Below are 57,671 nucleotides of genomic sequence, written 5' to 3' on the forward strand. Positions count from 1 at the left end.
CTCCTTGTAGATTTGTTGATTAACTTATTTCACATGATGTACCCTGAATCCTTTTATTTCACCAAAATTTCTTTAAGGTACCTAAGTAGTAACTGCAAAACATCGTTAAAGTAGTAGTCCTCTCGGTTGTGCGCGCTCTTCATCCCCAGCGTCTGCGCCTGCTAGAAAATCTCCTCTAACCAAGAGAAAAAACCTTGCTGGCAGTCCGTTTGAGCTTGGTGTTCGTGTGATTCGTGCGATTGTAGCTAAAGAGAGGGAATGGCTGTGGGAGGAAGAGCGTTAGCGTCCGCCTTTAAAGATTTGTTCCTGCCTCCTCATCCATTCCATTCAAGGGAACAAATCTTTAACAGCGGCTGGAGCCCACAGCCATTCCCTCCCCCCATGCACCAACGTCACGAACACGCACATCAAAGGACGCCGCAAGGCGTCTTTTTATCTCCTTTTCAGCATCATTTAAGCTTCCTTTCAGCTTCTCTAACCGATTTCTAAGGATCCGCTGTCATACTGGGCAATGAATCTATTAACCATTGAAGGGTGATGAAAGTGTTGAAAAAATGGAGAAAGAAGCCAGTGGTACTTATTTGGACGCTCATCGTAGCAATGGTTTTGACAGCCTGCACACAGACGGATGGCAAGAAGGACAGCTCGGGGGTAGGCAGCTTAGACAGAGAGGATAAGGGATCGCTGAAGGTTGCTTATTTTAACGAACAAGCCTTTTATATGCAGTATGGTAACGCATTTCAGGCGATGTTTCCCAATGTTGCGCTGGAAGTCGTCTCGACCGAATCCGTGTTTAACGCGGAGGATCCGGGTGCGGAGATGGAACGGCTCGTGAAGGAGCAGCGGCCAGATGTCATGTATTTAACGGAAGATCAATATGCCGTATTGGCGAAGGAAGGTTTGCTGTATGACCTGGATGCGGTCGTGAAGCAGGACGAGTTTGACTTGAGCAGCTTCCTGCCCTCTGTCATCGATCTGCTTAAGGCACACGGGGGCGGCAAGCTGTATGGATTAAGCCCGGATTTTTCCAGCCAGGCTCTCTATTACAATAAGGATATGTTCGACGAGCACGGGATTCCGTATCCGACAGATGGGATGAGCTGGGAGGAAGTGATGCAATTAGCGGCTCGTTTCCCTGTGAAGAAAAATGGTGATGACGCCTTGTATGGGTTGTTCCAATCTTCCCAGACGACGGATCCTTTCGAGCTAATCCGTACGATCGGCGAAGCCAAAGGGCTGCAATATGCCGATGCGGATGCGAAGACAGTATCGATTGAGACGCCGGAGTGGAAGTCGATTTTCCAATCTGTGATCGAGGGGTACAAATCGGGCAGCATCTCCATGCCTTCCGAGAGCGGCGGAATGGGCGGTGGGATGATGCGCGGAATGGGCGGGAAGACGATAAGCTTCGGCCCGGATTCGATGAGGTTCATGTCTGGCCAGGCGGCAATGACGATCGACGGTCCAATGATGATGAACTTCATGGGAATAGATATGAAGATGGGAGCTACAAGAGCAGTGCCAGCTATAGGATCCAGTAATGCTGAATCTGTGAAAAATCCCATAAAAGAAATCAACTGGGATGTTGTGACCGTACCGGTTGATCCGTCCCAGCCAGACGTAGTCGGAAGTATGAGTCTGGATAGTGTGTTCTCCATCAACGAGTCGTCCGAGAACTTGCCCGCTGCGTGGGAGTTTCTGAAATATGCCAACGGGGAGCAATTGGCCAAGACGAGTGTGATGTCATCTCCTTCTTTATCGGCTCGGACCGCTTTCAAGAAAGAAATGGAGGGTAAACATTTAGATGCTTTCTACAAGCTTGGAGCTAATCAGCAAAGCTTGCTGCAAACATTGCCTGAAGGCTTCGCCGCTTCTTTCGCGCAGCTGGCATCCGGGCAAATCAAGAAGGTTGTGGAAGAAGCTTTGTCCGTGGATGAGGCGTTAAAAACAATTCAAACACAAGGACAGGCTTTGCTGACGAAATCTATCCTGGATGGGGAGCAAGGGTAATGGCGATTTTGAATGCTGCCAAGCTGAAGCGGCAGAAGGGAGTGACCGAGCCAGCAGCAGTCTATGGTGAAAACGGCGAGCCGCTCCTGAGCGTACGGAATGTTCGCAAAAGCTTTGTTTCCGGCAACCAGAACGTTGAGGTGTTGAAGGGGATCGAGATGTCGATTGATTCTGGCCGGCTTACCATGCTCCGGGGACGTTCAGGTTCGGGAAAGACAACACTGCTCAATCTGCTGGGTGGGCTCGACCGGCCAACGGAGGGCGGCGTGTACTTCCGCAGCCGCCCTCTTCACGAGTGGAGCGACAAGCAGTTGACCATCGTAAGACGGCGGGAGATTGGGTTTATTTTCCAATCTTTCGCGCTGCTGCCGCTGCTTACCGCATGGGAGAACGTCGAGCTCGCCTTGCGTATGGCGGGCACCCCAAGGTCGGAGTGGAGAGCGCGGGTTGGCAGCTGTCTCGAGCTCGTCGGACTGACGAAACGGGCATTTCATCGTCCGTTCGAGCTGTCCGGCGGAGAGCAGCAGAGGGTGGCTATCGCCAAAGCAATCGCGCACAAGCCCCCTCTTCTGCTGGCGGATGAGCCGACAGCTGAGCTGGATTCGCAGATGGCAGCGAGTATTATCGCGGTTTTCCGGGATATCGTCGAAGTGGAGCGAATGGCGATATGTATGACTACACACGATTCCACTTTATGGGAGGCGGCAGACGTTGTATACCAAATGGTCGATGGCCGAATCGTACCGGAATAAATTAAGGAGCTCCGGAGCCCGGTTGTTGCTTGCAGTCATGTGCCTGTCTCTCTTGGCCGGCTGCTCCCTGCTGCCTCAGGAAGAAGAGCAGGAGAAACTACCAGATATCCGGATTCCGAAAATTTCGCAGAAACCGGAGTATCCGGTTAAAAAAGGCACCTTAGAGCTTAAAGTGAGCGGATCCGGGAAGCTGATGTCGGAGCGGGAGGAGAATCTGCTTTTTTCAGAAGACAATCTCCGCGTTGTAGAAGTATACGTGAAAGCTGGAGACCAGGTGAAGAAAGGACAGGTGCTGGCTGCGCTCGATACGGGCGATACGGACAGCCAAATCCGCAGAAAAGAGATTGATCTGGAGAAGACCGAACTCGATCTGAAGGACATGATGCGCGATTCGTCGGAAGACAATGCGGTATTGCTCAAGAAAAAGAAGCTCGACTACGAATTGTTGAATCAAGAACTCGCCGATTTGCGCAGTAAGCTGGAGGGCTCGAAGCTGGTTGCTCCATACGCTGGCACGATTGTTAGTTTCACGGCAAAGAAAGGCGATATGGCGAAGGCCTACGAAAAAGTGGGGCAGATTGCCGACATGGGCGCGCTTGTCGTCGCTGTGCAGTTCGCTTCGGGTGATTTGGCAAGCATTGCTCCGGGTATGGAAACCTTGGTCGGCATTAACACCGCAGGCGATCATCCAGGCTCGGTAAGAAGGCTTCCGGTTGGCACAGGGCAGAACAATAACGATGCGGATTCACTCGATAAGTATACGCTGATCGATCTGCCGAAGCTGCCGGAAGGCGTTGCGCATGGCACGCCGCTCTCCGCTTCCGTTATTATGGAGCGCCGTAATGAGGTGTTGATCATCCCGCTCTCGGCGCTGCGGACGCAGAATAACCGGAAATATGTACTTGTATCGAATGAGGATGGCAGCAAGGGTGAGGTGGACGTGGAAACCGGTATTCAAACCTCAACGCATGTGGAAATCATCAAAGGGCTCGAGGAAGGCCAGAAGGTCGTGGGGAAATAATGCGAATTGTCATCTATCTCCTCCTGAAAATGTGGCAAAACCGTTGGTTCACGCTGGGCACGCTGCTCGGGTTGACGGTGGCGGCGGCGTTTGCGATGAGCATTCCGATGTATGCGGACGGCACGTTGAAGCGGCTGGTAGTCAAGTCGCTCCAGGAAGAGACGAAAGGATTGCCGGCGGCGTCGCTTTATATGAAATACCAGTCGGCCGGCAATGACCAGAACGATCTGGAAGGTCTCGGCGAGGTTAACCAATGGATCAGTGAAGAGCTGCCCGAAAAAATCGGCTTTCCCGTGCAAGCATTCTCCAGCCTGCTCAGCCTGCCAACGTCGACGGTGCGGTCTATCCATGCCGGCACAGGCGGCTCAAACCGGCTAACCCGCATGGCGCTGGCATCTCAGAGCGGAATTCCCGGGATGACGGATCTCGTTGAAGGGAAGATGCCCCGGGATGGCATGCAGGACGGCGCCATTGAAGTCATTGTACTGAATGAGACGCTGAGCCGTCACGATTGGAAGATCGGCGACTCCTTCTACTATGATTCGAAAAATAATGAAGGTAAATCAAAGCGGCTGACGGTACGCATTGTTGGTTCTTACAAGTTGAAAGACGAAAAGGATTTGAACTGGGCGATCGACGGCAAAGAAAAGCTGGCTGACACGCTTATCGTCAGCCACAAAACCATGATGGATACACTGCTCATGGATAACAAGCTTGCACTTGATTCGGCCGGTTGGTTCTTCGCGTTTGACCTCCGGGATATCCGCATCAGTGATCTGTCGCCGCTGATCGGGGAACTGCAGCGCCTTGAGATCAATCTTCACCAGCTGCTTGAAAACACAAAGGTCAACTTGACGTTCATTGATATGTTGAATAATTTCCAGCGGCAGAGCGTGCAGCTGCAGGCGATGCTGTTCGCGCTTGCTGCTCCGGTACTGGCGATGGTGCTGTATTTCATTATGCTGAATGCTCAACAATCGCTTGCCCGGCAGAGGGGAGACATCGCCGTGCTGCACAGCCGCGGCTCCAGTCCACGGCAAATTACTATGCTGTATGCGATCGAAGCGGCGCTGCTAGGGTGCGCGGCTTTACTGATTGGTCTTGTTCTGGCGTGGTTCATGGCCAAGACAATCGGCTCCTCCAGCGGCTTCCTTTCTTTTGTTGGCCGCAAGTCGATTCCTGTCGGGTTTAACAAGGCATCTTGGCTATTTGGTATCACCGCCACTGTGCTGGCAGTCCTTGCAACCATAGCACCAATCCGCGCGTACGCCGGTGCATCCATTGTACAGCATACGCAGCAGCGGGCCAGAGCTGACGGATCGCCATTCTGGCAGCGGCTTTATCTGGACGTAGCGCTATTTGGGATAGCTGCAGCCGGCTGGTATCTGCTGGATTCCGGTCAAATTGCTTCCGTCAACATCAGCGGCGGTGCAGCGGAAATTGAGCCAGCGATCTTTATCATCCCGGCATTGCTTATATTCGCGGCGGGGCTCTTGTGTCTGCGATTGTTTCCGCTGCTGCTCCGTTCCTGGAACGCGATCATGAAGAACCGCATGCCAGTTCCGGTCTATCTGACGCTGACCCAGTTGTCGCGTTCGGCTTCCACGTTCTACCCCGTTATGATTCTGCTTATTCTTACAATCGGGCTGGGCGTTTACAGTGCTTCGGCTGCCCGGACGATAGATGTGAATGCTTCGGATCGCACGCACTATCAGTATGGAAGCGATGTTGTGCTGAAGTCGGCGTGGGAAGGCGTCCAGGACGAAAATGACGAGAACAAGATCTACTATACCGAACCGTCCTTCCAGGCTTATAGCGGGCTGGACGGAGTGGAGGCAGCCGCACGGGTTATGAAAGCGACGGGGAAAGTCGAGATTAGCGGCAAGTCAGCAGGAAGCGGGCAGCTCGTTGCTATCGACAATGCGGATTTTGCCAAGGCGGCATGGTTCCGTGAGGATTTATTCCCCAATCATCCGTATCTGTACCTTGACGCGCTTGGAACAGCGGAGCAAGCTGTGCTTGTATCTGAAGCTTTCGCAGGGCGCTATGGATTGAAAGAAGGAGATCCGCTGCGCATCACGCTCGGTTACGACAATGTACCCGTGGATTTCGTCGTCGTTGGCATCGTTAATTACTGGCCGAGCCTGTATCCGGAAGAGTCACCGTTCTTCGTGGCCAATCTGGATTATGTGTATCAACAGATCGAGAAGATTCCTTATGACGTATGGTTGAACCTGAAAGAAGGCGCTAAACTTGCACCTGTGCTGGAGACACTTGCAGAACGCGGCGTTTCGGTTGCCCGGGTGGATGATGCCCGTGGTGAGCTTGCCGAACGCCGGAATCACCCGGCTCAAGGTGGAGTGTTCGGTATTCTCAGCCTTGGATTTCTTATCTCGCTGCTTGTTTCGCTGCTTGGGTATTTGATTTTCTGGTTTTTTACCTTGGCGCGCAGAGTCGTCCAGCTTGGGATCCTGAGAGCCATGGGCCTATCCCGCGGACAGGTGACAGGCATGCTGCTGCTTGAGCAGCTGTTCACGACCGGCTTGTCGGTGGCCGCCGGATTCGGGCTCGGAACGTTCGCCAGCCGCCTGTTCCTGCCATTCCTGCAGGGCGGAAGCACCCTTGGAACGCGGCAGGTGCCGCCGTTCCGGATTGTATTTGAAGCGGAGGATACACTCAAGCTGTATATCGCCACCGGCGTCATGCTTGCGGCCGGAGCGAGCCTGCTCATTCTGCAGCTGCGGCGTCTGCGCATTACCCAAGCGGTCAAGCTGGGTGAAGAGAGATAAAGAAAGACAAATAACAATCAGGATGAGGAGGCCCTGTGATGATCCATTGCGAAAGTCTGGTGAAAATTTTTAAAACCGACGACATTGAGGTCGTTGCCCTGCAGGGTCTGAACATGACAGTCGAACAGGGAGAAATGATGGCAATTATCGGGAACAGCGGCAGCGGCAAATCGACGCTGCTCAACATTCTGGGCGGCCTCGACCGGCCTTCAGCAGGGCAGGCGATCGTGGGCCCGTGGAATCTGCTGAAGATGACGAAAGAGCAGTTAATAACATATAAGCGCAAAACCGTCGGTTTTATCTGGCAGAATAATGCGAGAAATCTGGTTCCATACCTTACCGCCCTCCAAAATGTCGAGCTCCCAATGCTGATCCAGGGCAAGGTGGACCGGGCGTACGCCAAACAATTACTCACAGCCGTCGGTCTTGAGCACCGGATGGGCAATCGTCTCACCCAACTAAGCGGCGGCGAGCAACAGAGAGTCGCGATCGCGATCTCGCTTTCCAATCGCCCTATGATCGTACTCGCCGATGAGCCGACGGGCTCGGTGGACAGCGCGACAGGGGATCAGATTCTCGAGATCTTCCGCCGCCTTAACCAGGACATGGGGGTGACGATCGTTATCGTCACCCATGATCTCTCGGTTGCAGACAAAGTTGACCGTGTCGTCGCCATTCGAGACGGTTTGACCAGTACGGAGTGGGTCAAGCGGGACAAGGACGTGGCGGACAAGGAGGCAGCTCTCCCGGCGGGCACTGATGAAGCATCTACTACAGCATCTACTGCAACATCGACCGCAGCATTAACCGCTGCTACCCCTGGGTCCCGGTTCGGCGAGCGGCATGAGGAATATGTGGTCATCGATCGCGTCGGCAGGCTGCAAATTCCGAAGGCTTATCTGGAGGCCATGAACGTCGATGGTAAAGCAGTGCTTGAATTTGACGGCAAACGGGTTACGATCGGTCCGCCCGATGCTTCCCCGTCCTCTATCCGCCCAGGTCGGAGGTGAGCGGGGGCATGGAGCAGGCCGTGGTCAAGCTGACCAAGTTAACCAAGTTAGATGAGCTGGACGAGCTGTATGCGGAACATTCCGTTTATTTGAATAAATTCATGCTCAAGTTGACCCGCAATCGGGAGGAAGCGGCTGATTTGGTGCAGGAGATTTTTCTGAGGCTGTGCGAGCAGGAAAGCTTGCCTGAACATCCGAAATCGTGGCTTTCCCAAACCGGATATCGACTATTTATCGATCAATGGCGCCGCAAACAACGGATATCCTGGCTGCCGCTTGATCATTACGCCGTGTCCAGCCAGACTACCCCGGAACAAGTGGTCCTCGACATGGAATTCAAGAGGTTTGTGCGCCGGCTGCTTTTGCAGCTTAAACCCCGGATGCATGCTGCTTTATACTTGCGTATTTACAAGCAGTCCAGCTACAGAGAAATTGCCAGGCAGCTTGATTGTTCCGAGAATACCGTTAAATCCTTCGTCCGGCGTGGCAAAGCACAATTATCCAAGCTGCTGTAATGGAGCGGACCATCAAAATAGCGGGCCAAGCTGTTTCTAGATGCCTGGAGTGAATAATTTCATTTATACAGTGGAACGTTGCAGTTATGAAGTAGATGATATTCTATGCCGGCAGTCCGTTTGAGCGTGCATGTTCAGCACTTTGCCAGCCAGCCTCCCCCGAAAGGAGTGTGTGCTTGACTTAACGATGTTTTTGATCGTTAAAGGAGTGTTTCCAAGTCAATCCGTCACGTTAATGATGATTTTCATCGTTAAAAGAGGTCGGATAGCCTCTCTGGGTGGTGAAAAGGGATTTTAACGATGTTTTTCATTGTTAAAGTAAGTATCTGGAGAGGGCTCGTGCTTTTAACGATGAAAAACATCGCTAAAGTAACAAGTCCTCTCAGTTCTCTCAGTTCTCTTCATCCCAGGAGCCTTAGCCGCTAGGCATACTCCTCCAACCACGAGAAAAACCCTTGCTGGCTGTCCGTTTGAGCTTGGTGTTCATGCGATTGTAGCTGAATGAGGGAATGGCTGTGGGTGGAAGAGCGTTAGCGCCCGCCTTTAAAGATTTGTTCCAACCTGCTCATCCATTCCGTTCAAGGGAACAAATCTTTAACAGCGGCTGGAGCCCACAGCCATTCCCTCCGCAAAGCACCCAAGTCACGAACGCGCAACCTCCAATGACGCCGCAAGGCGTCTTTTTCATTATTTTACAAGCCTCGGCTCAATTTGTCTGCGGAATAGCTTATTTTACTCCCAGCTTACAATTTTTCAATTGTTATTTTTCTGATACAGAGCAATAATTATTGTAAAGGAGAGCAGCGAGTTATGAAGATCAGTAAGAGTGTATCAATTTGTAAGGAGGACCTTATGGACAAGATAAAAACCATTTTGAAAGATCATTATGATATAGATATTATAGAAGTTTCACCACAGCAGGGAGGCTGGGCCGCGCTAGCATTTAAAGTGTCTAACAATGAAAATACCTATTTCTTGAAGATGTATGAAAAAAGTAGAGCGTCCACTCCCAAATGGACAGCCCTTATAGATAAATATGTACCTATAATAGTTTGGCTTATGCATAATAGCGGCTTGAAGGATAAAATTCCTGTGCCTTTTTTAACAAAAAATGGTGGTTATAAGTGTGAAGATGACGATGGAATTTATCTGCTTTATGCATATATTGAGGGAGAAACCATTGGGGACAAGGATTTAAGCGCGGAGCAGGTTAGTCAATTGTCGGACATAATAACAGAGCTTCATTTATATGGAGAAGAAATACCTGTTGACACGGGTGCTGTTAAGGAGGATTTTTGCGTTCCATTTTTGCAGCAGCTAAGGGACACTTTGGATAAGGAGTATACAAATATTCCAAATGATATAAGAGTAGTGATAGACCCTCACATTGCACAGATGAATGGTATGATGGATACCGTTGAAAAGCTGTCGGGATACTTGAAAAATACTCATTTAAGAATGGCTCTGTGCCATACAGATATTCACAATTGGAATCTGATGCAATCGGGACAGCAACTGATTTTGATTGATTGGGAAGGGCTGAGATTGGCGCCTGTTGAAGCTGATATGATGTTTTTAGTGGATAAGCCCTACTATGACGAATTTTTAAGCATCTATCAACAGCAGCATAACAATTTTGTGATCAACCCCGATGCCCTGCAGTTTTATCAGATCAGACGTAGATTGGAAGACATATGGGAATTTATCGAACAGCTTTTATTTGACAAGCAAGATGCGCAAGAAAGAAATGGTAGTCTAGGCAGCTTAGCGAAGGAACTTAAGGAAATAACTTAAGGGAATAACTTAAGGGAGACGGAACATAGCAAAAGGCTTGCCTTCGCGAAACGTGCTTGTGAGTGCATCCAGCTCCACGACAATTTCTGGAGTCAGCTTGACGGATAGGCTGTCCAAGTTATGTTGCAGTTGTTCTGCCCGGGTGGCGCCCACAATGACTGTCGCAACAACGGGCTGATGGAGCAGCCAGGCTAAAGACAATGTGCTTGTGCTGCAGCCAAGCTGGTTTGCGATATGACCTAATTGCTCGGCTAATGTGATGAGCTTGTCATCCAGGTACCTTCCGAAGGCTGGGTCGGTTTGCGCTCTGGAGCCTGCAGGGGATTTGTCCCTAGAGCTGTATTTACCAGATAAAATCCCACCAGCTAATGGAAAATACGGGATGATGCTGACGCCTTGATCGAGGCACATTGGGACAAGCTCATTTTCAGGTGTGCGATCTGCAAGGGAATAGCTCGTTTGTGTGGAAATGAATCTGTTCAAGCCGAGCTTTTCGCTGATCCCGAGCGACTTCATAAGCTCCCAGGCATAATAATTGGAGGCCCCGATATAGCGAACTTTTCCTGAACGTATCATATCTTCAAGCGTGCGGAGCGTTTCTTCAAGAGGCGTGTCCCGATCGAACGTATGAATTTGATACAGGTCGATATGATCGGTTTGTAAACGCCGGAGGCTTTCTTCCAGCTCATGCAGCAAATGATAGCGTGAGGAGCCGCGCTCATTCATTCCTGGTCCCTTTACGAGGCCTGCCTTAGTAGCCAAAACGACATTATGGCGCTTCCCTTGGAGCGCATGCCCGATAATAGTCTCCGACTCAGTGCCCGCGTAAATATTAGCAGTATCAATAAAATTAACCCCACTGTCTATCGCGCTGTGTATAATCTGTTCAGATGCTTCATAACCGGCGCGTTTGCCAAATGCGTTCGTTCCTAATCCAAGTGCGGATACTTTTAAACCGCTGCTGCCAAGACGGCGAAATTGCATGGTGATCGACTCCTTTTCTTGAAAAAAAAATGTGGTTGTCTGCCTATATTAAACCATTATCATTGAATGCAAGCAACATGTAGAGCGTTTAGCGTCAGGTGCTTAGGGCCAACCTCAAAATAAACATTCAACCTGGAGGTTTGGAGAAATTGTTACGGACATCACGAACGTTATTGTCGCAGAATCTATTTTTTCGGTTGATAATGAGAACTATTATCACTTATAATGAAGCATGCATGAACAGAAATTTACCACTAGGGGCAATTATAGGGAAGTTTGAATAACTAGGTCGATTGGGGACTCTTTCTTAAGGAACGACAAGGGCTGGATTGGAGATGATTGTGCAATGAATCTGGATGAGCATATTACGCTATGGAACCATGCTGCTGTTAAAATATTTGACATCAGGCATAATGTGATGAATCCGGGCGAGCTGCTGGAAGCCTATTTGCTGCCGGCAAGCGGGTTCCTGTATGGCATCCGCGGCTCAGCCAGCCTAAAGCTGGATGGTATGGTGCATGAAGTGAGGCAATTTCATGTGCTGCATGGGGGGAAGGGGATGCGTCTGGATATAGCCGTGAAGGAGGAGTTTGAATATTACTTGTTGTTCTACAGGGCTGTTCATGCTCTTCCGGGCAGGAAGAAGCTTGCACAGCTTATGGAGCAGAACAGGCCGTTCTCGCTTCAATATGGCTTCAAACCGCAGGAACCGTTGTCACTGCTCCGCTACCTTGAAGGGATGGAGAAGGCGTGGATGCATGCGGGGGACCTGGCGCGGTTTCAGGTCAAGGGACTCTTTTACCAGTTCGTCCACGAACTTCTGTGGCAGCTGGATTCGCAGGGGGTGAAGACACACAAGCCGGATCTCGTCTCCCAGGCGATTCGTTATATAGAGCAGCATTATCAGGAAAGCATGTCACTGGATTCCATCGCAGAACAGCTGAACTACAGTCCACGGCATCTATCGATGCGTTTCAAGGCGCAGACTGGGGCAAGTCCGATTGACTATTTGATTCAGATCCGGTTGAGCCGTGCCGAAGAACTACTGCTCAGAACGGACGCAGCCCTACGGGATATTGCGGCCGAAGTAGGTTATTCGGATGTGTATTATTTCAGTCGATTATTCAAAAAGCACACCAGTCTATCACCCGTTCGTTTCCGGACGATGGGACGGCAGCGCGGCTTAGCAGAAGATCGTCCATTTATTTTATCGGGATTATCTATTGGCACAGGCAGGCGGCCACGTTATATTGTTAGTGGTGATGATGATAATCATTATCAATTAAAACGTGGAGGGTCTATACAAATGAAAAGAAATTCCAAATCAAGTATGGCTTTAGCCTTGCTGCTCACCTTGACGCTGCTGCTGAGTGCGTGCTCGGCAGGTGCGGGGAATACAGCGGTTGGAGGAGCTGGTTCACCATCAGGGAATACAGGGTCGACCAGTTCAAGTACAGCAGCAGGCACAAGTACACCAAATAACGGTGCCGCGAATGGTAGTGGCTCTACATCCACAAATGCGGGTGACAACAGTGCTACGGAGGCCAAGACGAGAACGGTATCTACGATCAATGGAGAGATTAAAATTCCGGCGGAGTCCAGACGTATTATAGTTGATTTGTATTTGGGAAGCATGATCGCTCTTGGAATAACACCGGTCGGGACGCCGGAACTGAATTTGAAAAATCCCTATTACAAAGAGTTTCTTGAAGGTGTAGAGAATATTGGGGAATATGAAACTATCTCGCTTGAGAAGGTACTGGAATTGGAGCCGGATCTGATTATTACGGGCAATGATCAATTGTACGAATCATTTAGCAAGATTGCGCCTACAGTCGTTGTTCCATTCGGAGAGTTAAAGAATGCGCATGAAGAAATCACTTATTTTGGAAAGGCGCTTGGTAAAGAGGCTGAGGCGAAAAAGTGGCTTGATGAGTACGATCGGCGAATTTCAAGTGCCAAAGAACGTGTGGCCAAGGCGATTCCTGCCAACAGTGAATTTTCGATTATGCAATACAATAAAAAAGGCTCATTGGCTTTTGGAGACAATTTTGGCCGCGGAGGACAAGCTGTTTATACTGCGCTTGGACTGAAGCCTCCGGCAGGTAAGGCAGATTTGCTCATGAAGGATCAGCTGGTGGAAATATCAGAGGAGTCACTGCCTGATTTTGCAGGGGATTATATAGTGATTACAACGAATGAGCGTACTATAGAGGATTTCAAGGCTGATCCTGTTTGGGGCTCGCTTGAAGCGGTTAAAAAAGATCGGATATATGTCTGGAGTCAGGATCGCTCCTGGTACTTTGATCCCATCGCAACGCTCTCTCAGACGGAGGAGCTGGCTGCCTGGCTGACGGGAAAAGCTTCCAACTAAATGAAGCTGTTAGCGGTAAATGCCAAAAGCCTGTTGACCCGGCTAAGCTCGGAAAAATAGACTGAACACACGGCTTTCTCAGTAGAGCCGTGTATTTTTGCATGTTCAATGATGGGTTGTGTTCACTTCAATCAAAATACAACCGATGCTTGTCAAACCAGTCCGCATAATTGTCCAAGTTCTCTCATAAGCATGTACTAGTTCGTTTTAATTATGAATGAGGGGATGATCGAATGCGCCGGGTCACATGGATGGTTGCCGTTGTGATGTGCTTAGTAGTGGTTCTTGTTGGTTGTGGTGGGAAGAAGGATGCAGGATCGGTAGTAAAAGATTTGGATCATGTGATCAGCGGGATGGACAGTTATCAGGGGTCAGGGCGGATGGTGCTGAACACAGGGCAGCAGCCGCAGGAGTATCAAGTGGACGTATGGTATATGAACCCGCATTTTTACAGGATTTCACTGACGAATGCGGAGAAGGATATTAACCAGATTGTGCTGCGCAATGATGAAGGCGTCTTTGTGCTCACACCCCATTTGAAGAAGAGCTTCCGCTTTCAAAGCGATTGGCCGGATAATCAAGGCCAGGTATACTTGTATCAATCTCTGGTGCAGAGCATCCTGAACGATAAAGATCGCCAGTTCACAGCTGAAAAAGATGATTATGTGTTCGATGTGCTAGCTAATTATCAGAATGAAATGCTGGTCCGCCAGCGCATATGGCTGGATAAGAAGGGCCTGATGCCGAAGCAGGTTGAGGTTTCTGATGCGAATAAAAATGTGCTGGTAAAGGTGGAATTCACCTCATTCGAATTTGGCAAAAAGTTCGAAAAGGATTCCTTCGATATGAATCGCAACATGACAAGCTGGAATTTAAATACACTCCCGACATTAGCTGATGTGGACGGTATTTTGGAAGAAGGCAGCGAGGCTGCAGCTGGCACTGAGGCTGGTAGTGATGCAGCCACTGAGGGAGCGGACGCTAAAGGAGCCACTACTGATGGAACAGGCACCAAGGGGGCAGGCGCACAAGGATCCAGCACTGAGGGGTCAGGTACAGAAGGAGCAGCAGCAGGAACTGGAGGTTCGGGAGCCAGTGCCGCGGCGGCTAAGCAGCAAGGCTTTGGCATCATAGAGCCGTCCTACATACCTGTTGGAGTTGAAAAGCAGGATATTACAGAGATGAAGCTCGGTGAGGACCAGGCAGTGCTGCTGAGATACTCCGGCAAGTATAACTACAGCTTGATGGAGGTAAGACCTCAGGCCGTGACAGTTTCCCTGCTTCCGGGCGGAGAGCTTGTTGATCTGAGCTACACGATCGCAGTGCTTACAGGAACAGATAAACAGACGCTGACCTGGACATACGACGGTGTGGAATATCGCTTATCTACAGCGGATCTGCCTGTAATGGAAATGATCAAGATCGCCGAAGCTGTGCAAGGGCAGACAGGAAAGTAATGAAAAAGTAAAGGTGAATTAAGGAGAAAGTAAAATTTTACAATGTACTTTTCTCCATTTTACGCATTGACAGCCATTCCCGATTCAGATTAACATAGGTAAAGCAGTGTTTCGAAAAAGTATATCCAACAAGGTAAGGGAAGCTCTGCCGGCTAAGACGGTGGTGTCTTCCCTTATCCTCTGCAATTGTATAGAGAAGGTGAGACTATGGATGCTTTTTACCGGCCTACGTGGGTGGAGGTATCGCTGGATGCTTTGCAGCATAATATAGAAGCTTTTCAACATACGTTATCGGCAAGTACCAAAATTATGGCAGTGGTTAAAGCGGATGCCTACGGACACGGAGCTGTTGAGATATCCAAAGAGGCGATTCGCTGTGGCGTTGACTATTTGGGCGTTGCTTTTCTGGATGAAGCTTTGGAGCTTAGGAAAGCCGGAATCACGGCTCCTATCCTTGCTCTTGGATATACGGCCCCTGAAGGACTTGAAATTGCCTTGCAGCATGACATTACAATTAACGTTTTTAGTAGGGAAGTACTGGAAGCTCTGAAGGAGCTCAGCAGCAAAGCTGTTTTTTCAGCAGCAAAAAAGCTCAAGATCCACATCAAGCTGGACACAGGGATGGGACGCTTGGGACTGCACACAGAGCAGGATGCGGTTGCTTTTATAGAAGAAGCTTTAAGCTTGCCTGGTGTTGAGGTTGAGGGCTTGTTCACCCATTATGCGAATGCGGATGAGACGGATAAAACTTACACGCTTATGCAGTATCGGCGGTTTGAGCGGATCGTGCAGGTTTTTCAGGAACGGAAGGTCGAATTTGCATATCTGCATGCGGGTAACAGCGCGGGAGCTATTGATTTGCCTGATTTTACTTATAATATGGTCCGTCTTGGCATAAGTATGTATGGTTTGTATCCTTCCGAAGATGTGGATGCAAGTGTGGTGAAGCTGGAGCCTGTAATGAGTTTGAAAACGGGTGTTGTGCATCTGAAGAAGCTGCCTCCTGAGAGTGGGGTTAGCTACGGAACGATTTATCATACCCAGCAGGAAGAGTCGATTGCAACGCTGCCTATCGGGTATGCGGATGGTTTCTCAAGAATGCTGTCGCAGAAGTCGGAAGTGCTGATTCAAGGGCGCAAGGTTCCTGTCGTGGGCAGAATTTGCATGGATCAATGCATGATTAATGTAACTGGCGTAGAGAACGTTCATCAGGGTGATGAAGTTGTTGTTTTTGGCGAGCAGGGGGGGCAGCGCATTTCAGTGGAGGATGTGGCCCGGCAGCTGGGAACGATCAATTATGAGATAACCTGTATGATTTCTCATCGGGTTCCGAGGGTGTATGTGCGGGAGTCAGGCAGAGTGGCTGTAATGAATACGCTTCTGAGACATCAGAATTAAGTTCGAGTGGAGCTTGCGCACGGGATGCCTTATTTTCCCATCGAAATATTTCAAATAATATGCAGGAATTTCCGTTAGCTTCACGAATACGTAGTAGACGATATTAGGCTGCTGCTGCGTATAACATATTTGATACATCATGAGCATATATTAATTGTATATTTTGGCTTTGGCTATGCCATACTGGTAATATTGCCTTTGTATTGTTTCTGGGGGTGCGAGATAAGGTGAGTAATGCGCATAACACGAAAAGAATTATGATCAGTTTGCCCGATCACTTGCTGCAGGAGGTTGACGGTATTGTGGAAAAGGAAAACTCTAATCGCAGTGAATTTATTCGTCAAGCAATGAAGCAGTATCTGGGGGAACGCAAGAAACGCAGTTTGCGTGAATCGATGCAGCGGGGTTACATGGAAATGGCTATGATTAATCTTAGCATGGCATCGGAAGCCTTTCATGCGGAGGAAGAAGCGGATGATACGCTGGATCGCTTAGTAAGCGGGGTGTAGGACTTGATTGTGAAACGTGGAGATGTGTTTTTCGCGGATCTTTCACCAGTGGTTGGTTCGGAGCAGGGGGGCGTTCGTCCTGTTCTGGTTATTCAGAATGATATCGGCAATCGCTTCAGTCCTACGGTTATCGTGGCGGCTATTACAGCGCAGATTCAGAAGGCTAAGCTGCCTACGCACGTCGAGATTGATGCCAAAACACACGGCTTTGATCGGGATTCGGTTATTTTGCTGGAGCAGGTCCGGACGATTGATAAGCAGAGGCTGACGGATAAAATTACGCATTTGGACGATGAAACGATGCGGAAAGTCGACGAAGCTTTGCAAATCAGCGTGGGGCTGATAGAATTCTAATAGGATCTGGAACGGGCGAGGGTGAAGGATTCCCTCGTTTTTTTGGTTTTATTGATTGAATGTACATAGGCAAAAAACAAAACCAGGTACAACTACAACCGTGTAAAAAACAACAATCATATTTATAATTGCAGCCATATTTAAAATGACAACAAGATTTACAACCACAGCCATATTACAAGTTCAATCATATTTTTAAAAAATACATAATCTGATTTTCATTTGATTTTCATACTATCTTCTAAGAATTGGGGACATGCAAAAATGGTACAAGACTTGAATCAAGCAGTTGAAAATGAAGCGAACGGCTCCAAGGTGCAGCTTTCTGAAGAGCAGAAGGCGCAGATTCAGGAGCGCATCCTGAAGCAAATCGCCGCCGAGCTGAAGCTGCCGGCGGGGAAGGTCAAGACGACGATGGGACTGCTCGACGAAGGGAATACAATTCCCTTCATCGCACGCTATCGGAAGGAAATGACCGGCGAGCTGGATGAGAACGAGCTGCGGGATATTGAGGAGCGTCTGCAATATTTGCGCAATCTTGAGGATCGCAAGCTTGAGGTGGTGCGCTTGATCGATGAGCAGGGCAAGCTGACCGACGAACTGCGTGCATCTATTGAACAGGCTGCAAAGCTTCAAGAGATTGAGGATCTGTACAGGCCTTATCGCCAGAAGCGCAAGACACGGGCGAGCGTAGCTAAGGAACGCGGCCTGGAGCCTTTGGCTGAGTGGATCGGGAAGCAGCATCGCCAGGGCTCTTTGCAGGATGAAGCGGCGCGTTACATCGATTTGGAGAAAGATGTGAAGACGGCAGAAGAGGCGATTCAAGGCGCGATGGATATCATTGCTGAAACAATTGCCGATGATGCCAAAATCAGGGCATGGGTGCGCAAATTTACCCATGATCAAGGCCTGCTGCGGACGGAAGCGAAGGATAAGGCTCAAGAATCTGTGTATGAGATGTATTATGCCTATCAGGAACCCGTACGCAAGCTGCCTCCGCACAGGATTCTAGCCATCAATCGCGGCGAACGGGAAGAGATGCTGAAGGTGGGCATGGATGTACCCGTCGAACGTGTGCATGAATACATAGCACGGCAGTGGATCAAGGGACCGTCTGTCGTCAAGGATGTGCTGCTCGCGGTTATTGAAGATGCATACAAACGTTTGATTGCACCTTCCATTGAGCGTGAGGTTCGGGGTGAATTGACCGAGAAGGGCGAGGAGCAGGCGATTAAGATTTTTGCGGAAAATCTGCGCAATCTGCTGCTGCAGCCACCTGTGAAGGGGCGTGTTGTGCTTGGTGTCGACCCTGCTTTCCGGACAGGCTGTAAGCTGGCTGTTGTAGACGACACCGGCAAAATGCTGGAAATCGCCGTCACTTATCCGACACCGCCGAACAACAAGGTAGCTGAAGCGAAGGCGAAGATCAAGCAGTTGATCAGCAAGTATGAAGTACAGCTGATCGTGATCGGCAACGGCACGGCTTCCCGGGAGACGGAGCAGTTCATTGCCGAACTGATCGCTGAGGTGAAGGAGCGGAAGCTGGAGTACTTGATCGTGAACGAAGCGGGAGCAAGCGTATATTCGGCGTCGAAGCTGGCGCAGACGGAGTTTCCCGATCTGGATGTCGCGGAGCGCAGCGCGATTTCGATTGCGCGGCGGCTGCAAGACCCGCTCGCCGAGCTTGTGAAGATCGAGCCGAAGGCGATTGGCGTCGGGCAGTATCAGCACGACGTCTCGCAGAAGCGGCTCGATGAGAACTTGAAGGCCGTCGTGGAATCGGCGGTGAACCACGTGGGTGTGGATCTGAACACTGCGTCTCCTTCGCTGCTGTCTTATGTTTCGGGCGTGAACGGGACTTTGGCGAAGAATATCGTCAAGTACCGTGAGGAGAACGGCAAGTTCGGCAGCCGCAAGGAGCTGCAGAAGGTGCCGCGGCTTGGCGCGAAGACGTACGAGCAGTGCGTCGGCTTCCTGCGCATCTCGGGCGGGGGGCACCCGCTCGATAATACCCCGATCCACCCCGAGTCCTACGAGGTGGTAGATCGGCTGTTCAAGGAGCAGCGCCTGGAGCTGGCGCAGCTTGGTTCGCAGCAGCTTCGTGAGCTGCTGCAGGAGCTGGAGCCGGCTGAGCTGGCTCCGCAGCTGGGCGTAGGCGTCCCGACGATGCGGGACATCCTGGACAGCCTGAAGCGGCCGGGCCGCGATCCGCGCGAAGAGGTGCAGGCGCCGATCTTCCGCACGGATGTGCTGCAGCTTGAAGATCTTGCGCCAGGCATGGAGCTTGATGGCACAGTGCGCAACGTGATCGATTTCGGCGCCTTCGTCGACATCGGCATCAAGAACGATGGCCTCGTCCACATCTCCCAGCTGAGCAACAGCTTCGTGAAGCACCCGATGGACGTCGTCTCCGTTGGTGACATCGTCAAAGTGTGGGTGCTTGGCGTTGACGAGAAGAAGGGCCGGGTCAGCCTGACGATGAAAAAGCCTCAGTAATCCAGGCTGTTTGGCTAAGAAGTTCTGGAGCTACGCATTTTTGAAATCTCATATACCCAAATAAACAAGGGGCCGTCCCAAAGCAGTTTAAAACTGCTTTGGGACGACCCCTGTTTTGAACTTATTAGAAAGTATAAGTTTTGGGGATGCCTGGAGTGAAAGAAATTGGTATTGTGGTGCAGCTTTACAGTGATGAAGTGCTCGGTGTGACGGTTCATTCACCAAGGGAATCAGAAAGGAAACACAGATTTCCCTATCGCCACTATCCCCTTCCCTCAGAAAGCAGCCTCTATCGGCAGTCCTTTTGAGCGTGCGATGCACTTGGGCGATGTTTTTCATCGTTAAAGTAAGTGTTCCAGGTCAATCCGTCACGTTAATGATGATTTTCATCGTTAAAAGAGGGCGGATGGCCTCAAAAGGTGGTTAAAAGGGATTTTAACGATGTTTTTCATCGTTAAATGAAGAATAAGGAGAGGACCAGTGCTTTTAACGATGAAAAACATCGTTAAAGTAGCAGATCCTTCTCAGCTGCATGCTCTTCATTCCTAGCGCTGTGCCCGCTAGGAAATCTCCTCCAATCAAGAGAAAAACCCTTGTTGGCTGTTTGTTTGAGCTTGGTGTTCGTGTGATTCGTGCGATTGTAGCTAAAGAGAGAGAATGGCTGTGGGTGGAAGAGCGGTAGCGTCCGCCTTTAAAGATTTGTTCCTGCCTCCTCATCGATTCCAATTAAGGGAACAAATCTTTAACAGCGGCTGGAGCCCACAGCCATTCCTTACGAAACGCTCCCACGTCACGAACACGCACATCAAAGGACGCCGCAAGGGACTGTTGACAAAAGCCGATTTTACGAAAAATGACTTTTAGATACCCAGTGTTTATGCGGGTTCTCAAACATCAATTTCGTCAAAAAGGTAATTTGTCAACAGTCCGGCAAGGCGGTTTTCAAATTAACCACCGTTTGACCGATTTTAAATGGAAAATTCTAGAAAATTCCTTAATGTTCCATCGTCAATGCTCTTACATCTTCCTCAGGCAGCTCAGTTATTTCTGCTACAGTGGCGATATCGTAACCACGAGCAAGGAGGTTCAGGGCAGTCTGCTGCTTGCCTCGAATCAAACCTTCCACTAAGCCTTCTGCCTTACCTTCCGCCTTGCCTTCTACTTTGCCTTCTGCCTTGCCTTCGGCTTTAGCCCCTTCTATTCTGGATGCTTCATCCCGGAGGAATTTCAGTCTGGCTTCGTATTCCATTCGCGTTTGCGCATCCTGACTCAGGAATTCTAGAGTATCCATGGCTTTTTTTAGCATGGGTTCGTTCATCTTCAACGCCTCCCAATTTGTTTTATCTACACCTTTTAAAAATAACAACCAGTTCACCAAGCCGCCATTCACTGGAATTGCGTGTTCCTCCAGCTTTGTAAGCTCCATAACATGGATTTCGATATCATCAATCAGAGGGATGAGGGTATGATCCTCACGTAAACGAAAAATATTATGGTAACGATCATTTGGCAGACAAGAATAGTTCAGGATGTTGATAGTTACACATTTTTTCAAACTGCTGTAATTGGAGCCTTCTTTAATCTGGTGGAAGTACATTCCGCTCCAGTAAAAAAGTGTTCTTTTTTCCATGTGATAGGGGTTGAATAATTGCATTTCAATATTGATCAGCTTACCTTCGGCTGTTCTAGCCTTAATATCCAGTATAGACTGCTTATCCTGAGGATTGTCTTTGTCTGTGTAGGGGTTCATCAAAATAATCTCATCCAGCGGTGGCTCTCCCGCCTCAATAAACGTACTGTTAAGAAACGCAAGCAGTACATCTTTGTTGCTTTCACTTCCGAATATTCGCTTGAAAATAAAGTCATTGCGGGGATCCAGCAATTCCAATAATATCAACTCCAATCCTATGTTTATTATACCATGCATGGTACTTTCCATGAAATCTATTCGCGCTGAGGTTATGCAGCTATATTAGGTTCCATAGTGTATATTCACCAGCTATCCCTTTACTTTTATTTACAACCAAATATTTATTCCAATGTAGATTTATGGTATATTAATTTGACATTAATGAGCGGGATGATCATTCAGGGAGCCAGATGCTTTGATGTGGGAGGGCGGGTATACTTTTGAAAACAAGAACGAAAATAGCAAATCATCCTCACCCCATATCGTTTTTTCAGTTGTATAGTTGGTGTTTAAGCTATATAAAACCTTACCGGGGTACCTTTTTCTTATTTATTGCTCTTGGTCTATTTAGCAGCTCCATGACGATATTGATTTCAAAAGTGATTCAGGTATTTGTGGATACTATTCTACCAAACAGAGATGTATCATTGTTTTTGCTCCTGATAGGTTGTGTCATTGTCATGTATTTGATTTCATATTTCTCAAATGCGAAGAAGAATATTGTTGCCCAGGTGTTTCAGCAGAAGGCTGCCCGGGATATTCAGTTGGCTGCATTTCGTAAAATGCGGGAGCTAGGGTTTCCCTATTTTGAGAAACATGCGGTCGGAGAGACGATGTCCTATTTTCAAACGGATATTCCCGCCGTTCAGGAAGTCTATCAACATTTGCTGCCGAGAATTGTCGAGTCTTTGTTTATGCTGCTGCTTTCCCTTCTTTTCCTCACATCGATAAATTACCAGCTTGCGCTAATTTTTATTCCATGTACCATCTTTTATCTTGTCAGCGGGCCTTATTTTGAGAAAAAGGGAATTCAGTATATTCAAGCCTATAATCAGCTGATCAAGGAAGTGGATCGTAAACAGCACACAAGTCTATCAGCTATGCTTGAGCTTCGAGTGTTTCATGCTGAGAAATGGGACTTGAAGAAGCTTACCCATGTTGCTGAAAAAGCCGGGCAGGCGATGTTCATGCATTTTATTTATATCAATTTATATGCGATCATGCGGCGTATTGCCGTTTATTCAGGTGCGGTTTTGCTATTTTATTATGCTTATCATTTGATTCAAATCAAAGCACTAACAGTTGGAGAATTTATAGCGTTTGTAATGATGTATTTCCAGTTAATGTTCGGGATTACGCATTTGGTCACAACTTTATCGAATCAGAACATGAAATTGCGTCAAGCTGAAAAGCTGTATGCATTTATGCAAATTCATCCAGATGTATACGAATCCCTGCATCCAAAGCGATTGAATGAGGTTGTTGGGGATGTGCATTTTAAACATGTATCGTTTTCATATGGAAATAAGGGTGTTCTTCAAGATATTACACTGCACATTAAAAGAGGCGAGCGTATATGCCTTGTAGGTGCCAGTGGCAGCGGGAAGTCTACCATTACGAAGCTGCTAGGGCGCTTTTATGATCCTGACCAAGGGCATATCGAGCTGGATGGAATACCAATTCAAGATCTATCATTTGAGCAGCTCAGAACCTCAGTCGGGTATGTATTTCAAGAGACGTATCTGTTTGGAGCTACGGTTATGGACAATATTCGTTTTGGAAATCCGGACGCTACGGATGACATGATTGTTGAGGCGGCTAAAGCAGCATACGCTCATGAGTTTATTATGGAGCTTCCGGAAGGGTATGACAGTTTGCTTGGTGAACGTGGAAACAAGTTATCCGGCGGCCAGAAGCAGAGGGTGGCGATCGCCCGTATGTTTCTGAAAAACCCGCAGATTGTTGTACTCGATGAGGCTACCTCGGCGTTGGATAACGTAAGTGAGAGAGAAGTTAATGATGCGATTCATCGTCTTTTGGAAGGAAGAACGACTTTATGTGTAGCACATCGGCAGTCTACGATTGAACAATATAATCAGATTGTTGTTTTAGATCAGGGACGTATTGTGGAAATAGGCACTTTTGATACGTTGATGAATCGTAAAGGGAAATTATCTGATTTGATGCAGGGGAGAGAGGTGAGCAGCTTATATGCTTAGCTGGATCTTTCATTATGTTCGCCAATGTTGGCAGACGTATGCGATTGCGCTGTTTTTGCTGCTGGTCTCTGTATGCACATTTTTGGGGATTACCGGAATTCAGAAGTTTATTATTGATGATGTTTTTGTGAAATCTAATTTCACTCTACTCACTCCCTATGTGGCTGCTTTCTGTATCATTGCCTTTACCTACCTCTTCTCATGGGTGATGAAAGACATTTTATTTGAGCGGGTAAATACCAGATTGAAAATCATTTTGAGGCAAGAATATATGCAGAGTATGATGAAAATGCCTGTCAAGCATTATCAGAATGAACGGTTAGGCTCCATTTTTACTCATATGCAAACGTTATTGGACACACCTAGAATCCTTGCCTATCAAATCCCAATGGGAATAGAGCATATCTTGAATTTTCTTATTCTTGCCGTTGTTATTGGAATGGCGACTCCACTGCTGCTGGGTGGGCTGTTTGTTTTCAGTATAAGTTACATCGTGGTGGGTAAAGTCTTTGCTCCTAGGATTCAACAAATGGCCAGGGAAGTACAAGAACACCGTGCCGATTTAAATGTACATATAGAAGAAGGCATTTCATCTACACGGGAAGTCATAGCGTATCATCGGGAAGCATGGGAACAAAAGAAAATCGATACGAGCTATACAAGCTACTACGAAAAATTGATGGAAAGTGCAAAGCTGCGTAATAAACAAATGCGCTGGACAGATCCTCTTCAATGGGGCGGAAGCATCGTGATCCTTAGTATAGGTGGCTATGGCGTGTTCACAGGTCATCTCACTCTCGGGTTATTCGTGGTCATATATCAATTCGGCAACCAGTTTGTTCAGTCTGTGCAGGGTGTCTATCAATTTGTAATCGGAATTAAAGAATCATTTGTGGGTGTGGAGCGTGCGCGGCAGCTGCTGCAGAATGAAGAAATTTCGGATAAGGGGCAGTCACTGGACGGATCTATACAATCTCTGCGATTTGCAGGTGTATCCTTTCGATATGCACAAGATCGTAACTGGGTGTTAAATGAGTTGGATTTGGATGTTAGTATGGGCAAGAAAACGGCCTTTGTTGGATCCAGCGGCGGCGGGAAATCCACCTTGGCGCAGCTGCTGGTAAGGTTCTATGAGCCTGATCAGGGTGGGATTATGATCAATGGATATCCCATTCATCAAATAGTTAGAAAAGACTGGACCTCACGAGTATCCATTGTGTTCCAAGAGCCTTACTTATTCCCCGAGACCATAGAAAATAACATAACGCTAGGCCGGACCTATACGAGGGAGCAGGTAGCCGCTGCTTGTAAAATTGCTGAAATCCATGATTTTATTATGACCATGGAGGATACATACGATACGATTATAGGGGAACGAGGCATTACGTTATCAGGAGGACAAAGGCAGCGAATCGCCATCGCCCGTGCGGTGCTTGGTCAGCCTGAAATTCTAATTCTTGATGAAGCAACCTCAGCGTTAGACCAGGAGACGGAGAGGCTCGTACAAGCTAACTTGGATCAAGCCCGCAAGGATCAAACGACCATAATAATCGCACATCGTTTATCCACTGTTGAGAATGCGGACATGATCCATTTTATGGAGCGGGGGCAGGTTGTGGAAAGTGGAACGCATGCTGAACTGGTGGCGCGTAGAGGGTATTATCATCGTCTGATTTCTAAAGATCAGGCTGTATAGGTTCAACATATCAAACGAGAGGAGAAGGACCCTTTGTCTATTATTTCTGTTAAAAATTTAAATAAGCAGTTTCAGCGCCCCATTAGAAAAGAAGGCTTCGGCGGGGCAATCAAGGATTTATTTAACAGGCAATATGAAACGATTACAGCCGTAAATAATATTTCTTTTGATATCCAAGAGGGTGAAATCGTAGGGTACATTGGACCCAATGGAGCAGGGAAGTCCACAACGATCAAAATGATGGTCGGAATCCTGATACCTACAGCTGGAGCAGTGACAGTGAATGGAATTATACCTCATGAGAACAGAAAACAGTACACGAAAAATATCGGTGTTGTTTTTGGACAAAGGACTCAGTTGTGGTGGGACATTCCCGTCTCTGAATCTCTTTTGCTTATGAAATACATGTACAAAATACCAGATGATCAATATCGGAGGAATCTGGAGCATTTTTCAGATATTCTAGGTTTGAATGAATTTAAACATACGGCGGTGCGTCAATTAAGCCTTGGACAAAGAATGCGTGCTGATTTATGTGCAGCTTTGATGCATAATCCCCAAATTCTATTTCTGGATGAACCTACAATCGGGCTGGATGTTGTGGTGAAGGAGAATATCCGGACTTTCATCAAGGAAATCAACAGAAGCAGACAGACAACTGTCATACTGACCACACATGATATGGCAGATATTGAAAAGCTCTGCTCAAGGGTCATCGTTATTGATCGCGGACAAATCATGTATGACGGAAATATTCCGCAGCTAAAAATGCAGTATGGCTCGGATGAAAGAATGATCATCGAGTTAGAAGTTAAGAGGGATGCATCCAAGGTGAAGGAGAAGCTCGAAGCCTCACATATTGGATATGTGGAATTAGAAGGAACCCACTTGAAAATTACATATAATAAATCGGAAATTAATTCCACACAAATATTGAGGGCTATTATGAATGAAGCTAACATTGTGGATTTTATCGTTCAGCCTTGTGAAATTGATGAGGTTATCCGGAGAATGTATGAAGCGCCTGCAATCAATGAAGGTGTCGTAGTAGGATGAGCCTATATATGCGATTGATAGGGAATGCTTATCAGCAAAATATGGTGTACAAGACGAATGTGGTCATGCAAATGGTGGGTCAATGGATCGGACTGTTTATTCAAATATCCGTATGGTTTGCCTTGTATGGAGGTAAAGAACTATCCGCTTCCAACATGGGGTCCGTTTCGATTGATGATATGATCTATTATGTGATCTTGAGCGTGGGGATATCGATGATCGTTAATAATCAGGTTATTGGACAGATGGATGAAAAAATAAAATCGGGCATGATAGCTATGGATCTTATCAAGCCCATGAATTTTCATGCCAACATCCTGTGCCATACATTAGGAAACAATTTATTTCGTATCACCTTTCAAGCGCTTCCGCTTTGTATCATCGGCTTTTTGATTTTTGATATGCCGCTCCCGTCTGGTATTCATAGCGTATTATTCATCATTTCATTAATAAATGCTTTTTTGTTAAATTTCATCCTTGCCTACATGCTGGGAATGATCGGTTTCTGGTATTTGTCTGTCTGGCATTTGAGCCGGCTGCTTGAGGATGTTGTCAGGCTCTTTGGAGGCGTTTGGATACCTTTATGGTTTTTTCCCAAGGCTATGGTCACCATTTCTGAATATCTTCCTTTTCAGTATATTTATTTTGTTCCCATCAACATTTATTTAAATAAGCTGTCCATGGACAGGTCCTTTGAAATGCTTTTAAACCAGGCTGTATGGATTGTGCTTCTAAGCGGATTCAGCTATGCCATTTGGAGGAAAGGGATACAGAAGCTGGTCATTCAAGGAGGGTAAGCATGCATTACTTGCAGTTATATTCCCGGTTTATTCTGGTATATCTGAAAACGCGAATGGAGTACAGGTTTGCCTTTTTTATGGACATATGGATTCAAATATTCACTTATTGTGTGATGTATTTGGGGATCTGGATCATGCTGAATCATTTTCAAACAATACAGGGCTGGACATTCTATGAAGTTATGTTTTTATATAATCTGAATTTATTTTCTTATGGATTAAGCGGATTGTTTTTTTGGTCTCCGATGAGGCAATTAGAGGGAATGGTGCAAAGTGGAGAGTTTGATGGGATACTGACCAAGCCGATCCCTTCATTTTTGCATCTCATTTTTAAACAGTTTAATCATGCGTTTCTTGGTCATGTTATTTTGGGTGGGATCATCTTTATCGTTTGCATCAACAAGCTTGCTATAGAGTGGTCCGGATTTAAAGCTTTCATGCTCATCATCATCATTATAGGGGCGATGCTGATCCAATCGTCGGTCATGATTATGTCGGGATGTGTAAGCTTCTGGTTTGTCAAATCGACTTCATTTATTGATACGATGATTTATGGTTTTCGTTTTTTTCTCAATTATCCTCTCTCTATATACCACCTGTCTATTCAGATTTTCTTAACCTTCATTCTTCCTTACGGCTTCATTAATTTCTATCCGGCACTTCTGTTTTTGGATAAAAAAGGCCAATCGCTGTTTCATCCCATCCTCCAATATGGAACTCCGATTGTTGGTGTTTTACTATTTAGCTTAGCACTTTGGATATGGTCTGTTGCTGTAAATAAGTATCAGAGTACGGGCTCCTAGATCGGAATGCCTTGTACTTGCCAGAACAATACGACCTGAGAGGCTTTCCGGCTTACACTTTCTAGTTCTGAAATACGGGAAAAAGCCTGACCCACATGGGGGCAGGAGGTTACAAAGGCTCCCCCTAACGGTGTTCAATCGTCGGAGGAGCCTTGCGCTTTCAGTTCTCTTCGTTGGCAGCGGCTTTAAGGATGACGTCCTTCAGCTCGGGAATCGCGTCGGCGAGCCATTCCTTGCGCCGTATGGCCGTGCCGCTGAGCGCCGGCAGCTTGCCGTACTCCCACCCGATATCGCCATGCTTTGTGTAAGCTTGAATGAGATCAAGCAGTGCGCAGCCCCACTCGTTCACTTGATAGCCCGCATAAGGGATATCCGGATAGTAATGCAGATAAGCTTCCTTGAGCATAAAGCCCGCGGACATCATGACGATTTGCGGCAGCGTCTTCTCCCCGATCTTCTCCATGAGGGCCGCAGCATTAATTTGTGAAGGCTCGGCTGACAGCTTAGCGAAGGAAAGGTTGTCGATGACGCCGTTTTCCCTGGCCAGCCATGCGGCTATCCAGTTCATAATCGGCTCGAATGCTTCGGGCAGCTTGTCCTCCAGCGGTGTTTCCGGCTTTTCGAGATCGATGATCGATGTTTTGCCGTTCTTGGCTACACGGATCTTACCTGAAAAGCCGGCCTTGCTCAGGCTGATCAAGGCATGAGTCTGCAGCTTCGTCGACATTTGCTCGTCGCTGCAGCATTTGCGCAGAATCCTTTCGGTGCGCGGCAGTGGGAACAGTGCGAGCGTCTGCAGCGCTTCCAGTGCAATCTTATATTCCTTCGTGTGGATCGCTTCCTCGATCCGGATTAGCAACTGATCGTCAGGCTGCCCGGCATAGAGCTCGAGCGGCGTTTGGTAAGCGGCGATCCGCAGCAGCGGCATCATGCCTTTCTCCTCGAGCTGCTCGGCGGTAAGCTGCTCTTTCAATTGAGCGCACGCCTGATCGGCATCGGCCCTCAGCGCGTCGAACATGTCTTTGCTGTCAGGGTCCGCCACTCCGTTCGACCTGGTCGTATCGATCCAATCACGCAGCGCGAACGGGTTGTTGCGGTAAATGGTCGCGGCTGCGGCTGCGAATGGCGGGGCGAACGGGAGACCGAGCTGCGCATAGCGCGCGAGCAGTATTTGCAAATCGGTTTGCCGATTCAATTGCTGCAGCGATATAAACAAATTCATCCATGCTTCGAGTTGGGCGGGATTCGTTTTGACGGCTCCAAAAAAATAAAAAGCAGCGCCTCCAAACGCCCCTTTATCAAACATTTCTTTGCCATTTCGCATCAGCTCGTTACCGGCAGTCGTGTTCAAAGGCTATACCTCCATTCGTTAATAGCCCAATTATACTATAACCCGCACCCGGGCGCGATTCTGCCGGGAAAATTAACTTGGATTGATGCCGGAAAGAACGGCTCCCTTGCTTTTTTTCTACAATACTATGATTAGCTGACAGATGTTTGCCACTCAAGTGGATCGACGTTTTTTGACTGTATCGATTGTTTTAAAAAAACGGTTTACAAACGGAACCGATAAAGGTAAGATTTACTGAAATTGCTCGTTCAGGAGGAGCTTATGCGGATCAAACGGCTGCATCGTATCCAGCTTTCGTACTTGCCGGTTTTGTTCGTGGTCGGTCTTAGTCTGCTCTTCATCGTTTATTTGACTTTAAGTGAGGTAACTAAGCAATCGGCGTTGAAAGCCAATAATATTTTGTCTTACAACATCATCCAGACGATCGACGAATCCTTGAAAAGGATCGATACGGCAATTACCGGACAACTGCTGAAGAATGAAAAGGTCAGGAGGTTCTTCGAGTCCGAATACACGGAGGATAGGCAGTATTGGGACTACCAGACGGTAGCTGTATTAAATGAAATGATGGATAGCCACCCGTTGATCAGTTCGATCAATCTGTACCGGATCAGCGATAACATGCTTTTAACGCCGACGACGTTTACCCGGCTGGACAATTTTGGAGATAAACAATTTATAGGCAAGCAGCTTTCCGCTTTGCTGCCGTTTCGATGGACGGAGCGGCGTCCGTATGCTGAGCAGCCGGGCGTAAACGAATCGAATGTGGTCAGCCTTGTCAAATTTGCCAGCTTGTCCGATAGAAGCCTGGTTGTCGTGCATGTCGATACGGAACGGCTAAGCCGTCTGATCCTGGACATGGCGGAATCCGGTTTTCAGTATATCGAGCTTCTGGACACGGAAGGAAAGCGCATAGCGTCGAGAGACTGGGCAGATCCTTCAATGCATGGCAGGAATGTCCGCGAAAATGGGAAAGAATGGTCGAAGGCAAGCTCTGCCTATACGGGGTGGACGGTTAGCAGCGGCGTTTATAAGGGCAGCATTATAGAGTGGATTTCTTCCCTCTTCTATGTATGGATTGCGCTTGGTTTTCTGATCATAGCGGCGGGTATTGCATGGCTCGTGTATTTGACGAGGCGAAACTATCGGCCGATCCAATCGATATCGCAGCGCATGAACGAATATTTTCGCCAAAAGCAGCAGGAACTGAAGCTGGAGGATCAGGACGATGAACTGCAATATATTGAGACGGCGATTGAAAAGCTGTTCGATCAATCCAGTCAGCTTCTGGAGCAGAACAAGGAGAACCTTGCTTACCGCAGACGATATGTGTTTTTGCAATTGCTTGAAGGGGCGGTCGCGGGGCAGGTGCAGGAGTGGAAGGAGGAGATCGGACAATTCGGTTATTCGCTCACGGATTGCGGACTCTTGGTCACCATGATCGAAATCGACGATTACAACAAGTTCAACGAGCAGTATAACCATCGCGATCAATATTTGTTGAAGTATGTCTTGAGCACCGTCCTTCACGAAATGGCCGAGCCGGTCAAGCTGTGCATATGGACGGAATGGGTGGAACGTCATCAGCTAGGCTTGCTGTTCCTGCTGGACCGGGATGGCGGCATGGAGGAGGACGTATTCGAGCTTCTGGGCAAAATGACGGGGTGGGCCGAGCGGCATTTACCGTATACGGTCACGGTCGGTGTCGGTTCTTGCGAGAGCGATGCCGCCAATATCGCGGAATCGTATGAGCAGGCACTGGAAGCGCTTAGCTATAAAACGTCGCTCGGTACGAACCGGCTGATCCGTTCCGCCGATTTTGCCGCAAAGACGCCGTTCGAACTCGTCAGGCAAGCGCAGCGGGTACGCTCTATTTGCCAATCGTTTCGGGCAGGCGACGGCGAGTGGGAGCGGCATTGGAATGATATGTTCGAGGAATTGTGGCAGCAGCTGGTATCCAAGGAAGATTTGATCGGCTTGCTTAATTATTTGGTTTACCAGCTCCATAGAGAAATGGCGGAGCTTCCGGAAGAGTTCCAGGCGATCTGGAATGGAGGGGCGCATGCGGAGCTGAACGGGGTTGGGAAGCAAAGGGAGACGATGGAATCCATTCGAGAGGAGTACGTCCGCGTCTTGAGGGAAACGGCGGCTCAAATGCGCGAGCTGAGGGAAAGCAAACATAATCATCACCTGATCCGCAGCGTGAAGCAATATGTAAACGATCATTATAACAATCCGGATCTTTCGCATGCTCAACTGGAGAGCGAATTCGGTCTGGCCGCCAGCTACTTAAGCCGATTGTTCAAAGAGGAATTCGGGGTTAAATTTATCGATTATTTGTCGCAGACTCGAATCGAGAAAGCGATCGAGCTGCTGAAGGAGCACCCGGACAAGACCGTTCAGGCGATTGCGGAGCAGGTCGGTTATTTGCACGGCATAACGTTCATTCGGGCCTTCAAGAAATATACGGGAAGCACGCCAGGAAATTTTCGGAAGGACTTGATTTGAGCTGGAGAGCAAGCGGTTCTAATTTATGTTGATGAGGTCAAAAAAACATCGTTAAGTAGCAGATCCTCTCGGTTGTGCGAGCTGGCGGGGCCGTTCTTCAGTCCCAGCGGCTTGGCCTGCGGGGAAATCCCCTAATTCAGAGAAAAAACCTTACTGGCTGTCCGTTCGAGCTTGATGTTCGTGTGGATTCGTGCGATTGTGGCCCACAGCCCACAGCCAGTCCCTCCCTAGCACTAGCAGTCATGAACACGCACCTCAAGGACGCCGGAAGGCGTCCTTTTAATTTTCGTCGATCCGATCAAAAATGCTATATATACTCGGGATAAGGGCGGTGCTATCGTTAGCCGTGGGGCTGGCTAACAACAAACATATAGTGAAAGCGGGAGGAAGCAGATTATGCAATTGCGAGCAGGCGTGGCCAAGAGTGATATTACGACAGGGGAGGAGGGTGTATTGGTTAGCGATCCGCTATATGCCAAGGCGCTCGTTTTGGATGACGGGATCACGAAGGCGGTTATTATTGCGATGGATGCGCTGGCGATAGGCGGTATAGGCGATATCAAGGATGATTTTCTGCCGAAGCTGCGCAGCCGTATCGAGAACGAGCTGAACATCCCGGGGGCAAACGTGCTGGTGAACGCGTCGCATACGCATCCGCAAGGCCGGCTTCTATGTGACGACGCCGAGCAGATCGGGCGGACATTCGAGGCAGTCAGACAGGCGCTGCAAAATATGACGGAGGCAAGGGCCGGCTCGGGCTTCGGTCACGAAGACAGGATTATTGTCAACCGGAACCTCAAGATGCATGACGGGAGCCACTGGACGGTACGCTACGCGCATCCCTGTCCGCAGGACAAGGATGTCGCAGGGATCGGGCCGATTGATCCTTCGATCGGCGTTCTTCGCATAGACAGGCTGGATGGCCAGCCGCTGGCGGTCGTGTACAATTATGCCTGCCATTTGCTGATCGGTGTTCCTGATCGGGGGGTTACTGCCAATTTCACAGGCTTCGCTTCGAAAGTCATTGAAGAAAATTTGGGTAACGGGGCGATGGCTTTATTTTTACAGGGGGCGGGCGGCGATATTCTCGAGGTATTCTTCAAAGACGTCCATCGTCCGAGAAATAGCGAGCCGCTGGGTACGATGCTCGGGCTCAGCACCTTGAAGGCGGTCAGGCAAATCCAAACGAAGGATGCCGGACTGAATGTCCTGTCGGAGACGATAAGGCTGCCGCTTCGCCGCAATATCCCGGAACGAATGGAAGCGAAACTGGAAGAGCAGGCTAAGCTGCTGGCTTCGTTAAGAAGCACGACGCTCAATTTTAAGACGTTTCTGCCTCTATATCTCAAATATGCGCTGAACCCGGAGTATCCGGCCGATTATTCATACCGGTATATGCATGAAGCAAGGATCGGCTCGAATGAGCTTGTTTCTATGGATGCTCACAATCGCGGGAATTTGGACCGGTTTCTGAACAATATGTATACGATGGAGAAGCTGATCAGAATCCAGGAGGAGCTGGAGACCTTTCAATTTCACGAGACGCTGATCCGTGAAGCGGGGGAAGAGACGGTGCCCGCCGAAGTGCAGGGAATGAAAATCGGGGACTGCGTGCTGATTACGGCACCGGCCGAGCTGCTGGTGGAAATCGGCCTTAAGCTCAAAAAGCAATCGCCTTACGAGCATACTTTTGTATCCGCGTTTACGAACGGCTATTTGCATTATGCCGCTCCTGTCGAGCATTACAGCAAAGGCGGTTATGAGGTTACGGAATGCCTGCTTGCCGAAGAGTGGCAGGAGGCCTACGAGACGAAGGCGAACGACATTCTGAGAAGGCTGTAAAGGGATGCGTTTTCGGCTTGCCGGGAATAACAAAAAACACCTCCAAAGCAGGCTGCAAAAGCCTGATTGGAGGTGTTTTCTCACGCCGGGAAATTCCGGATGGACTACCGCTCCTCACCCATAACGCAGCAGAAACGGCTCCAGCACGGTCAGCCCCTGTCGCTGATGCTCTGTCTTCACGTCATAGAAGAAGCCGTGCTCCGCTTCCGGGAACAGGATGACTTCAGAAGCGCTGCCCGCCTGCTTCAGCTTTTCGTCCATCTCATAAATGGATGTATGCGGAAAGCAGTCTTCTAGACCGACAATCAGAAACAAAAAGTCAGGCGAGCCTTCCTTCACATGGACAATCGGTGATGCCTGGCGGAACGGGGCTGCCGTTTCCCCGTATTTTGCGCCAACCAAACGTTCGATTTCATTTTTGATGGCGGGGTTCATATCGTCCCATTGCTCCAAGGTGCCTGGCCCATTGATGGATACGCATGCCGCAGGCTGCAGCCATCCTTCCCGCTGCTCCGCAGCTTCCGGTCCGTTCCGCAGCTCTGTACTCCTGCGCCAGCTTTCCGGAAGAGTAAGCGCGAGCAGGGAAGCCAGATGCGCCCCCGCCGAGCTGCCGAGCACGACAATTGTGCGGATATCCAATTCCTTTTCGCGAATATAGGAGAGGAACGTTTCATAGCCGGCGAAAACATCGCCCATCTGCTCGGCTAGCTGTACCTTCGGCGTCAGTCGGTATCCTGCCGAGGCGCAGAGGTAACCTTTTTGGGAAAAATATTGCAAATGCGTATGAAAAAGATCTCTGGACCCTGCCGACCAGCCGCCGCCATGCACATAGAACAGCGCTGTACGATGGTCGACCCGCTGCGGTAGCGAGATGTCCACCCCTCGTTTCAGGACGAGGTCTTGATCATAATATCGTGTGAACAGTTCCATTGTTTATCCTTTCACCCCTCCGAGCGTTGCTCCTTCCATAACACCCCGCTGAAATATGACAAACATGATGGCCGAAGGAATCATGGCAATCATCACGCCAGCGAACAGTGTCACCCAATCTGACGTATACTGCATCTTTTGGCTCGCCGCATACATGCTGACGCCAATCGTATATTTCGTTTGATCGCTCAAATAGATGAACGGTCCAAGAAAGTTATTGTACAATCCCAGGAATTTGAAAATCGCTACGGTCACGATCCCCGGCGCCGAGAGCGGCAGCATAATTCGCAGGAACACCTGAAACAGCGACGCGCCATCCATGAACGCGCTCTCCTCCAGCTCCGTTGGCAAGGAGCGCATGAACCCGCCGAGCAGCATGAGATAGAACACATTTTCCCCGAAGCTGTCGAGAATGATCAGCCCCGTCAGGCTGTTCGTCAGATGCAAGTCGCGCATCAGCACATACTGTGGAATGAGCGCGTTAATCCCCGGCAGAAACAGCGAAAGCATGATGATCGCCCAGAGCAGCTTCCTGCCCTTGAACTCGATTCTTGTCAACGCGTAAGCGTTGATCGTCGTCAGGAATGTGCCGAGCAGAAGAGTGGTACCGACATAATACAACGTATTCCACATCGCATCGCGGACACCATATTTCAGCCAGGCATTTTTATAGTTGACCCATTTCAGCGTTTCGGGGAGCGCCCATACATCCTGAAAAAACTCCCGGTTTGTTTTCAAGGATTCATACAATACCCATACCAGCGGGAACAAAATCGTTAATGACCATGCGATCAATAAGATCCACCAGACCATATCCATTGCCGTACGTTTTTCGCTCATTGTTGTCACTCCTTAATACTCGACGGACCGGTCGGGCAAAAATTTGTCCATGATTAATTTGGCCGCCACCAGAATGACGAACAGGAACATGCCGACTGCCGAAGCATAGCCATAATTGTGGAAGTTTTCTCCAAAAGCAAGATTGAACATGTACAGGCCAATTACGTCTGTAGAGCCCGCCGGACCACCGTTGGTCAAAATCATCTGATTCTCAAAGCTTTTCAGGGAACCAAGGATGAGGAACAAGGCGCTGACCCGAATGATCGGCATAATGAGAGGGAGCGTAATCTGGAACAAGCGCGTCATATGACCGGCGCCCTCCAGAATCGCCGCTTCGTAAAGCGATTTCGGAATCGTTGCCATCGCATTCATGAAAATGATCACATACAGTCCGACGCTGCCCCATACATATGGCGGTACGATGGCGGCCAGAGCTGTGCGAGTCTCGCCGAGCCAGTAATAATTGCCGATAGGAATGCCAATGATACGCAGCAAGCCGTTCAGCAGGCCAAACATGCCATCGTAGATGAATGCCCAGAGCAGTGCGATTACGACAGTGGACAGGATGTTCGGGAAGAAGAACAGCACCTTGAAAAATGCTGTTCCTCTATATCCCTTGTTAGCAAGTAAATAGCCCAGAACGAGCGAAATTAGTATGACCAATACAGGAACTGTCACCATATAAAATAAGTTATGCCACAATGCGCGCCATACGTATTTGTCCTGAACCATCCTGACATAATTGTCCAGGCCGACAAATTCCGGTTCAGAAATACCGTCCCATTTCAACAAGGAATAATAAACCGAAAGCAGATTCGGGTACAGGGTGAACAGAACATAGCCGCCGAATGCTGGCGTAATCGCTACTAACAAGAAAATGATCCGCTGCGTCCTGGTTTTGCGCAGCCACTTGTTCCGTTTCGTATCGGATACCGCCGGATCGGCGAAAGAAGGCTGGTTCATTTAGGAAACTCCTTCCGTTCGGGCTTCGGCGAAGGAAAGCCATGCTTTCCTCCGCGTCGTCATGCGCAGCCACAACTGGCTGCCTGCCCGTTTCTCTATAATTATTTCTGTGCTTCGATCGCCTTCTGAATCAGTTTTTCCGCTTCCTCCAGAAGGGGCTGCGGGTCCTTTTTGCCGGAAGTAATCTCTGTGGTGGCGTCCAACATGAGTTTCTGCGCTTGCGCTGCGCTCGGGTCGGTCAGCGTCGCATTGCGGCTGTCGGCCGCCATCTTGGTTTTATTGGTGCTCATGAAGTCGAACATGGCCTTTGGCGCTTGCTGCAGCTTGGCCGCACGCGCGCTGTCGTCGGAAAAGTCTTTGCGCAGTGGCAATTGGCCGCCCTTCTCGGCGATCACTTCCTGAACGTCGAGATTCCACATCCAGATATTGAATTCTTTGGCCCATTTCTTGTTGAGCTCCGGCTTATTGGCCCAGATGTAGTGGCCGCTTGCTGCCGTGGAGCGAATCCAGCGTGTGCTGTCCGGGTTTTCGCTCATCGGCACGGACATAAAGCCCCATACGAAATCATCCGGAATCGAGTCTTTCATCTCGTTCTCTACGTATACGCCGGTGGATACCATCGCGGCCTGCCCCTGAATCATCTGCATCTGCGATTGCGTATGCGACAGCGCTGCAACACCCTCCGGGAAGTAGCCTTTCTTGCCGAGCTCGTAAATCCGCTTCCACATCTCGACGCTTTCCGGCGCGAGATATTGCGGCAGCTTGTAATTGCGGAAGTTATCCTCGAATGTCTGTAAATTTCCGTTGAGGTCGGCCAGCTCGAACATTTTGATCGGTCCGAAGGAAAGATCCATATAATCCGTATACTTGCCGGGGTACGTGATCGGGATGACGCCTTTAGACTTGATGCTTTCCAGCAATTGCTCAAATTCACTCCATGTTTTCGGATTCTGGTTCCAGTCGTTTTTCTCGAACAGCTTCTTGTTGAAGAACAGTCCGGAACCGCTGCCGGCAATGGGCAATGCGTATAATTGGTTCGAAACCCTGCCCACAGCCGCTTCTATGGTGCCATCGAGCGCAAGCTCTTTCAATGTCTTGCCGCTGTTATCATACAACTCGCGATCCCACAGATCGTCTTGAGGCAGGAGCTTGCCCGACTCGACGAGCGGAATGATTCCGCCTGGAATAAAGCCGTTGAACAAATCAAACATATCGTCATCGTTGCCTGCAGAAATTTTCGCGTTGATAATTTCCCCGATTTTTGGCGAATACGTGACCTCGAAGTTCACGTTCGGAAATTTCTTTTTGAACGTATCCATCGCGTAGTCGATATATTCTCTGCCCATGCCACCCTCGAAAAAGCCGAATTTAAGCGTTACATTCTCATTCTTCGGCAATCCGTTCTCCGGATATACGAGATCGTCGGCGCTGGTTGTGGCAGAAGGCGATGACGACGTGCCCGGCGAAGCCTTTGGTGAAGCCGAAGGCGCATTGTTACCGCCGCTGCTGCAGGCGGAGAGAAGCGATAGTGCAAGCACAACGGAAAGAGACAGAGCAACTGTCTTAGATTTGAAGAAGCGAAACGGTTTCATGGAAGACTCCCCCTGGTAAATGAATTCGTATCCTTATTGTTTGGAAATACTGTAAAACTCGACATCGTCGATATACAATTCAATTGGCGCATTGTTATCGACCAGCACAATCAGCCGCGCTTTCCGCACAGGCTCTCCGTTGATCGTATCGGGAATTTCACCGTAAAGGTGGGCTTCGAGCCAAGCGCCTTCCGCATCAGCAAGATCAACTACGGGCGAGCGCACCGAATTGTAATTGAGCCATGTCCCTTGTTCATTCAGCAAGTCAATGCCCCACTGTATGTTTCCATCGGAATTTGTTCCTAATGGAATGTGGTAGCGGAAGCTCGTGCTGAACAATCCGGGCTCGACATCGATGACCTGGCTCGGACCGCCCCATCCTTCGCCGTAAACCTTCATGCTTACGCTGTCGGAAAATCCCGTGTACTCGCTCCGCTCAACGAAGCGATTCGCTGTTGAGCGATTTAGCAGCTCCCACGGAGGAGCTTCTGTTCCCGTTCCGGTCGCGAAGGACGGGTTCTGCACCGCATTGGTGGCGCCCAGCGCCTGCAGCAGCATGTCCGCATAGGCATGGGTTGCTGCCAATTGAGTGACGTGTGTGCGCAGCGGACCTCCGGCAGCTTCATGTTCATTCATGTATTCTACAAAGCTCCAAAATTCTGGAGCGGACCAGCCCGACCAGCTAAGCAGACTGAATTGCATCGGTCCGAGCGGCTGGAACAAAACAGGGTCGGTTGCGAACTGTGTCAGCAGCGTAAACCGTTTCTCCGCCATTTGCACCCGTTCGTCGATCGAGCCGATAATCTCGTCCAGCAAGGTGATTGCCGAATTGGCATCCGGAAGCGGCTTTGTCGGCTGCGGGTAACTGAGCACGGACGCTTCATAATACTCAAACGCTTGCATCAGCAGATGTGCTCTTGCTTTTTGCTCGTCGGTTACGGCGAGCACTTCCACCGTTTCCAGCACCCCCCGGCTGTAGGTTACATCGCTGACGGTTGCTGCTTGCAAATAAGCAGGGTCCATAAAATCCAGATAGGTGGCCCCAGAGTTGAACCACGGTTCATCGATTACACGTTCCATCCAGAACTGTTCCCAATAATCGTAATAGGCTCTCAGGTAGGGGGCCGCCGCTTCGCCAACCGCACGCTCATACCATTCCTGCAGAAGCGCATCGACATCCTGTTCCGGATTCCATAGCAATTTGGCATCCACCCACGGCTTCGCGCCTTCTCCCCAATTCGGGTATATCTCAGCATAAATCGATTTTATCCCTTTTTCGTGCGCCTGACGATAGATGTCCGACATGAAATGAGGGTATACGCGAGGCACCAAGTAAGGACTGCCGTATATATAGTCGTAATAGGCAAGCTGGTCGGCTACTTCCAGCCAGTTGTCCACATTTGCCAAATCCTTCGCTTTTTGCACCGGGTCGGCCCAAGCCATCCTATCTTTGGTAAGGAAAGGGATGACTCGGGGATTCAAGGGAAATGACGGCGGCGTTTCGAGATTGGTGTAGGCCAGCAGACCGAACCACTTGTTCGGATACACATCCAGCACGCTCTCGACGACTTTATTGACCCAATCGTAGTACACCGGAAGAGGGTTGCTTTCGCAGAACCCGCCGCCGTCGTTCACGCCAAGCGAATAGGACTCAGAGTTCGGGTTCGCCTGGAAGTAAGCGATAATTTCAGCCACTGCGGCATCGATCGTATCCGGGTTCGAGAAGCAAGGCTGCCAGCCGTCCGTTACGCCTGCTGCCGGAGGTGTGCCGTTCGGATAAAATTCCGGATGGGTTGCGCCAAACTTGGATACCGAAAATAGGACATCCATATTATGGTGGAAGCTGACCGGGGCATTGTAGAACCCTTGCAGTCTATTTCGCTGCGCCCATGTGTACTGCTCTTGCATCACATAGGTGCCGGTGCCCGGTTTGCCGTGCAATGGGCTGAATACGCGGAACATGAAAGCCGGTTCTTCCCGCACAATGCCCAGCGCCACATGCAAATCGCTCCGCTGCGGAATGTCTTCGCCGGCAGGACCGGGCATCAGCCAGCGGATATCCGCGTAACGCTCCAGGAAGTCGAGCACGCCGTTCAACGTTCCCCATATGCTTGGACCAGCGATGGTCACCTGCTGCTCTTGCGGGTAGATGACGAATCCGTCGCGATCCAGGCCGTCCAGCAGGGCATCGAGCGCCGGGTCGTCACCGGATACGCTTGCCGCCGTGCCTATGAGAATGACCAGCTGTCCGGGCTGTTGTCCGCCGCCGTTCTGAAAATCTTCTACAGACATAATGGGAAGCACGGCTCCCGTAGATTTCTGAACATACTCGGCAAGCAGCTCAGGCGATCCATACCGGGTATCGGCTTCAGGTTCGAATGCACCGTTAAGCACCGGGATATCCGTGTTATTGGCGCCGATTAACGTGATGTCGTCGAAATAAACGCTTGCCGGTGCTATTCCTGAGTACAGGATAATCGTGACGTAGGCAGTGCCTGCCGGTGCTGCCGCTGTTACGGACACTTGCGTCCATTCTCCAGCCGTGACGTTTGCATTCGTCAATTGCTGTGAAATTCTTGCTTTGTTACTATCGAAGAAACGAATGTAGATTTGCGGTACGTTACCGGATTCCCGATAAACCATGGCAGAAACCGTGTACGTTTCTTGTTCCTGGACGGCGATGAAATCGCTTTCCAGTCCGAGATCTGTGTTCCTGCCGCCGACTACGTGGTCTACATGCAAACTGTAAGAGCCGGCATAGCGGACTGCATCGGCAATACCGAGCGTGCCGTCGTTGTCTGCGCCGTACGTTTGCTGCCAGCCGGGAATGCCGGAGGCCCACGGTGTATCTGCCGCCTCATAGACAGAATCATCATAAACGATGACGGCTTTCGGCTGGCCTCCGCTTACGACAGCCAACGGTTCGGGGCTTGGCTCCGGAGAAGCCGTCGGTTCTGGAGAAGATGTCGGCCCAGGAGAATACGTTGGCTCTGGAGTAGACGTCGGTTCTGGGGTTGGCGTCGGCCATGAAGTAGACGTAGGCTCGTTCGACGGAGACATGTTGGAGCCGTTGCCTGTCATCGGAGCAGGAGTTGTCTTTGGCTCTGAGGAAGCCGTGTTGGCCTGCTGCGGACTTACCCCGGCCTTCTCCTTGTAAGCGTCGTACATCGTTACGAATTCGAAAGCTAGCCGGGCCACTGCTTGCCGCTCTGCATACTCTTTGGGGGCGAACCGGAGCGATCCGTCCGCATTGGCAATGCCTTGCACAAATCCGATATGCAAGGCCAAAGCGATAGGGGACGCCGCCCAATCGGCAATAAGGTTGACATCGGACCATTCGGCGGCCTCTTGCAGGTTCAATGCATGTTCCTCCAAGCCGAAGGCCCGAATCATAAACACAACCAATTGTTCTCTGGTTACGTACGCATCCGGAGAAAACGTCGTTTCAGAAGTTCCCTGTGTAATGCCGGAAGCGATCAATGCGCCGACATACCCGCGATACCAGCTGTCTTTGGCTACGTCGGCAAAACGTTTGGCTTCATCGGGCTGCTGGTTCAGCTTCATCATGGCCGTAATGATTTTGGCCAACTCTGCGCGTGTGATCGGCTTACCAGGTGCGAATGTGCCGTCTGCATATCCGGAAACGATTCCCGCTGCCGCCAGTTGTTCGATTTCCGCTTTGGCATACGAAGAACCAATGTCGGTCAAGCGAACCTGTCCACTCGCAGTACCAGGCATGATGAAGCCTTCAAACGATAGGACCGAAAACAATAATGCCGCAATGAGCAGCTTCGGCAAAACGTTTTGTGCAATCTTTCTCAAGTAAAACATGTACCACCCTCCCTTTCCTCTCTTGGATTTTGTCTTACGAAACTTAAGGTAACATCGCGGCTTATTCCGTGTACATATAGCCTTTTTGACTGCAACGACTAAAATTAAAAACGTCCGTCAAAAACAAAAAAAGAGCTATAAACAAGCTGCTGCTTGGCGATATTTCTACCATCGACTTTGTTTGACCGTACCGACTTTTATTAAAAATAGGATTCACTCAAGACGGACAGAATTCAAAAAGCACCCGAGACCAAAAGTTTCGAGTGCTTTTTATGCTGGAGCAGGAAAATGATATGCCCGGTTTTTTGCCCGTCCTGGCTGCTTTTATTTTTACCCCGTATTGATTGAAAATTTCGGTTCCCTTGTAGTTGTCCAATATGTCTTGGCGATAGGAGGGCCAATTTCGCCCCGATTTATCCTTGAACAGCATCTGTACCTGAAGCTCGTTCTGTCTGGCGCGCATGGCTTCCGCACTAACGCCGAGTGGCGGAGTCAAGGTGGTACCGACGCTTTCATAGACTGGAATGCCGGTGATCGTCCGGTAAATGGCTTTGTCCCGTTCCGTCATTCGGGGATCGATTACGTTCAAACCGAGCGTTTGGGGCGTATTCGGTGTAAAGAAGCTCCAAATGGCGAGAAAATTGCCTTTCATGACGATATCCTCTTCGATCATTTGCGGCTTAAGCGTAATCTCGCTGCCGCTGCGGCTGTAATGCTTGCCTTCCATTCCATAATGGGTAAGCAGAAAGCCTTCTTCGCCGCACAGCCAGTCGAGGATGGAGGCGATGCGCTTGAGCTTCTCCGGATTCAAACCTGCGGCGTTATTCGAGAAAACGAATGGGTATTCCGGCGTTACCGCTGTCCTCAGCGGCTTGTCGCCGAACGGATTGAACGGAACCCACTCGGCTTTCGGGTTCATGGCTTTGCTTCTTGTCTGCAGGCTGTCGGCATTGGAATCGAACGCGAAATCGACGGTATTGCCAAGCACGATGCCAACTTTGCCGCGAACGGCTTTATCGACGTAATCGAGTCCCTTGTTCAAAAACCAATCCGGTTCAACCAAACCTTTGTCCATGACCTTCAAAATATCGTCCGCGACACTGCCGACGCGCAAGTCCATTTGCATATCGACAAGCTGGCTTCCATCATAGTACGCGGGGAACAGCAAGCCGTTTTTTACATATTCGGGCCAATCGGTGGAAATAGACGTTCCGCCGCCTGAGGCGGTGAAACCGTAGGTATCGTTCTTGCCGTTACGGTCCGGATCTTCATGGGTAAACGCTTCCAATACCCGAAAATATTGCTCGTAGGTAGTAGGGATATCCAAGCCAAGGTTTTCTAGCCAATCTTGGCGAATGTAGTAAGCCCGGTACGAGTTTTTGTCGTAGGGAATGGGCGCGCGAAAAAACTTGTTGTGGAACTGGAACTGCTTCAGCTCGGTCTCGTTCATCCAATAGTTGAAATAATTCGGCATGGTTGCCGGCGACACGAAAAGCGTCATATCCGCAAGTGCATTATCCAGCGCGTAGTAAGCCCCGCCGTCAGGGCTGATGGCGAGCCAGACGTCTGGCGGATCGTTGGCGGCGAGCAGAGAAGCCAACTGGGAATTGTACTCGTTCCCAGGCTCCATAGCCGTTACTTTCAAATCCACTTGAAACTTCGCTTCGATCGCTTGCCTGACAAAATCGTTCTTAGGTTCCGGCAGATATGCTCCCGCAGGCGCGTTTATAAATAAATGAAGAGACAGCTTTTCGTTTTGAGCTTTGCTCTGCCCAGGCGTTGTGCCGCCTGATGTAAGCCAGTCAGCTCTCATTGCAACGAAGATCAAACCGATCAAGGCGACCGCAGAGGCGAGCACTATGTATTTTACTTTATTCAAGCAGGGCAACCTCCCATCGGAATCCAAATCACGGTCAAGAAAACCGCATACCGGAACACTTATTTCACTATATTAATATGTTTTGGCGAGAAAAGAAACACCCTGCTTGATGACATATGCCGGATGTGGGCGGGATGCGCGGTGCTGTGGGAGCAAAAGACCGGACTTTGGCTAGAGCCAGCTCCTATCTGGATAATTTCCATGGGTGTCAGCGTATCAGCAGCCAGTTTTTGCATGGCCTGCTCAGACACGAGCCTATGCCCCAGCATGCTTTGCTAACTATTACTGTGAGGATACAGACAAGGGGTATACTTTATCGATGAGAATTGTTATCATTTGAATACATGCACGGTGAAAGGGACCGGCCAATCTGGACGGTCACAGAAGTGGGGGACGGAAATGAATGAGATATGGGCCGAGTTTACACGGGTTCCGGTGACGGTACATGGTGTACACCTGTTAATTCTGCAGGCCGGGACTGTGACGAAAGAGCATCGAGAGCGCCCTACACAGCACTGCGGGCTCTTCTTTGTACTGCGCGGGTTTGCGAAAATCCGGATAGAGAATACATGTTATGAGACGTGTCCAGGAAAAGTGATTCATTGCGCGTTCGGACAGAAGCTGGAAATCCATGTCGGACAGGAGGAGTTCGAAGCGCTGCTTATTCAGTACTTGCCGGAAAAAGGAGCGGGACAGCTCTCCGAGCTGCGGTATATATCGAGCCATTTCGAACAGGAACCGGGAGAAAACGAAGGGCTGGCCAATCTGCTGCGGGCCATGTGCCTTATCTCCAAGCAGCCGCTGCTGGCATCTTCCGCCAAAACGAAGGAATTGCTGAAGCGTATCCTCAAAGAAACCTTTCGGCTGTCTCAGGAGCAGGCCACACCGGGAACAAGAAGGAATGAGCGGCGTCAGCGTGCGAATTCCGCAATCGATTCACTGGCCGATGTGTTCAACAAAACAGCGTTTGTTGTGGAAGAGGTGATTCGTTCCACGATGCCGTATAGCGATCGCAAGGAGGGATATCTGCTGCCTAAAAGCGGTTTTTTCTTTGTCGTGAAGGGGCAAGCGACCATGTCTTTTGACGGAAGAGCATACGCGTTGGAACCGGGCAGCATCTGTCATGGGGACGAAGGAGCGTGCATGAGCCTGACACCGCGCGGCGGCGTGAATTTGGAGTATCATTTAATTCATTATCGGTTCTGCCAACAGCCCGCCACGTTAAGCGAAGGCATTCCGGGCGATTTCGCCTTGCGGCCCGGCCTGCAGCCGCGCATCTTGGAGCTGCTGGAAAGGCTGGACCAGACAGCCGTGATTTCAGGGCGGTTGACCGGCTTGCGTAAAAAAGAGCTGTTCCTCTCCATTTTGAACGAAGTATTGACTCATTGCCAGGCCAAGATGTTCAGCGTCCGCCAATTGGAGGCGATCGAATATGCCATTCAATATATTCATACGCACTATGCTAATCCGCTTGCGCTGGAGGAGCTAGCTCGCATGCAGGGGATGAGTGCCCGGCCGTTTTCCTACCTGTTTCACAAGTATATGGGTATCAGGCCGATCGACTATGTGATTGAGTACCGGATCAACCGGGCCAGAGAAATGCTTGCCTGGAGCCAGGAAACGATCAGCACAATTGCTGCCAGGGTCGGCTATGACGATCCTCAATATTTCAGCCGTGTGTTTAAGCGGCATACGGGATTGTCCCCGAAAGAGGCGCGCTCACTTCCGCAAGTATGACAGTTGTGAATAATCGTCCATCTTTTATTGAATAATGATGCACTCCTATTCAATCAGAATTTTGCTATACTTCATATCGATAATGAAAATCATTATCTATAGGAGGGGCTAATGAATAACAAACCTGCACGCCCGCCGACGGCACCTTACAGCGGCGGGTTTTATGTATTGAAGCAACTCTGGATTTTTTTAAGGCGAAGAAGGCTGCTGATCGCGGGATCAGCCCTGCTCGCCACGTTATCAGCCGCGCTGAGTCTGGCGCCGTATCTGCTGGTATATGTTTCGATTCGTGCCATGATGGAGCCGGCTGCTTCCAGCGGCACCCCTATGGCACTGATTGGCGGCGCTGCCGTTGCCGCAATCGTGCTGAAGTCATGCTCCATGATCGGATCGCATCATCTGGCTCATCAGACCGCCTATTCGCTGTTGTACGATCTTCGTTTGGCACTGGCCCGTAAGCTGGCCAGGCTGCCGCTCGGACTTTTCCAAAAGCGGGACACGGGTCAATTGAAGCATACCATGAACGAGCAGGTTGAGCGGGTGGAAGAAGGAATCGCTCATTTGATTCCCGACACGTTGTCTTCGGTAGCTGTACCGCTGATCGCTTATGCTGCGATGTTTGCACTGGATTGGCGGTTGGCGCTTGCAGCTGCGGCTGCGGCCCCTCTGCTGTTTATCGCGTATCGGACGGTGCAGCGGAAAATAAGCGGCTACAGCCATCAGTATGGGGAAGCCCAGGCACGGCTCTCGTCCGCGCTGTTTCGTTATGTCAACGGCATGAAGGTGATCAAGGCATTTGCGCGTTCGGATTATGCTTACGGAGAATTCGCAGAAGCGGTAAAAGACAGCGAACAGCTGACAACTACGCTTCACTTGCGCAGCCTGAAGACGAAGTCGGTAACGGTCATCCTGTCGCGGGCGCCACTGCTGCTGGTGCTGCCGCTCGGGACCCTGCTCTACGCTAATGGCTCCCTTTCCCTTGCGACATTGGTTTTCTTCATGCTCGTTACGATGGGCATCGGTAAGCCGCTGCTCAAACTGATGGGAACAGGCGGCATGATTTCCTTTCGCATTGCTGGCGCTGTTCGCGAGGTAGTCGCATTACTGGAAGAGAAGGAACTGCCCGAACCGAAGGAGCCGAAACGACCCTTAGGCTTTGCCATTAGCCTGGACGAGGTGTCCTTTGGCTATGGCGGCAAAACGGTGCTGAACAAGGTGAACCTTCATGTGCCTGAAGGGAAATTAACGGCGCTTGTCGGTCCGTCCGGGGCAGGCAAATCGACGATCGCACGATTGATCGCGCGCTTCTGGGATGCAGACGGGGGAACGGTGTCCATTGGCGGCACGGACGTTCGGGATATGGCCGCAGATCAACGGATGGCACTGCTTTCCTTTGTGTTCCAGGATGAATTTTTGTTCGAGGAGTCGATCCTGGAAAATATCCGCAAAGGTCGCGTCAGTGCAACTGATGAGGAAGTGATCGAGGCGGCGAAAACAGCTTGCTGCCATGATTGGATTATGCAGTTACCGGAGCAGTACGATACGGTCGTCGGGCAGCAGGGAGGTACTCTCAGCGGGGGCGAACGGCAGCTCATCGCGATTGCGCGGGCCATCGTCAAGGATGCTCCCATTGTAATTTTGGACGAGGCCACCGCTTTCGTTGATCCTGAAAACGAAGGACGCATCCGCGAGGCCTTGTCCGCACTGATGAACGGCAGCAATGGCGCAAGCAAAACGATGCTGATGATCGCCCATCGCCTAAGCAGTATCGTTCATGCGGACCAGATTGTTGTCATGAACGAGGGGACGGCTTCTGCGGCCGGCACGCATGCCCAATTGCTGCACGAGTGCGAACTGTATCGGCAAATGTGGAACGCGTATCAAACGACTCCTGCAATCAGCTCTTTTCGTTCAAAGGATCACGTGCGTCTCCCCGCAGCACTTCCTACTGAAGAAGGAGGCTTGGCCCCGTCTGGTGGGAAGGAGGCCAGTGACGACGCCCATGATCCGGACGCTGCTCAGGTTGGATGGCTGACGTCTTCGTTCCGGGTCCAGCTCAGACAGCTTGCGGGTGGCGATTATCCGCAGTTTCTTAGGAGCGTACGGTTCGCTGCGCTGGAAAGCCCGTTTATCGTGGCCGTGCCGCTATGTGCCGCGTTTGCTGTCTACGGCTTATGGACGGGCAACCTTTCACTGGCCTGGTCCGGTATTGGCTTGCTGCTGGCGGCTTTCGCCGGCCAAGGGTTGTTGTTTTACCACGGACAGAGCCATGCGTTGCGGCTTGAAGGCAACATTCGCACCCGCCTGCGCGGAAGGCTGGGCATTCATTTGCGCAAGCTGCCACTCGGCTTCTATGACACACAACCAGCTTCGACGATTGAAAGCCGATTACGCGTCGATGTGCACAACAGCGCGCTGTCTCACACGATTGCCATGATGTCTGTACGCGGGCTGCTTGCTGCGCTGATTACGGCGTTTCTGTTGTTTGCTCTGGATTGGCGGCTTGCTTGCGTAGCGCTTGCCGGCGTTCCGCTGTCGCTCGTGGTTACCGCTGCAGCCAACCGCAAGTTTGCAGATTTGCTGAACATACTGGATGAGCCGCGCAAGGAGACCAATCGGCGAATAACGGAATATATTCGCGGCATCCCCCTGATCCAGGCATTTGGCCTGCGAAATGACCAGCTCCGTCCCTTCATAGAAGCGATGGGGGTGTATCGTGACCGGAGCATTGCCTACAACCGGAAGCTGGCTTCCTATATCGCGCTGGACAGCGTGGTGTTCGAGCTGGGCTTTGCAGCTGTGTTGGCCGTTGGGACCAGCTTGTATGCGCAAGGATCAGTCGATCCGCTTACGCTTGCGCTGGTTTTGCTGTTGACTCTGGGCTTGTATGAACCACTTCCCCTGCTGGAGCTGGCGGGCTTCCGAAGACTATTGCAGCGCTCCTTGTGGAACCTGAATGACATATTCGGTGCCAAACCACTGCCGGAACCCTTGCCGAATGAGGAGCAGAAATTAAGAAGCTATGAGATCGCATTTGACCAGGTGTCATTTTCCTACGGGGAGCGGCCCATTCTCCAGGACATAACGCTGCGCATCCCCGAGGGGAAGGTGACGGCGCTGGTCGGACCGTCGGGAAGCGGCAAGACGACCCTGCTCAATCTGATTTCTCGCTTCTGGGACGTCCATCAAGGCAGCGTGACGATCGGCGGCGCAGATGTGCGGCGGCTGCGTGCGGACACGTTAATGTCGCAGCTGTCGATGGTGTTTCAGGACGTATATTTGTTCAAGGACACGCTGCTGAATAATATCCGGTTTGGCCGTCCCGATGCGACGGACGAAGAGGTCTATACCTCGGCTGGGGCGGCACGCTGCCATGATTTTATAAGGAAACTTCCCGAAGGCTACGCAACCGTTGCAGGCGAAGGGGGCGGAAACTTGTCAGGCGGTGAAAGGCAACGGGTCTCTATTGCCCGCGCTCTACTGAAGGACGCACCGGTCTTGCTGCTGGACGAAGCAACGGCGAGCATCGATCCGGGCAACGAGCTGCTGGTAACCCAGGCGTTGCAGGAGCTTGCGAACGGCAAGACGGTGGTGGTGATTGCCCATCGGCTGCATACGATTCGCGGCGCGGATCAGATTATCGTGCTGGAGAAGGGGCGGGTCATCGATGCCGGAGGCCATGCGGAACTACTGGAGCGTTGCGGCTTGTATCAACGATTCTGGCATGAGCGATTGCAAGCCGAAACGCGCGAATGGAACAGCAAGAACATACAACAAACCCATTAAACGAAATGGATCAAAGGAGATCAACTACCATGAAAATACGGAAACATTTATGTATCGCCCTCGTCATCTTCCTGTTATCGACGATTACCGCCGCTTGCGGCGGAAGCGCACCTGTGGTTTCCCCAACGGCTGATGCGTCTGCAAAGGAACCAACAGAAAGCGTGGGCTTGTATCCCCGAACCATTTCGGATGCCAAAACCAGCAGTGTCGAGCTAAAAGCGCATCCCGAGCGAATCGCAGTCATGGATTATGTTATTTTCAGCCATCTTGTATCGCTTGATTATTTTCCGGCAGCGGCCAAAATGTTCAATTCCTACATCACAAAGATGCCGGCGGTCAAGCCGCTGCTGAAAGACAGGGAGATTATCGATTTAGGGGAATGGGAAGGGATCAATTTAGAGAAGACAGCTTCAGTGGAGCCGGATTTGATCCTGGCCAGTACTGCGGATGCAGATAAAGTGTATGAACATCTTGGCGCGATCGCTCCGGTTGTGTTTTTCGATCCGCAAAAGATGGGGAACACGGAAACGGATTGGAAGTGGGGAATTCGGGAGGTAGCCAAGGTCATTGCCCAAGAGAAAAAGGCCGAGGAGGTCATTATCAAGACCGAGCAGGCAATGGCTGAAAATAAACCGGCGTTTGCTGCACACAGCAATGAAAGTGTCGTTTTTTCCTTTTATTCAGATAGCCGTGGCGGTTTTGTGCTGCAATCGTACAAAGCCATGCGCGTTTATTATGAAGGGCTGGGACTGAAGCCCGCCATAGAAAACGATGCGATGCAGACCTTGTCACTCGAGGGGATGCTGGAGCTGAATCCGGATCACCTGTTTATTTTTGAGGCGGATAGTGGCGCAACGGAAAAAGAAATTGAAGAACTGAAAAAAAATAAAGTGTGGCATTCGTTGAGCGCAGCGAAACAAAATCATGTCTATTTCCTCGACAGCTCCATTGGTGTGATGTCTCCTGTCAATATTTTATATGGGATTGAAGAAATCGACAAAGCTATGAACAGGTAATGACTAATACTCCATACCGACTCTTGCCTTGTGTACAAGTTAGGCGGATGAGTTGTCCACATGTGGATTACACATCTCGTTTGGGATGTACACAACGTCTGTGGATATAGGCGTCTTCTTAATGCAATAACAGTCTACACATATAAACAGACGGTCCTTCGGGATAGTCTGTTTCTTTCTTCTTAGAACAGGCTGGCTAAATCAATAGGGACGAGATTACATTCATTTCTGCATTTGTTTATTCCTCGTTTAGTTGTTGGGTCAGAGAACCCAGCAATCCAGTTTCAAAACCTTTGACAACGGCCCCGATTCGCGTTTTTACCCCAAGCTTTTGGTTAATGGAGGTTAAGTGATATTCAACGGTTCGCTGGCTCATGGCCAGGTTATGTGCGATTTCCTTGTTCGTCATTTCCTGGGCAATTTGTTCCAATACCTCACGTTCTGTGGGAGTTAGTGCTTCGATTGATGGTTTTTTCATTACGTTTTCGGACACGAGTACATGACCTAGCATGCTTTGTTTGATTGCATTAATAATCTGGCCGTAGGTAGCCTGTTTGGACAAGTAGGCGTGGACACCAATTTCGTAGGCTTTGCTGTAGAACTCGTCGTAGGTGTATCCGGACAGCATGATCATTTTCAACGCTAACCCGAAACGTTCCTTGAGCTGCCTTGCGACCTGAAAGCCATCCAAATGTGGCATGGAAATATCCATAATCAGTACATCCGGGCGACAGCTATCGATCTCACTCAGCAAGACACGAGGATCGTTGAACGTGCGCGGCACCTCGATTCCTGGCTCCTTGCTAAGCCGGTTTTTCAGCCCCTCCATGACTAACGGATGATCATCCAGCAATATAACTCTTATATTTTTCTCGCTCTTCGCATTCTTTTCATTCATTTCATTTTTCTCGTTACTCACGTTCAACCTGGGATTCCTCCTTTATAAGCGGCAGTCTGATCATGACACTGGTTCCTTGGCCGGGTGCTGAATCGATGCTTGTCTCTCCGCCCAGGTGGCGAATACTGTTCCGAACGGAAATGAGGCCGAAACGCTTTTGGCCGGATGATTGACTAAATACCTCATTGACTTGAAATCCCTGTCCGTCATCGGTGACCTGGCAGTAGAGCCTGTCCGGCTCACTCCAGAGATGAACCTGGACTTTTGTGGCCCCAGCATGCTTCAGAACGTTATGAAGAAGCTCGCGGATCGTCCGGAAAATATGGTTTTTGATCAGCTCTTGCCGGGGCTCTCCATCTGGTAATTGATAGATCAGCTCCATCCGGGTCCGGCTTTTCTCCTTTAGCGTGCGCAGCAGCCAGTCAAGTGCATCTTTCAGATCCCCTCTATCAATAATATGAGGATATAGATCGTCACACATTTTGCGAATGTCATGCTGTGAGTCATAAAGACACTGCAGCCAGGCTGCCACGTTTTCGCGGGCACCTTCTCCTGTATCGTGCAGCTCTTCCAGATCGCGTGTCAGAAATATTAGATTTTGCAGTAGGTGGTCATGTAAAAAGTAAGAGGTCCGGATACGTTCTGCCTCCTGGCTCTCCAGCAGCAGCTGGTTAAACTGGCGGATATCGCTAACTTGACGCTCGTAGAGAACAGCCTGGTCTTTGTTCCGATCATATTCTCTTTGCAGCCGGGAGAGCAGCTTTACATTAATCAGGATTTGTATAGCTTCAATCCGCCCCTTATCTATAATAGCCTGCTCCTCTGCCGAGAACAGCGTCCCGTTTTCTTTGGGGCCAACACACAGATAGCCGCTTATTTCCTGACTCTGACTCTGACTCTTATCCTGATCCTGATCCTGAATCTGACTAAGCTCAATAACCTGAGCAAAATCAAACGACTGCAGGAGCCCGGAACTATCCAGATGAACCAGCTTTTCTTTCTCCAGCGCTTTATATTTACCCGTTCCGTGGAAGAAAAAGTGCTGTCCGTCATTCCAGATCAGACACATGCCTTCCGTCTCCACCATGCTGTGCAGCATGTCGGCAAACAAGCGCAGCATTTCACGGGTATTTTTCTGTTCGGCCATTTCGATGGACAACCGGAGCTGCTGCTGCCCGAGCCAGTCCTTGCGCCGTTCCGCTTTGCGCCTGAACAGGATAAGGCTGCGCTGATAAATATAGGTCAGCAGTAGAAAACCGGTAAACAGCACAATCAGCGAGAGCGAGGTGTCCAGCTTAACGGCAGCTGCGAATAAAATAAACGCAATAAGAACATACACACCATGAATCAGAATACGAGGAATGTAGAGTCTGATGTCCAGCATATTGCGCTGCACGAGCACATAGGTAATGAGGCAAGAGAGCGGGATGAAGCCGATCAGCGTATATTCAATCGGCATGATATATCTGCCTATGACAAGCGCTGGCAGTGCATACAGCAGAATAAAGGGAAGCAGACAGAGCACAATGCCTACGCATAGCACAAACTGCTGATTTTTTTCAACCCGGTTAAACCATTTTCGGTAATGATATGTGAGCCATACTAATAGTACAAGCGTCGCGATAATAGAGACGTAAAGCAGCGCGGCGGATATATTGCCAGTCGAAGAAACAGCAGCACCTTTATATTCATAGGTATTATTCAACATATAAACATTATAATACACCAGTATTAAATAAAAAATGGAGCAAAGGACGCTATATACTTGATACGACAGTAACAGCTTTTCAAATCGTTTTTGCATATTGCTGAACATAAAAGATAAGTAAAAGCTGAGCAGCAAATAGGGCAGCCAGGCGCCGCAAAACAGAAGAACAAAATAGGCCGGCATCACCAGTGGACTATAGGTAGACAGGATGCAGCATGCCATCAGCAGATTCAGGATACAGAACAGGCGCATGACTTTGGATGTTGGCCTGCTTCGGATAGCAAACCAGCCAATACCGAGCAGCAGGAGCTCCAGTACGCCGGAGAGCAGAATGGTATAGATGTCACGTGTTTCTGAGACGACTTGATAGTGCTGCTGCTGCCCATTTTGCTTTAATACAAGCAGATCTGAAGCATTTTGGATCAAATAAAGGTCCCCATGACTCAATAATTCCGGTTGGCGCTCACTTCCCAGTGACAATATAATATCTCCAGGAATAATATTCCAGTAGTTTCCCTTGCCGGCAGAGATCACTTCATTTACGACCCACTGGCTGCGGTCATTTTCGGTGATGACGATCCCTATGTAGGGGTTTTTATAAGCCGAAATATGAACATAAATCGAGAACAGGATGAAGCACAGCATGAAAATATACAAAAAATGTTTACTATTAAATGGGATTAGTCCCCGCATGGAACGCATAATCGATCACCTGCTCAAATGGAATTACAACGAAACTTTAAACTTTTATTTAGATTATCATACCTTGCCTAAAAAGAAACCCGCATAACCCCCTGAAATCCGGTGGAGTTCCCGCAAATCTTTGGCGTGATCACGCAAGCGCTCCTAAAACCGGCATAACTAGATGCATAACTAGATGCATAACTAGATGCCGATGCCGTCAATTGAGTTATTGATTTATTAATATGATAATGGTAAAATAATACAAATTTAGCTGTGGGGTGATCTGTTTGCAAACGACACTAATAACTTTTGATGGATGGGCTGCATCAGGAAAATCAACGTGTGCTTCGATGCTAGCCAAGCATCTGGGATGGCCCCTTCTAAGCACCGGAACGGCGCACCGATTCAATGCATGGCTAATGCTGCAGCAAAAGATCAATATCTTCGATGCAAACGAAGTAGCCGATTACCTCAAACACGTAGATATTTATTTTCAAACAAAGGACGGTAAACTTATACCTCATTTTAATGGTGCTGTTCCAGCTCCAAATACTTTGTTTTCTAACGAGGTAAGAAGCATTCTGCCCCATGTAACCAAAATTCCTGAAGTTTGTCGTACACTTGCACAGCATTTGCGGGAAGGGATTAAAGGACTTGACGTTGTAGCAGAGGGTCATGGATTAGGTACGGGCATATTTCCAGAGGCTGATTTGAAATTTTTTTGTGATGCGCCCTTATGGATTCGAGCTAAAAGAAGATGGAGCCAGCAAGTAAGCGAAGGTATTTCCTTATCCCTGGAAGAGACAAGCGCGGAAATCGTGAAACGTGATACTAGCGATAAGGAGCGGGAAGTCAATGCTGTAAGAAAAAGTGACGATATGATCGGAATTGACACTGAACGGTTTGCAACCGATGAATGTCTACAGTTCATGATACAAGCTTTTCGACTAAGAAACTTGGGAGATGGAGTTATTTGAAATTTTGAACAAGAGTTGTATGATCCATTTGTTTATCCACTTATTAAAAAAACATCAGGAACGTCCTGACGTTTTGCTCAACAGCTATGCTCATTTATTTCACCGAGAAAGATGCACAGAGAATCGATGAAATGGGACGTATATTAGTTTCTCACTTACTTTTCATTGTAAGCAGATCGGCAATCTTTTGATAATCAAAAACAGTATGGGTTTTAAAAGAAAAATGGCTGATGGTTTCATTTTCGTTTACTTCAACGATTAAATATTCCCCATTTTTGCTTACCCCATTGATATCTTGGAGCGAGACTGTTTTCATTAGTTTGGGAGGCTCGGCAAAGGCTTTCTTGTAGATCTCGATTTGCAGTTCACTAATCAGGAAATAACCACTAAACTTCTGTTCGCCGATTTTGATGGTCAATCCATTAAACTGCTTAGCTGAAACAAGGGCTTTTTCTTTTTCGTCTACTTCTACTTCTTCTACTTGTGAATGTTCTATCGAATTAGTGGTCATAGATTCAACTTTATTTGTAGCGGAAAAGGTGTGGGTATTTGATTGATTTCCAGCGTTTCCTGCAGGAATCTTGTCATATATTTTTTGCAGTAAATGAATGACTTCAGAAAATCCGATAAAAACCATACCTGAAATAAATCCACCGATCCACCACCATAAAGTAATGCTCCAATTATGAGCCCCATAATTGCTCTCTGGCTGTCCCCATGCAATGCCAATGATAAAGGCTACGAGTATTTCCAAGCCGCCGATAACTAATAGAATCGTTGAAAATATGTTTCTAGAATTCATATGTTTCTCCTTTACCAATTTTTCCAATATTATATCACTTTTGATTATGTAGTTCTATAGAACTAGGGAATTTATATGGTTGAAAAAATATCAGGTTGTCGGCTTGTAAGGGAAGGGAATCCGACGGTTTGCTCAACAATTCTTTGAACAGTAGAAAACAGAAAAAGGCAACCAATGGAGTAGTACTTACCTCTCAACGGGTGCCATATCCTCGCTATTGTAATGTGAAATCAAACGGATATTAACGTTCCTGCATAGCGGCTTTGCACTGATTGGTCTGAAACGATAAAAGCTACTGCTCCAGCGTCAACGCTCTTACATCTTCCTCAGGTAGCTCAGTTACTTCTGCTATAGTGGCGATATCGCAACCACGAGCGAGGAGTTTTCGGGCTATTCGTATCGGCATCATAACGGAGGAAAAGCTTGTTTCGGAAACAGATCTGCTGGCGGCCTGGAAATCAGGTTACGAATACGCCAAGGAAAAGGCTGAGAAAGCGAGCCGTCAGAAGGTGAGCCAATCGGAGCTGGATAAGGACAAGGCCAGGATCACCGACTATTACGTTGAGTTGACCAAGGAAGCGCAAAAGCGGAGTGAGCGCAAGGGATTGACAAATGAGAAGCGGCTGGAATTATTAGACAAGATTCATTCGATCGGCTTGGAGCAGCAGAAGCAGTTGCTGGAGATGGAAGAGAAGTACAGCGTCCGCATAGAGACGGTGCTCGATCATGGCCGGCTGGTGCTTGCTCCGTTGCGGGAATATGTCGACTCCATTACAGCCAAGCAAAAGGAGCGGAAGCTGACGCTTCACTACAACCCGATGATGAAACAATTTTATGCCGTTTCCGCGGGTTGAAGCAATCCCTAATACTGGGCGCTCGAGCGGCAGTGGGGCCACTCGTACGTGGTGGCGAAGCGACTTCATTTGTTTAGAAACTTTTTATATCTATTTCCCAGTATTTTCATTTTGAAAGTAACCCTCGTAATAAAAAAACTGATTTATCCAAACTATTATTATGGAGCGAAAACGACTTAGTGTGGTATAATCAAGTCAGTAATCAGAATGCTGAATTAAGAAGGGGTGTTTTAATCATGTTTGATATTCAAGTCAATGATCGTGGTCAAATTACGATTCCGAAACAACTACGTGATCAGGTAAACATTTTTCCAAATGATAATTTAAAAATAGATATTGATGAACACGGCCGTCTAGTCCTTTATAAAAAAGATCTCATTGATGATCTTGAAGATCTTATTAAGAGGGATCTTATCAACGAAGGATATGCCGAGGAAGACTTTGCTGAAAAAATTCTGGAACGAAAGAAAGAGCTGGCAAAGTCACTCATGAAGATGGTTGAGGAATCGGATGAAGAATTTGAACGCGGCGAATTTACATCTCTGGAAGATTTAAAGAAAGAGCTAAATAACGAGGGCCGACTATAATGTTTGAATTGAATATCTCAAATCAGGCTAAGAAGGATTTGAAACGTCTTGATAAGTCGGTGATTAAAGAAGTATTGTCTATCTTGGAGAGCATTGCTGAAAATCCCCATGCTGGGGAACCTCTGCACGGTAATCTAACTCATTTGAAGAAATGGAGTTTTACCCACCTAGGGGTGGGTTACCGAATTGCCTACCAGATATTCGAGGAGCACATTGAAGTTAAAATCATGCAGATCGGCACACGCGAAAACTTTTACGACGAACTGAAACGCAGAAACCGATGAACCTACCTATTGGAAGCGTGGAAATTAAGCTACGCATATGCTGAGGAGAAGACGGAGTAGGAGTTGGCAGCGGGTCAGCCAGTCTGAATTGTAAAGGGAATTATCCTGCACTATAATCCGATTGTGAAGCAGCTCTACTTCGTTCCTGTAAAAAATTAGTAATTAAAAGTTCGTTCGAAATTATTTCCTCCCGTATTCATTCAAAAAAACCGTCAGAACAATCTGACGGTCTAACGGTTTGCTCAACGGCTATGCTCATTTATTAGGCTCGTTTATTTGACATTGCAGTCCGTTACATCTATCATTAATGGCCAGAAATGACGTTCATTTTACAAAATACGTGCCGTAAACATCGATCTGGCAGCTCGTCTGCCGTTGCTGACAATCTCCATATCGATTTTACAGAATCTGCGGCTCATTTCCACAATGGTTGGCAAAATTTCAATTTCATCATCAATTTGCAGCGGAATGAGGAAGTAGCCGGAAGAGCTATCCAAAATTAAATCCCCTTTTTTATGATCTTGAACGGTGCGGTAGGCAGCGCGAATCATTAAAGTGGAGAGGATGCCTTCTGAAACCATACCTTCGAAGTTAGTCATTTGCGGAGTGACGGTTCCTTTAAAATAGAGCTTGCCTTCCGGATCGCGCAATTCCTCAACGCCAGCACAGATTTGCACCTCGAACGTCTCGGCATTTTGCGGCTGTCTCTGCATATACTGCATGGCTTTCATGACATCTTTCCGGCTGATAACCCCGATCATTTTACGGTCTGTATGAATGACTGGCAGCAGTTCAATCCCTTCCCAGACCATTGTGTGGCCGGCGGAGGCGACGGAGGTTTTGCTGCTGATCATAAGCGGATTCGGCGTCATTAA

The 57,671-nt window shown here is 49.1% G+C and carries 41 protein-coding genes (1 of these 41 running past the window's edge); 27 read left to right on the forward strand and 14 right to left on the reverse strand.

Going from position 1 to position 57,671, the window contains the following annotated elements:
• The first annotated feature begins 546 nt into the window (after positions 1-546).
• The 7 genes from J2Z66_RS37220 (at position 547) to J2Z66_RS37250 (ending at position 9,891) form a co-directional block, all read left to right on the forward strand.
• Entirely contained in the window at positions 547-2,010 is a 1,464-nt protein-coding gene (locus tag J2Z66_RS37220) for an ABC transporter substrate-binding protein (protein ID WP_209978196.1), read from the forward strand.
• Positions 2,010-2,762 carry an ABC transporter ATP-binding protein gene (locus tag J2Z66_RS37225; protein ID WP_209978198.1) on the forward strand — a complete coding sequence of 251 codons (753 nt, stop codon included), beginning with the start codon at positions 2,010-2,012 and terminating at the stop codon, positions 2,760-2,762. The genes J2Z66_RS37220 and J2Z66_RS37225 overlap by 1 nt, the downstream gene beginning before the upstream one ends.
• A complete protein-coding gene (locus tag J2Z66_RS37230; protein WP_245376136.1) occupies positions 2,722-3,783 on the forward strand; it encodes an efflux RND transporter periplasmic adaptor subunit in 1,062 nt (353 codons plus the stop codon). Before J2Z66_RS37225 ends, J2Z66_RS37230 begins: the two co-directional genes overlap by 41 nt.
• A 95-nt stretch (positions 3,784-3,878) precedes the next feature.
• Positions 3,879-6,572, forward strand: coding sequence for an FtsX-like permease family protein (locus tag J2Z66_RS37235; RefSeq protein ID WP_312894974.1), 2,694 nt, complete (start codon positions 3,879-3,881; stop codon positions 6,570-6,572).
• A 38-nt stretch (positions 6,573-6,610) separates the two neighbouring features.
• Positions 6,611-7,582 (forward strand): ABC transporter ATP-binding protein, encoded by a 972-nt coding sequence (locus tag J2Z66_RS37240; RefSeq protein WP_209978202.1) that lies wholly within the window; start codon positions 6,611-6,613, stop codon positions 7,580-7,582.
• 8 nt (positions 7,583-7,590) lie between these two features.
• Entirely contained in the window at positions 7,591-8,097 is a 507-nt protein-coding gene (locus J2Z66_RS37245) for an RNA polymerase sigma factor (RefSeq protein ID WP_209978204.1), read from the forward strand.
• Between the two features lie 852 nt (positions 8,098-8,949).
• Positions 8,950-9,891, forward strand: a complete 942-nt coding sequence (locus tag J2Z66_RS37250) for a phosphotransferase family protein (protein WP_209978205.1) — start codon at positions 8,950-8,952, stop codon at positions 9,889-9,891.
• 9 nt (positions 9,892-9,900) lie between these two features.
• Here the strand turns inward: J2Z66_RS37250 and J2Z66_RS37255 are convergent, their stop codons facing one another.
• Positions 9,901-10,875, reverse strand: coding sequence for an aldo/keto reductase (locus tag J2Z66_RS37255; RefSeq protein ID WP_209978207.1), 975 nt, complete (start codon positions 10,873-10,875; stop codon positions 9,901-9,903).
• A gap of 346 nt (positions 10,876-11,221) precedes the next feature.
• Here J2Z66_RS37255 and J2Z66_RS37260 point away from each other — a divergent pair, with 346 nt between their 5' ends.
• The 6 genes from J2Z66_RS37260 to J2Z66_RS37285 all read left to right on the forward strand — a co-directional run bounded on the left by J2Z66_RS37260 (position 11,222) and on the right by J2Z66_RS37285 (position 19,463).
• Positions 11,222-13,249: an AraC family transcriptional regulator gene (locus J2Z66_RS37260; RefSeq protein ID WP_209978209.1), complete on the forward strand. Its 2,028-nt coding sequence runs from the start codon at positions 11,222-11,224 to the stop codon at positions 13,247-13,249.
• Between the two features lie 233 nt (positions 13,250-13,482).
• Positions 13,483-14,706 carry an outer membrane lipoprotein-sorting protein gene (locus J2Z66_RS37265; protein ID WP_209978211.1) on the forward strand — a complete coding sequence of 408 codons (1,224 nt, stop codon included), beginning with the start codon at positions 13,483-13,485 and terminating at the stop codon, positions 14,704-14,706.
• A 207-nt stretch (positions 14,707-14,913) separates the two neighbouring features.
• Positions 14,914-16,104, forward strand: a complete 1,191-nt coding sequence (gene alr, locus J2Z66_RS37270; RefSeq protein ID WP_209978214.1) for an alanine racemase — start codon at positions 14,914-14,916, stop codon at positions 16,102-16,104.
• 227 nt (positions 16,105-16,331) lie between these two features.
• On the forward strand, positions 16,332-16,613 hold the full coding sequence (locus J2Z66_RS43640) for a CopG family ribbon-helix-helix protein (RefSeq protein WP_312894976.1): 282 nt from the start codon (positions 16,332-16,334) through the stop codon (positions 16,611-16,613).
• A gap of 3 nt (positions 16,614-16,616) precedes the next feature.
• Positions 16,617-16,967, forward strand: a complete 351-nt coding sequence (locus J2Z66_RS37280) for a type II toxin-antitoxin system PemK/MazF family toxin (protein WP_209978216.1) — start codon at positions 16,617-16,619, stop codon at positions 16,965-16,967.
• 264 nt (positions 16,968-17,231) lie between these two features.
• Positions 17,232-19,463 (forward strand): Tex family protein, encoded by a 2,232-nt coding sequence (locus J2Z66_RS37285; protein ID WP_209978217.1) that lies wholly within the window; start codon positions 17,232-17,234, stop codon positions 19,461-19,463.
• Positions 19,464-20,457: 994 nt separating this feature from the next.
• On the opposite strand, the gene J2Z66_RS37290 is transcribed toward J2Z66_RS37285, so the two are convergent.
• Positions 20,458-21,390, reverse strand: coding sequence for an Rpn family recombination-promoting nuclease/putative transposase (locus tag J2Z66_RS37290; protein ID WP_209978220.1), 933 nt, complete (start codon positions 21,388-21,390; stop codon positions 20,458-20,460).
• 257 nt (positions 21,391-21,647) lie between these two features.
• On the opposite strand from J2Z66_RS37290, the gene J2Z66_RS37295 reads away from it, so the two are divergent.
• Genes J2Z66_RS37295 through J2Z66_RS37315 form a run of 5 tightly spaced genes read left to right on the forward strand, consistent with a single transcriptional unit; the run spans position 21,648 to position 27,727 of the window.
• On the forward strand, positions 21,648-23,372 hold the full coding sequence (locus J2Z66_RS37295) for an ABC transporter ATP-binding protein (protein ID WP_281068932.1): 1,725 nt from the start codon (positions 21,648-21,650) through the stop codon (positions 23,370-23,372).
• Entirely contained in the window at positions 23,365-25,068 is a 1,704-nt protein-coding gene (locus J2Z66_RS37300) for an ABC transporter ATP-binding protein (RefSeq protein WP_209978224.1), read from the forward strand. The genes J2Z66_RS37295 and J2Z66_RS37300 overlap by 8 nt, the downstream gene beginning before the upstream one ends.
• A gap of 33 nt (positions 25,069-25,101) precedes the next feature.
• Positions 25,102-26,124, forward strand: a complete 1,023-nt coding sequence (locus tag J2Z66_RS37305; RefSeq protein WP_209978226.1) for an ABC transporter ATP-binding protein — start codon at positions 25,102-25,104, stop codon at positions 26,122-26,124.
• 8 nt (positions 26,125-26,132) lie between these two features.
• Positions 26,133-26,921: an ABC transporter permease gene (locus J2Z66_RS37310; RefSeq protein ID WP_209978229.1), complete on the forward strand. Its 789-nt coding sequence runs from the start codon at positions 26,133-26,135 to the stop codon at positions 26,919-26,921.
• Between the two features lie 2 nt (positions 26,922-26,923).
• Positions 26,924-27,727, forward strand: coding sequence for an ABC transporter permease (locus tag J2Z66_RS37315; protein ID WP_209978230.1), 804 nt, complete (start codon positions 26,924-26,926; stop codon positions 27,725-27,727).
• 160 nt (positions 27,728-27,887) lie between these two features.
• On the opposite strand, the gene J2Z66_RS37320 is transcribed toward J2Z66_RS37315, so the two are convergent.
• Entirely contained in the window at positions 27,888-29,078 is a 1,191-nt protein-coding gene (locus J2Z66_RS37320; protein WP_209978233.1) for a hypothetical protein, read from the reverse strand.
• Between the two features lie 261 nt (positions 29,079-29,339).
• Here J2Z66_RS37320 and J2Z66_RS37325 point away from each other — a divergent pair, with 261 nt between their 5' ends.
• Both J2Z66_RS37325 and J2Z66_RS37330 read left to right on the forward strand, forming a co-directional pair.
• Positions 29,340-31,586, forward strand: a complete 2,247-nt coding sequence (locus J2Z66_RS37325) for a helix-turn-helix domain-containing protein (protein ID WP_209978235.1) — start codon at positions 29,340-29,342, stop codon at positions 31,584-31,586.
• A gap of 396 nt (positions 31,587-31,982) precedes the next feature.
• Positions 31,983-33,428, forward strand: a complete 1,446-nt coding sequence (locus J2Z66_RS37330; protein ID WP_209978237.1) for a hypothetical protein — start codon at positions 31,983-31,985, stop codon at positions 33,426-33,428.
• 114 nt (positions 33,429-33,542) lie between these two features.
• Here the strand turns inward: J2Z66_RS37330 and J2Z66_RS37335 are convergent, their stop codons facing one another.
• The 6 genes from J2Z66_RS37335 to J2Z66_RS37360 form a co-directional block, all read right to left on the reverse strand.
• A complete protein-coding gene (locus tag J2Z66_RS37335; protein ID WP_209978240.1) occupies positions 33,543-34,358 on the reverse strand; it encodes an alpha/beta hydrolase in 816 nt (271 codons plus the stop codon).
• 3 nt (positions 34,359-34,361) lie between these two features.
• The gene (locus J2Z66_RS37340; protein ID WP_209978241.1) at positions 34,362-35,198 is read right to left on the reverse strand and encodes a carbohydrate ABC transporter permease; all 837 of its coding nucleotides are present in this window, start codon (positions 35,196-35,198) and stop codon (positions 34,362-34,364) included.
• Between the two features lie 12 nt (positions 35,199-35,210).
• Positions 35,211-36,161, reverse strand: a complete 951-nt coding sequence (locus tag J2Z66_RS37345; RefSeq protein WP_209978243.1) for a carbohydrate ABC transporter permease — start codon at positions 36,159-36,161, stop codon at positions 35,211-35,213.
• A 101-nt stretch (positions 36,162-36,262) separates the two neighbouring features.
• Positions 36,263-37,753: a type 2 periplasmic-binding domain-containing protein gene (locus J2Z66_RS37350; RefSeq protein ID WP_209978245.1), complete on the reverse strand. Its 1,491-nt coding sequence runs from the start codon at positions 37,751-37,753 to the stop codon at positions 36,263-36,265.
• 33 nt (positions 37,754-37,786) lie between these two features.
• The gene (locus J2Z66_RS37355) at positions 37,787-41,584 is read right to left on the reverse strand and encodes a DUF4838 domain-containing protein (RefSeq protein WP_209978247.1); all 3,798 of its coding nucleotides are present in this window, start codon (positions 41,582-41,584) and stop codon (positions 37,787-37,789) included.
• A 217-nt stretch (positions 41,585-41,801) separates the two neighbouring features.
• On the reverse strand, positions 41,802-43,463 hold the full coding sequence (locus J2Z66_RS37360; protein ID WP_209978248.1) for an extracellular solute-binding protein: 1,662 nt from the start codon (positions 43,461-43,463) through the stop codon (positions 41,802-41,804).
• Between the two features lie 399 nt (positions 43,464-43,862).
• Between J2Z66_RS37360 and J2Z66_RS37365 the strand changes: the two genes are divergently transcribed.
• The 3 genes from J2Z66_RS37365 (at position 43,863) to J2Z66_RS37375 (ending at position 50,002) form a co-directional block, all read left to right on the forward strand.
• Positions 43,863-45,200: a helix-turn-helix domain-containing protein gene (locus J2Z66_RS37365; protein ID WP_209978249.1), complete on the forward strand. Its 1,338-nt coding sequence runs from the start codon at positions 43,863-43,865 to the stop codon at positions 45,198-45,200.
• A gap of 111 nt (positions 45,201-45,311) precedes the next feature.
• Positions 45,312-48,986 (forward strand): ABC transporter ATP-binding protein, encoded by a 3,675-nt coding sequence (locus tag J2Z66_RS37370; protein ID WP_209978252.1) that lies wholly within the window; start codon positions 45,312-45,314, stop codon positions 48,984-48,986.
• A 29-nt stretch (positions 48,987-49,015) separates the two neighbouring features.
• Positions 49,016-50,002 (forward strand): iron-siderophore ABC transporter substrate-binding protein, encoded by a 987-nt coding sequence (locus J2Z66_RS37375; RefSeq protein ID WP_209978254.1) that lies wholly within the window; start codon positions 49,016-49,018, stop codon positions 50,000-50,002.
• Between the two features lie 238 nt (positions 50,003-50,240).
• Here J2Z66_RS37375 and J2Z66_RS37380 read toward each other — a convergent pair whose 3' ends face one another.
• On the reverse strand, positions 50,241-50,921 hold the full coding sequence (locus tag J2Z66_RS37380) for a response regulator transcription factor (protein ID WP_312894978.1): 681 nt from the start codon (positions 50,919-50,921) through the stop codon (positions 50,241-50,243).
• Complete coding sequence (locus J2Z66_RS37385) at positions 50,914-53,310, reverse strand: sensor histidine kinase (protein WP_209978256.1); 2,397 nt, start codon at positions 53,308-53,310, stop codon at positions 50,914-50,916. Before J2Z66_RS37385 ends, J2Z66_RS37380 begins: the two co-directional genes overlap by 8 nt.
• A gap of 269 nt (positions 53,311-53,579) precedes the next feature.
• Here J2Z66_RS37385 and cmk point away from each other — a divergent pair, with 269 nt between their 5' ends.
• Entirely contained in the window at positions 53,580-54,269 is a 690-nt protein-coding gene (gene cmk, locus J2Z66_RS37390) for a (d)CMP kinase (protein WP_209978258.1), read from the forward strand.
• A gap of 151 nt (positions 54,270-54,420) precedes the next feature.
• Here cmk and J2Z66_RS37395 read toward each other — a convergent pair whose 3' ends face one another.
• Complete coding sequence (locus J2Z66_RS37395; protein WP_209978260.1) at positions 54,421-55,071, reverse strand: hypothetical protein; 651 nt, start codon at positions 55,069-55,071, stop codon at positions 54,421-54,423.
• 292 nt (positions 55,072-55,363) lie between these two features.
• Positions 55,364-55,480: an Rpn/YhgA-type helix-turn-helix domain-containing protein gene (locus J2Z66_RS44375; protein WP_512699960.1), complete on the reverse strand. Its 117-nt coding sequence runs from the start codon at positions 55,478-55,480 to the stop codon at positions 55,364-55,366.
• Between J2Z66_RS44375 and J2Z66_RS37400 the strand changes: the two genes are divergently transcribed.
• The 3 genes from J2Z66_RS37400 (at position 55,425) to J2Z66_RS37410 (ending at position 56,796) form a co-directional block, all read left to right on the forward strand.
• Positions 55,425-55,925, forward strand: a complete 501-nt coding sequence (locus tag J2Z66_RS37400; RefSeq protein WP_209978262.1) for a hypothetical protein — start codon at positions 55,425-55,427, stop codon at positions 55,923-55,925. The genes J2Z66_RS44375 and J2Z66_RS37400 overlap by 56 nt on opposite strands.
• Before the next feature lie 236 nt (positions 55,926-56,161).
• Entirely contained in the window at positions 56,162-56,512 is a 351-nt protein-coding gene (locus J2Z66_RS37405; protein WP_209978264.1) for an AbrB/MazE/SpoVT family DNA-binding domain-containing protein, read from the forward strand.
• On the forward strand, positions 56,512-56,796 hold the full coding sequence (locus J2Z66_RS37410) for a type II toxin-antitoxin system RelE family toxin (RefSeq protein ID WP_209978266.1): 285 nt from the start codon (positions 56,512-56,514) through the stop codon (positions 56,794-56,796). The genes J2Z66_RS37405 and J2Z66_RS37410 overlap by 1 nt, the downstream gene beginning before the upstream one ends.
• A 329-nt stretch (positions 56,797-57,125) precedes the next feature.
• On the opposite strand, the gene J2Z66_RS37415 is transcribed toward J2Z66_RS37410, so the two are convergent.
• On the reverse strand, positions 57,126-57,671 hold the 3' portion of the coding sequence (locus J2Z66_RS37415; RefSeq protein ID WP_209978268.1) for a DRTGG domain-containing protein. Its footprint extends 786 nt past the window's final position; the window shows 546 of its 1,332 coding nt (coding positions 787-1,332); the start codon falls outside the window, past its right edge — the gene reads right to left on this strand; it ends in the stop codon at positions 57,126-57,128.

The organism is Paenibacillus eucommiae (assembly GCF_017874215.1).
GTDB classification, from domain to species: Bacteria; Bacillota; Bacilli; order Paenibacillales; family NBRC-103111; genus Paenibacillus_AI; species Paenibacillus_AI eucommiae.

Bases quoted from the DNA above. Each gene is read 5' to 3' on its own strand.
- J2Z66_RS37225 (WP_209978198.1), top strand. From the start codon at position 2,010: ATGGCGATTTTGAATGCTGCCAAGCTGAAGCGGCAGAAGGGAGTGACC.
- J2Z66_RS37235 (WP_312894974.1), top strand. From the start codon at position 3,879: ATGAGCATTCCGATGTATGCGGACGGCACGTTGAAGCGGCTGGTAGTC.
- J2Z66_RS37240 (WP_209978202.1), top strand. From the start codon at position 6,611: ATGATCCATTGCGAAAGTCTGGTGAAAATTTTTAAAACCGACGACATT.
- J2Z66_RS37245 (WP_209978204.1), top strand. From the start codon at position 7,591: ATGGAGCAGGCCGTGGTCAAGCTGACCAAGTTAACCAAGTTAGATGAG.
- J2Z66_RS37250 (WP_209978205.1), top strand. From the start codon at position 8,950: ATGGACAAGATAAAAACCATTTTGAAAGATCATTATGATATAGATATT.
- J2Z66_RS37255 (WP_209978207.1), bottom strand. From the start codon at position 10,875: ATGCAATTTCGCCGTCTTGGCAGCAGCGGTTTAAAAGTATCCGCACTT.
- J2Z66_RS37260 (WP_209978209.1), top strand. From the start codon at position 11,222: ATGAATCTGGATGAGCATATTACGCTATGGAACCATGCTGCTGTTAAA.
- J2Z66_RS37265 (WP_209978211.1), top strand. From the start codon at position 13,483: ATGCGCCGGGTCACATGGATGGTTGCCGTTGTGATGTGCTTAGTAGTG.
- alr (WP_209978214.1), top strand. From the start codon at position 14,914: ATGGATGCTTTTTACCGGCCTACGTGGGTGGAGGTATCGCTGGATGCT.
- J2Z66_RS37285 (WP_209978217.1), top strand. From the start codon at position 17,232: ATGGTACAAGACTTGAATCAAGCAGTTGAAAATGAAGCGAACGGCTCC.
- J2Z66_RS37290 (WP_209978220.1), bottom strand. From the start codon at position 21,390: ATGCATGGTATAATAAACATAGGATTGGAGTTGATATTATTGGAATTG.
- J2Z66_RS37300 (WP_209978224.1), top strand. From the start codon at position 23,365: ATGCTTAGCTGGATCTTTCATTATGTTCGCCAATGTTGGCAGACGTAT.
- J2Z66_RS37310 (WP_209978229.1), top strand. From the start codon at position 26,133: ATGCGATTGATAGGGAATGCTTATCAGCAAAATATGGTGTACAAGACG.
- J2Z66_RS37315 (WP_209978230.1), top strand. From the start codon at position 26,924: ATGCATTACTTGCAGTTATATTCCCGGTTTATTCTGGTATATCTGAAA.
- J2Z66_RS37325 (WP_209978235.1), top strand. From the start codon at position 29,340: ATGCGGATCAAACGGCTGCATCGTATCCAGCTTTCGTACTTGCCGGTT.
- J2Z66_RS37330 (WP_209978237.1), top strand. From the start codon at position 31,983: ATGCAATTGCGAGCAGGCGTGGCCAAGAGTGATATTACGACAGGGGAG.
- J2Z66_RS37335 (WP_209978240.1), bottom strand. From the start codon at position 34,358: ATGGAACTGTTCACACGATATTATGATCAAGACCTCGTCCTGAAACGA.
- J2Z66_RS37340 (WP_209978241.1), bottom strand. From the start codon at position 35,198: ATGAGCGAAAAACGTACGGCAATGGATATGGTCTGGTGGATCTTATTG.
- J2Z66_RS37345 (WP_209978243.1), bottom strand. From the start codon at position 36,161: ATGAACCAGCCTTCTTTCGCCGATCCGGCGGTATCCGATACGAAACGG.
- J2Z66_RS37350 (WP_209978245.1), bottom strand. From the start codon at position 37,753: ATGAAACCGTTTCGCTTCTTCAAATCTAAGACAGTTGCTCTGTCTCTT.
- J2Z66_RS37355 (WP_209978247.1), bottom strand. From the start codon at position 41,584: ATGTTTTACTTGAGAAAGATTGCACAAAACGTTTTGCCGAAGCTGCTC.
- J2Z66_RS37365 (WP_209978249.1), top strand. From the start codon at position 43,863: ATGAATGAGATATGGGCCGAGTTTACACGGGTTCCGGTGACGGTACAT.
- J2Z66_RS37370 (WP_209978252.1), top strand. From the start codon at position 45,312: ATGAATAACAAACCTGCACGCCCGCCGACGGCACCTTACAGCGGCGGG.
- J2Z66_RS37375 (WP_209978254.1), top strand. From the start codon at position 49,016: ATGAAAATACGGAAACATTTATGTATCGCCCTCGTCATCTTCCTGTTA.
- J2Z66_RS37385 (WP_209978256.1), bottom strand. From the start codon at position 53,310: ATGCGTTCCATGCGGGGACTAATCCCATTTAATAGTAAACATTTTTTG.
- J2Z66_RS37395 (WP_209978260.1), bottom strand. From the start codon at position 55,071: ATGAATTCTAGAAACATATTTTCAACGATTCTATTAGTTATCGGCGGC.
- J2Z66_RS44375 (WP_512699960.1), bottom strand. From the start codon at position 55,480: ATGATGCCGATACGAATAGCCCGAAAACTCCTCGCTCGTGGTTGCGAT.
- J2Z66_RS37405 (WP_209978264.1), top strand. From the start codon at position 56,162: ATGTTTGATATTCAAGTCAATGATCGTGGTCAAATTACGATTCCGAAA.
- J2Z66_RS37410 (WP_209978266.1), top strand. From the start codon at position 56,512: ATGTTTGAATTGAATATCTCAAATCAGGCTAAGAAGGATTTGAAACGT.